Consider the following 45,348-nt stretch of genomic DNA (forward strand, 5'->3'; position numbering starts at 1 on the left):
CCGCGCCCACGCCGCCGGGCTCGGCCGGGCCGCGCGGGAGCGGCGGACGCCCCGCGGGCGCCGGAGCGCGCGCGGACGGCGGACACCCCGCGAACGTCTGACGCGGTGCGCGCGCCGGGCCCGAGGGCCGCGCGTCGCCTGTGGTCCGGGCACCATGGTCGTGCCACACCTCCCCGAAAGCACCGGGGAAGCGTTACACGGCCGTGCGGCGGCGTGCCCGGGCACTTCGGTGAGGTTTACCGAGCCGAAAGCCGCGCTTCACCCGCGGCACAACCGCCCGCGTCCGCGATCGACCGTCCGCGCGTGGAATGTCCGCTACCGCAGCCGGGGCAGCACCTGGTCGCGGTAGAACTCGAAGAACCCGTCGGGCTCGGGGCCGATCTGGTTGACGTAGATCTCGTCGAACCCGGCCTCGACGAACGGGCGGATCGCGGCGACATGCCGTTCCGGGTCGGGGCCGCACGGCACGTTCTCGCGGATCATGTCCTCGGTGACGAGCTGCCCGAGCTGGTCGAAGTGCCGCGGCACCTGCAGGATCTGCGCCGCCTCGCCCTCGATCTGCTCGTTGCGCCACAGCCGGTGGACGGTCTTGACGGCCTGTCCCTCGTCCTGCCCCCAGCACGCCTTCAGACCGGCCTGCATGGGCTTGCCGTGCCCGCCGGCGCTGCGGAACGACTGGATGGGGCCCGGGTCGGGCATGGTCGTCATGAAGCCGTCGGCGATGCGGCCCGCCAGTGACGCGGCCCGGTCGCCGAACCCGGACATGTAGATGGGCGGCGGCGCGTCCGGCAGCGTGTAGAGCCGGGCGGTGTCCACGCGGAAGTGCCGGCCGCGGTGGGTGATCTGGCGGCCGCCGAACAGCGCCCTGATGATCTCGACGGCCTCCTCCAGCATCTCCAGGCGCTCGGCGGCCGGCGGCCAGGGCGCGCCGGTGATGTGCTCGTTCAGCGCCTCCCCGCTGCCGAGCCCGAGCCGGAACCGGCCGTTCAGCATCACCTGGCTGGTGGCGGCGGCCTGCGCCACGATCGCCGGGTGGATCCGGAAGGTCGGGCAGGTGACCGCCGTGGTGATCGGCAGCGACACGGCCTGCGACAGGGCGCCGATCACCGACCAGACGAACGGGCTCTGGCCCTGCTCGTCCAGCCACGGATGGAAGTGGTCGGAGATCCACAGCGCCTCGAACCCGGCCTGCTCGGCCAGCCGCGCCTGCCGGATCAGCTCCTCGGGTCCGTGCTCCTCGCAGGACAGGAAGTAACCGAAGGTCGTCATGGACGCATTCCCCCCTGTTGCCTGGACGTTCGCCTGGACGTTCGCCTGGACGTCGCGCCGCCCCCGCGCCCGTCTCACGCGGGCGCGGCGGGTCGTGCGGGCACGGCGAGCGGTTCAGCCGGCGGTTCAGCGGGCGCGGGCGCCCTCGCGCAGCCGTTCGGGATCGACCTCGCGGGACGGGTTGCGCCGCAGGTACTCGGCCTCCAGCTGGTTCATCCGCCGGGTGTGCTCGCCGAACGCCTGGTCGGCGGCGTGCCGCAGGGCGTCCATCCGGGTGTCGTAGAGATGCCCCAGTTCCCGCAGGAGGTCCTGGTCGCTGAGCGCGCTGGGTTGGACTCCGGTCGTCATGACCCCAATCCTCAAGATCGTCCTGATGTGCGTACCTGACGCCTACCCGACCGCAGCACGGCAAACATGCTCACGGCGCGGTCTCACGGCACGGGGGCTCAGTGCGCACGCGGGCAGAACACGGCCAGGGCGCCCGCCCGCTTGCCGAAACGGACCTTGGTGGACACCGACGAGACCTCTCCGTCCCGGGCCACCCGCAGGTCGCCGTTCAGCGAGACCAGCTCCAGCGCGCCGCCGCGCCAGGCGCGGTAGCCGGGGGTGAGGTGCAGGTGCCCCAGCAGCACCGCCGCGAGCGCGCGCAGGCGCGGCGCCCGCCGTCCCGTCGTGACCATGCGGATGTCGAGCTGCCCGTCGTCCAGGTGCCGCCGCCAGGTGGGCGCCGGGCCCCGCGAGCCGTACAGGCAGTTGCCGACGAACGCCAGCCAGACCTTGCGGGGCCGGCCGTCCACCGTCATGTCGACGGGCCGGGCGTGCCGCAGGGTCCGGACGGCCGCGACCGCCAGCGCGGGCCACTTGCCGAGCCGCCGCTCCAGGCGTTCGCGCCGGTCCACCAGCTCGGCGTACGCGCCGAAGCTGGCGGTGTTGAGGAAGACCATCGGCTCGTCGGCCGCGCCGCCGGCGACGATCTCCCCCACGTCCACCCGGGCCAGACAGCCGTCCCGGTACGCGTTGACCGCGTGCATCGGCGACTCGACGCCGAGGGCCCGCGCGAAGTGGTCGAACGTGCCGCCCGGGATCGGCAGCAGCGGCACGTCGTGCCGCAGCGCCGCCCGCGCGCCCGCGTTGACCGTGCCGTCCCCGCCGACGATCGCCAGCACCTCGGCCCGCGCGGCGGCGTCGTCCAGGGCGCGCTCGACGTCCTCGTCCGGGCCCACCCGGACGATCTCGGCGCCCGGCAGCTCGCGCTGCAGCACCGCGATCGCCGACTCGGCGACCGTCGGCACCAGCGGCCCGCCGCCGTTTCCGCCCGCGCCCGACCCGACGTTCACCACCGCCACCACGCCGCACCCCTCCGGGTGGATCCTGACGTGCTCCGCGGCGGTCGGGGTCGCCCGCGCCACCGGCGGGCGGGCGGGCCACACCAGCCGCGTGCCGAGCCCGGCCGCCACCCCGATGCCCAGCCCCGCCAGCACGTCCCCGGGATAGTGCGCCCCGGTGTAGACGCGGGAGAACGCCACGGCGCCGGCGGTGAGCGCGACCGGCACGGCCACGGCGGCCGGCGCCTCCATCGCCACGCCCGTCGCGAAGGCCCCCGCCGACGCCGAGTGGCCGGACGGGAACGCGGGCGAGGTCGGCAGCCGGAACCGGATCCGGATCGGCGGCACCAGGTCCACGACCGGGCGCTTGCGCCGGAACGCGTGCTTGCCGACCAGGTTCACGGCCGGGCTGGCCACCGCGATCGCGATCGCGCCGCGCAGCCCGGCGCGCCGCAGCCGCGCCTGCCGCGTCATGCCGAGCGCCCCCGCCGTGGTGAACCACAGCACACCGTGGTCGGCGAACCGCGACAGGCGCGGCAGCACGTACTCCAGGCCGGGCAGCCGGGCCGCGGCGACCTGCTCGAACGCCCGCCGGTCCAGCCGGTGCAGGGCACGCCACACCGGCCCCCGGAAAACGATCCGTCGACGGGTCACCCCACCACCGCGCACGTCCACCGCCATTCCCGCCGCCGGCGCCCCCGGCCGTCGCGACGGCCGTCCCGGCGCCTTCCGGTGATTCGCCTGCATGCCCGGGGTATCCCCGAGGAGTCGGACATGATTCCCAAAGATCTCAAATCAGGGGTCACATGCGTGCGATCGTCCCGCACAGGAGGCGGACTGCAATAGGCTTCCCGGCATGAGTCACCCGGAACGGCTCAGCTCCCCGGGTGGCGAGCCGGTCGGCACCATCACGGACCCTTCCCACATGAACGGACGGGTCGGTGAGTCCCTGGCCGAGTTCGCCAAACGGCACGGGCTGACACGCAGCGCCGCCCGCCCCCCGCTGCGCAGGTACGTCCAGGAGCTGTGGCAGCGCCGGACGTTCATCTGGGCGTTCGCCTCGGCCAAGACGGCCTCCACCTACTCCGCCTCGCGCCTGGGCCAGCTGTGGCAGGTCCTCACCCCGCTGCTGAACGCCGCCGTCTACTACCTGATCTTCGGCGTGCTGCTCGACACCAAGCGGGACATCGACAACTTCACCGCCTACCTGATCACGGGCGTGTTCGTCTTCACGTTCACCCAGCGGTCGCTGACCGCCGGGGCCAAGTCGGTGGGCAACAACCTGTCGTTGATCCGCGCGCTGCACTTCCCCCGGGCGTCGCTGCCACTCGCCTACGTGCTGATGGAGCTGCAGCAGCTGCTGATCTCGATGGGGCTGCTGGTGGTGATCGTGCTGGCCACCGGCGAGATGCCCAGCTTGCACTGGCTGCTGATCGTTCCGGTCCTCCTGCTGCAACTACTGTTCAACATCGGGATCAGCCTGGCCATCGCCCGCGCGGGCGCATTCGTGCGCGACATCCAGCAACTGCTGCCGTTCATCACCCGCACCTGGCTCTACTTCTCCGGGGTCTTCTTCTTCATCCCGAAGATGACCCACAAGTTCGACACCTCGGGTCATCCCTGGGTCGGGCACATCCTGGAGGCCAACCCGGGGGCGGTCTACATCGAGCTGATGCGGACCTCCCTGCTGGAGTCGTTCCGCCAGAACCTCGTCCCGTACGACCCCAACTACGCCCGCCTGTGGCTGTACGCGGTTCTGTGGGCCGTGATCGCCTTCGTCGGCGGATTCTGGTACTTCTACCGTGCGGAGGAGAGGTACGGCCGTGGCTAAGGCGCTCAAAGAGAAGATCGCGATGACCACAGGGGCGCAGCCGGAGGTCGTCATCGACCCCGACCGCGAGCCGATCGTCGTGGTGGACGGCCTGCACATCGTCTACCGGGTCTACAGCGCCGGCGGCGGCAAGGGCACGGCGGCGACCGCGCTGCTGCGCATCCTGCGGCGGGAGAACCGGCCGCAGATGAAAGAGGTGCACGCGGTCCGCGGGGTGTCGTTCATCGCCTACCGCGGCGACGCCATCGGCGTGATCGGCACCAACGGCTCGGGCAAGTCCACGCTGCTCAAGGCGATCGCCGGGCTGCTGCCCCCGGCCCGCGGCGCCGTCTACACCGACGGGCAGCCGTCCCTGCTGGGCGTCAACGCCGCGCTGATGCGCGACCTGTCGGGCTCGCGCAACATCATCCTGGGCTGCCTGGCCATGGGCCTGTCCCAGGAGGAGACCAAGCAGCGCTACGACCAGATCGTCAAGTTCGCCGACCTCAAGCCGGGCTTCATCGACTACCCGATGTCGACCTACTCCTCCGGCATGGGCGCCCGGCTGCGCTTCGCCATCGCCGCGGCCCGCACCCACGACGTGATGCTCATCGACGAGGCCCTGGCCACCGGCGACGCCAAGTTCAAGCGCCGCAGCAAGGCCAAGATCGACGAGCTGCGCAAGAACGCCGGCGCGGTCTTCCTGGTCGCCCACAACCTCGACGTGATCGAGGAGACCTGCAACCGCGTCATCTGGCTGGACGAGGGCCGCGTCAAGATGGACGGCGACCCCGAGGAGGTCCTCTCCGCCTACACCGAGGCCACCGGCAAGTAGAACCCCCTCCCGCACACGTCCCCCGCCCGGATGCCGATCGGCGACCGGGCGGGTTTTTCGTCCGCGCGCCGCCTTCCGGGCCGTGCGCGCCCGCGCGTGCCGGGCACCCCTGGTACAGATGGGGTTGGGAAAACGGATGATCTGATGAGGAGGTCGCATGGCCGCCAAGCCACCGCTTCCGCACGAGTACCTGCCGCAGGTGCCGTCGTTCACGCTGACCAGCGACGACATCGCCGAGGGGCAGCGGCTGGCCGAGGAGCACGTGTTCAACGACTGGGGCTTCAGCGGCGGCAACCGGTCGCCCCAGCTGAGCTGGTCCGGCTTCCCCGCCGAGACCCGCAGCTTCGCGGTCACCTGCTTCGACCCCGACGCGCCCACCGGCAGCGGCTTCTGGCACTGGGTGCTGTTCGACATCCCCACCGACATCGTGTCGCTGCCGACCGGCGCGGGCACCGAGGACGCCAAGGTCGGCGTGCACGCCCGCAACGACTACGGCATCAAGGCGTACGGCGGGAGCGCCCCGCCGCCCGGCGAGCCGCACCGCTACGTGTTCACCGTGCACGCCCTGGATGTCGAGTCGCTGGGCCTGGACTCCGACGCCTCGCCCGCCGTGGTCGGGTTCAACATCACCGCCCACACCGTGGCCCGCGCCTCGATCGTCGCGCTGTACGGGGTCGAGAGCTCCTGACCGCTCCCTGACGTGGAGAGCCCCTTCGCGAGGGGCTCTCCACGTGGTCTCCGCCGAGCCTGCGCGTCAGCGCGGGGACGTGGGGTCGGGGCGGCACGTCGTGGCGGAGGCCGTCCAGGCCGTCGGCGGTGAGCCACACCAGCGCCGCCCGCACCAGGATCGCCGTGAGGTGACCGCCGTTCGGCCCCCAGGCGGCCCATTCGGGGGAGAGTTCGGCGGTGTAGTGGCCGTTCTCGCCGGTCACGGCGGCGTCGGCGGCAAGGTCTCCCATGGGCGGTCAGTGGCCGGTGGCGCCGTCGATGCGTTCGCGCAGCAGGTCGGCGTGGCCGTTGTGGCGCGCGTATTCCTGGATCATGACCGTGTAGACGAACCGCAGGTTCATCTCCACCTCGCGGCGCGGATCGAGGAACGTCTCGTCCAGGGAGCGTCCGGCGGTCGTCCGGCGGACGGTCTCGATCTCGTCGAGATAGGCGGCGTAGTCGGCCGCGGCGTCGGCGCCGTCGACGGTGAACTCGGCGGTCATGTCGTCCTCGGTGACGTAGAGGTAGCCGGGCCGTTCACCGGCGAAGCGGTACCGGAACCAGTCCCGTTCCACTTCCGCCATGTGCCGGACGATGCCGAGCAGCGAAAGGTTCGACGGTTCGACGCCGCGCAGTTTCAGCTGTTCCTCGGTCAGGCCGCCGCATTTCCACAGAAGCGTCTGCCGATGGAAGTCGAGCCAGGAGTCGGCGAGCGCACGCTCGTCCCCGGTCAGATGCCGTGTCCAGCCGCGTTCCAGTGTGACTTCCGGTGCCACCCATCCCATCGCGCCATTATCACCACGCGGACGCGGCCCGGCCATCGCGTTTCGGGCGGCCCCGGTGGGGACGGTGGCCCGTGCCGGGCGTCGTCCCAGGCCGCCGGGCGGGTGGCCCGGGACGACCCGATCAGCCGGAGGCCTCGCCCGCGGCCATGGCCTTCACGTCGTCGGTGCTCAACGGCCGCCCGCCGACGCCCCAGGAGCCGCTCTTGACGTCCTCGACGATCACCAGGGTCAGGGAACGCATGTTCTCGCCCTCGATACCGACCATCGCGTCGGTCAGCCTCTTCACGATCTCCGCCTTCTGAGCCTCGCTGAACACGCCCTCGAGCACCTTCACATTGATCAACGGCATCCGTCCGCCCCCCTCGGTTCGTGCGACGTTCGCGCCGCACTGTCGCAACATGACGGCCACCGGTGTGACACCACTGCCGTATCCGGCGGGCGGCGGCTCAACCCTCCGACGCCGGCGATCACGGCCGCGCAGGTGCTGGAAGGCCCGACGAGCGGCACCGGATCCGCGACGCCGCGATCTCAGGTGAGCAGCCAGCCTCCGTCGATGTCGAGGTTGACGCCGTTGACGGACGGGTTGCGCAGCAGGAAGGCGACCGCGTCGGCCACGTCGTCCATGGTGGCGAGACGTCCGGTGGGCGTGCGGGAGACGATGGCGTCGAGGGGCTTGTCGCGCCAGAACGGGCTGTCGCCGACGATGCCCGGGTGCACCGCGTTGACGCGGATCGGCGCCAGCTCCACGGCGAGGGTGCGGACGAGCCCCGTGACGGCGCCGTTGACGGCGGACACCATCGTCGACCCCGGGTAGGGGCGGTCCTTGGCCAGGCCGCCGAAGATGACGATCGACCCGTCGCGGCTCATGCGCGGCAGCAGCGCGTGCACGACCTCGGTGTAGCCGACGAGCTTGAGCGTGGCCAGGCGTTGCGCGCCGTCCAGCCGGTAGTCGGCGGCGGTGTTCTGGTCGCGTTCGATCGCGGCCAGCACCACGTGGTCCACGTGCTCCACGTCGGCGAGCGCGGAGGCGATCTCGCCGGGACGGGTCAGGTCGAGGGCGAGGCCGCGGGCGCCGCCGATCTCCTTGGCGGCGGTGGCGGCGCGGGACGCGTCCCGCCCGGTGATGATCACGTCGGCGCCCCGGGCGGCGTGTTGCCGGGCGATCTCGCGGCCGATGCCGGACGTGCCGCCCACGATCAGGATGGTCGTCATGAGGTCGCTCCTTCGCCGCGCAGGGGCTCCCAGTCGCGGACGAACCTGTAGGAATGGCGTGAGGGCGGTTGCGGTGCCTGCGTCTCCAGCCAGCGGACGCGTCCCGGTCCCGCGTTGGTGAACGAGTGCACGCAGCCCGCGCCCGCCCACGCGATGTCGCCGGGGCCGAGCAGGTGCCGTTCGCCGTCGAACACGGCCTCGGTGCGTCCTTCCAGGATGAGGTACGTCTCCTCCAGCGGGTGGTCGTGCGGGCCCGCCACCCCGTCCCGCTCGTACTGCACCATGAACATGGTCGACAGCCGCGCGCCGAGTTCGCCGTCCACCATCATCTTGACGGTGATTCCGCTGTAGACGAGCAGGGCGGTGCGCATGCTCGCCGAGACCGCCAGCAGATCCTGGGTTTGTTTGTCCGGGTCCATGTTGGCGGGTTCGATATGGCCGTAGCGGCGGGTCCGCGGATCGCGTACGTCGACAGGGGACGGGGGTGCCACGGGGAAGGCGGGCACCTCGAATGTGTCGTGGTCGTATTGGGCGCGGGGCACGGGGGCTTGCATTTCGGCCCAGCGGCAGAGGGCGTCGCCGTCGTTGCGCCAAAGGTGGGGGACGCCGACCGGCACGATTCCGTAGTCGCCCGGCTGGACGCGGACGGAGCCTTCCGGTGTCGCGACGACAGCCGAGCCTTCCAGGACGTAGAACGATTCCTCGAACGAATGCATGTGCGCGTTCAGCGAAGCACCGGAGTCCAGTTCACAGATCGCGAATCCGGTGTGCACGGCGCCGGTGTGTTCACCGACTGCGGCCCAGCGCCGGTATCCGGGGGCGGGGGCGGTGAACTCGGCGTCCGCCGCCCTGCGCACCAGGTGTCGTACCGTCATGCCGCCTTCTCCACCTGGGCGAGGAGGCGGTCACGGGAGGCCTCGACCAGGGCGCGCGCCCGGTTCACGTCGGCGAGCAGCCGTCCGTCGCGCTTGCGGACCACCCCGCCGACGATCACCGTCTCCACGTTGGACACGTCCGCGCTCAGCGTGACTGCGGCGGCCGCGTCGTGCACCGGCGCCATGTTGATCGCGGTGGCGTCCACCACGACGACGTCGGCCTGCTTTCCGGGGGTGAGCGAGCCCGTGCGGTCTTCCAGCCCGGCGACGTGGGCGCCGTTGACCGTCGCGATCTCCAGCATCCGGCGGGCGGTGAGCATGGTGTCGGGGACGGGCGTGTCGGCCTCCCAGCAGGCGGCGTTGACGCGGGCGCGGTCGGCGGCGAACGCCGCGCGGATCTCGGTGAACATGTCGCCGGGGACGGTGGTGACCACGTCGGCGGACAGGCCGGGCCGCAGCCCGTGCTCCAGCGCCTTCATGACGGGCGGCCAGCCGTGCCCCATCTGCATCTCCACCTGCGGCGCGACGGAGACGGTGCCGCCCGTGTCGGCGACCAGGCGCCATTCCTCCTCGGACAGATAACAGCAGTGGACGTAGGTGGTGTCGGGGCCGAGCAGCCCGAGTTCGTTCAACTGCCTGACCATGTCGAAGCGGCCGGCCTGGCGGCCCATTCCGACGTGGACGGTGATGGGAATGGCCAGTTCGCGGGCGAGCGCCCATTCCGCGCGGACGACGTCGGGCACGCAGAACCCCGGGCCGCGCGTCGCGAGCGCCATTGTCAGCAGGCCGTCGCTGGACGAGAAATACGTGGAGCGGACGCGCCTCACGTCGTCGCCCGGAATGACGCGCTTGCTCTCGAACCAGTACTCGGCCAGGGAGGTGTTGGCGCTTCCGTAGGCGTACTGCGCGCGGATTCCCGCCTCCTGGAGTCCGCGGATGGCGGCGTCGGCGTGCTCGGGGGTGTTGTTGATGTGCGACCAGTCCACGAGCGTGGTGATTCCGGCGTTGAGGCATTCCAGCGCCCCGGCGAGATTGCTCGCGTGAACGTCCTCGGGGGTGTAGACGGGGGCGAAAGTGTCGAGGATGTCGACGAAGTAGTCGTCCAGGGTGGCGTCGGGGGCGACGCCGCGGATGGCGGACTCCCAGGTGTGCCGGTGGGTGTCGACGAATCCGGGGATGACGATGCGTCCGGCGACGTCGATGACCTCGGCGTCGGCGTCGATGTGGGGTCGCACGGCGGCGATCGTGCCGTCCTCGATGAGGACGTCGCCGGACGGCAGGTCGCCGAGGTCGGGGTCCATGGTGAGCACGTGGCCACCACGGAGGAGCATGCGATGGGTCATGGCCGCCTCCTGCATAGGGGTGGTGGGAGGTCGTGGGAAGTCAGTAGCGGACCAGGGCGCGTGCGGCTTCGGTGACTTTGTCGGCCGTCGGGATGACCTGGTCCTCCAGGACGTCCGCGAACGGCAGGGGGACGCAGGCGGCGGCGACCCGCCGCACCGGGGCGTCGAGCAGTTCGAACCCCTCGTCGGCGACGATCGAGGCGACGGTGCCGCCCCAGCCGCCCTGGTAGGGGTTCTCCTCCACGATCAGCAGGCGCGAGGTGCGCTGCAGCGAGCGCAGCACGGCCGCCATGTCCAGCGGGACGAGACAGCGCAGGTCGATGACCTCGGCACCGACTCCCTCGGCGGCCAGCCGGCCGGCGGCGGCCAGCGCGGTCGGCACGGTGGACGCCAGCGCCACGATCGTCAGGTCGTCGCCGCCGCGCACGACCGCGGCCTCCCCCAACTCCACCACGTGACCGTCCGGTGGCAGCGGGCCCTCGCTCGCCAGCAGGCCCTTGTGCTCGAAGAACACCACGGGGTCGGGGCTGCGGATCGCGGCGGCCATCATGCCGATCACGTCGGCGGCGGTGGACGGCGCGGCGATCTTCAGTCCGGGCACGGTCAGCGCCCAGTTCTCCACGGCCTGCGAGTGCTGGGCGCCGAAGCCCAGGCCGCCGCCGTTGGCGGTGCGCACCACCAGCGGGACGGTGACCTGCCCGCCGGTCATGTACCGGACCTTGGGGATCTCGTTGGCCAGGTAGTCCCAGCAGCAGGCCAGGAAGTCGCTGAACATGATCTCGGCGACGGGCCGCAGCCCGGTCATCGCGGCGCCCATCGCGGCCCCGACGATGGCCTGCTCGGAGATCGGGGTGTCCCAGACCCGTTCGGGGCCGAACTCCTCGAACAGCCCGGCGGTCGTCTTGAACACGCCCCCGGCCGCGCCGATGTCCTCGCCCAGGCACACCACCGCCGGGTCGCGGCGCATCTCGCGGGCGATGCCCTCGGCGACCGCCGCCCGGTAGGTGATCACGTCCGCCATGCCGCGCCTCCGTCCGCCCACACGTCGGTGAACGCCTCGGCCGGGTCGGGGCCGGGCGCGCCCTCGGCCGCCGCGACGGCCGCGTCCACGGCGGCGCGGACGCGTTCGTCGGCCTCCAGCACCTTCGCTTCCGGGACGCCGAGCGCTTCGAGACGGGCCCGCGCCAGGTCGAGCGGGTCGTGCTTGAGCCAGCGTTCGACCTCCTCTGCGGGCCGGTACCTGGCCGGGTCGGCGCGGCTGTGCCCGTAGTGCCGGTACGTCCGCGCCTCGATGATCGACGGGCCGTCGCCGGCACGGGCGCGGGCGACCGCCCGTCCCACCGCCTCGGCGACCACGACCACGTCGTTGCCGTCGATGACCTCGCCGTCCAGACCGTACGCCGACGCGCGGTCGGCGGCCGGGTTGGCGACGGCCGTCACCGTCCCGATCGGCGTGTACTCCATGTAGAGGTTGTTCTCGCAGACGAACACGACGGGCAGCGACCACACCGCCGCCAGGTTGAGCGCCTCGTGGAACGCCCCGATGTTGGTCGCGCCGTCCCCGAAGAACGCCACCGCGACCTGCCCGCTGCCGCGCAGCTTCGCCGACCACGCCGCGCCCGCCGCCATCGGCAGGTGCGCCCCCACGATCGCGTACGAGCCGAGCATCCCCGACGACGCCTTCGTCAGGTGCATCGAGCCGCCCTTGGCCCCGCACACGCCCGTGGCCTTGCTCATCAGCTCGGCCAGGCACTCCTCCGCGCTCGCGCCGCGCGCCATCGCGTGGTGGTGGCCGCGGTAGGTGGCGAACACGTAGTCGTCGTCGCGCAGCGCCGCGCTCGCGCCCACCGCGACCGCCTCGTGCCCGGCGGCCAGGTGCGTCGTGCCCTTGACCAGTCCCGCCATGAACAGGTCGTGCGCCGCCTTCTCGGTGCGGCGGATCAACGCCATCCGCTCGTACAGCCCCAGCAGCTCCCCGGCGCCGATCACCGGGGGCCGCCGTTGTCGCGGTTCAGGTGCGACTCGGGCTCGCGCAGCGTGTTCAGCGCTCCCCCGGCCGTCCAGTACCTGCGCCCGGCCACCAGCAGCTCCTCCGCCGGGAACTTGGTGATGACCTCGCAGCCGTCCGCCGTCACCACCACCTCCTCCTCGATGCGGGCCGCGGACCAGCCGTCGGACGCGGGCCAGTACGTCTCCAGCGCGAACACCATGCCCGCCTCCAGCGTCTCGGGATGGTCCGGCGACACCAGCCGGCTGAAGATCGGCTTCTCCCAGATCGACAGCCCGACGCCATGGCCGTACTGCAGGGCGAACGCGGCCGTCTCATCGGCGAACCCGAACTCCTGCGCCCGCGGCCAGACCGACACGATGTCGGCCGTCGTCGCCCCCGGCTTGACCAGCGAGATCGCCTCGTCCATGTACTCGCGGCAGCGCACGTAGGCGTCCCGCAGCGCCCGCGACGCGCTGCCGACCGCGAACGTGCGGTAGTAGCAGGTGCGGTAGCCCAGGTGGCTGTGCAGGATGTCGAAGAACGCGGGGTCGCCCGGACGGACGATCCGGTCGCTGTAGACGTGCGGGTGCGGCGAGCACCGCTCCCCCGAGATCGCGTTCACGCCCTCGACGTACTCGCTGCCCAGGTCGTACAGCACCTTGCTGACCAGCCCCACGCACTCGTTCTCGCGGACGCCCGGACGCAGGAACCCGTACAGCTCCTCGTAGGCGGCGTCCACCATGGAGCACGCCTGGGTCAGCAGCGCTATCTCGTCGCGGGTCTTGACGCGGCGGGCCTCCATGAACACCTGCTGGCCGTCCAGCACGTCGACGCCTTCGTCGCGCAGCGCGAACAGCACCGGCGGCTCGACCACGTCGACACCGAGCGGCTCGTTGTGCAGCCCGCGCTCCCGCAGCACGGTCGCGACCTTCTTCGCCACGTCGGCGGCGATGCCCGCCTCCGGCGGGAAGGCGCCGCGCAGCGTGGAGATCCCCGCACGCGCGCCGTCGCCCAGCCAGGGGTTGTAGATCTGGTGGTGCCGCGCCGCCGACCCGAAGTCCCAGATGACGGGGTCGCCGTCGCGGGTCAGCAGGGCGAACCGGATCAGCTTGTCCATCGCCCACGTGCCGATGTGCGTCGCGGTCATGTAGCGGATGTTGGAGAAGTCGAACGCCAGCACCGCGCCGAGGTCGGACCGGGCCAGATGCTCTCTCAGCCTGCGCAGCCGCTCGCGCCGCAGCCGGCCGAGGTCGACGCGCTCCTCCCAGTCGACCGCGTTGGGCCCGAAGGTCCTGATCGCCACCGCCGGTTCACCTCCAAGCTCGCCCCCTTCAATGAAGTACCGGTGAACACTTCTGTCAATAGTCACTGAACATTCGCCGATGACCGTTCATGACTGCTGTACGCTCAATTGGGGAAGGGAGGTGGACGATGTCCGTCCCACCCGTCGGCGCGCGCATCCGCGAAGAGCGCCTCAAGCGCGGCGTCACACTCCGCGCCCTGGCCCGCGCCGTCGGGGTGTCCGCGAGCATGGTCTCCCAGATCGAGACGGGCAAAAGCCAGCCGTCCGTCAGCACCCTCTACGCCATCACCCAGTCCCTGGGCATCTCCATAGAAGACGTCTTCAACGCCACCCCTGGCGACATCCCGCCCCCGGAGCCCGAGCCCCCAGCGGCGGCGTCCGTCCCACAGCCCGCCGCAGCCCCCGCCATGGTGGTCACGGTTCCGTCCCCCAGCCGGGAAGACGCCGCCCCGTTGCCCGCCGCTCCACACGCGGCGCCCGTCGAGGAGGGCTCCGGTGACGAATCGGCCGCCGACGGAAAGGCCGTGAGTTCAGCGGCGGCCGAGACTCTTTCGTTCATGGGGCCGTTGCTGCGGTCTGGGGAGCGGGAAGTGCTGGAGCTGGAGTCGGGCGTGACGTGGGAGCGGCTGGGACATGTCCCCGGCACGAACGTGGACTTCCTGCTCGTCACCTACGCGCCGGGCGGGTCGTCGTCCGGCACCGGCAAGCTCATGCGGCACGGAGGCGTCGAACACGGGTACCTCCTCGAAGGCGAGCTGACGCTCACGCTGGGCTTCGAGACCCACCGGATGCGGCCGGGCGACTCGGTGTCATTCCCCTCGGCCACACCGCACCGCTACCAGAACGAGGGCGACGTCCCGGCGGTGGGCGTCTGGTTCGTCCACGACACCGAGACCCCTTGGCCTCCGACGCGTTAACGAGGAGCGGACATGGACGTCGGCTGGATCGGAACGGGCCGAATGGGCACGGCCATGGTCGAGCGACTGGCCGACGCCGACGTGAACGTGACCGTCTGGAACCGCACCATCGCCAAAGCCGAACCGCTGCGCGACCACGGCGCGACCCTCGCCGGTTCGCTCGCCGAAATGCGCGGCAAGCAGGTCGTGTTCACGATGCTCACCAACGACGCAGCCCTCAGAGCCGTACTGACGGGCGACGACGGGCTCCTCGCAGGAACCGACCAGGTACCGGATGTCATCGTCGACTGCTCAACAGTGTCGCCGGAGACGTCGGCAGCCCTCCGCCAAGCGTGCGCGAAGCACGGAGCCGCGTTCCTCGCCGCTCCCGTCAGCGGAAACCCGGGAGCCGTCCGGGCAGGCCAACTCGCGATCGCCGTGTCCGGGCCCCGGGACGCCTACGACCGCGTGGCCCCGCTGCTCGAACGCATCGGCCGCTCGGTGAGCTACATGGGCGACGGCGACTCCGCCCGCCTGGTGAAGATCGCGCACAACCTGCTGCTGGGCGTGCTGACGCAGGGGCTGGCGGAGATCACCGTGCTGGCGGAGAAGGGCGGCGTCCCCCGGCACGCCGTTCTGGAGTTCCTCAACAACAGCGTGCTGGGCTCGGTGTTCACCCGCTACAAGACGCCCGCGTTCGTCAACCTCGACTACACGCCGACCTTCACCCCGCCGCTGCTGAAGAAGGACTTCGACCTGGGCCTCTCCGCGGCGCGGACCCTGGACGTCCCCATGCCGGTCGTCGAACTGACGGCACGGCTCGTCCAGTCTCTTGTGGAAAGCGGCCACGTCGACGAGGACTTCGCCGTCCTCCTCACCCAGCAGGCCACCGCCGCCGACCTGGAACTCACCCCGGAGAACGCCAACGTAGACGACGGCCTCCACCGCTGAGCCCGATCAGCAAATCACCTCGTCGCCGCCGGCCGCGGCCATGGCGAAAAGTTCAGGCGGAACCGGGGGCGGCCCACTGGCCTCGTCGGGGGTGCGGACATCTTGTCCGCACCCCCGACCATGAATTCCGCGCCGCGATCATCACTATGGGAGCGTATGCCGGGACAGGTTCGCGTACACGAGGAGAGCCCGCCCGGTGATCGAACAGTGGCTGGCCATGGCCGGTGATGGTCGCGAGTTCGAGGCATGGGACGAGATCACCCGCCATGCCGAAGAGCTGCCGGAGGAGGAAGTCCGGGCGCTGATCACCGCCCTGGCCGACTGGCCTGGCCGGCGCCCGATGCCGCACCGCTGGTGGGAGCGGCGCTCCCGGGGCGAGTGGGCGCCGTGCTTTCTCCTTGCCGACCACCGCGTGCTGTACGGGGACTTCGACACGCGCGCCGCACTTGAGGACAGACCGTACGATCCCGACGCACACGAGGAGTTCTACGGCACCTCGGCCATGGACGACGGTCTCTTCAGCGAATTCAACGCGATCGCGGTCAGCCCGGACCTGCGCTGGACGGCACTCGTCTCCGCGGCCGAGGGCAACACCTCCAGCGGCGGGCTGGAGGTGTTCGACGCCGAGACGGGAGCGTGGGACACCGACGGCGTCCAGGCGGACGACCACTACATCGGCTGGGGCGAGGACGTGGCCGTCAGCCCGGACGGCTCGCTCGTCGCGGCCGCGGGCAGGTTCGACCACCAGGTGACCGTCTGGCGCGTCCCGCGACTTGAACGGCTGTGGGCCGCCGGCTCGTGGCCAACGGCCCTCAAGGGGGCGGGGTACTCCCACATCGGCTTCAGCGGCGACGGAGAACTGATCGTGGCCGTGAGCTGCGCCACTCCATGGGACGAAACCGCGGAACGGCATGTCGTGGTGGCCGACAGCGAAACCGGCGACATCACATTCACGACGGCCACAGGTGTCGCGGGACACGCCGTGCTGGATCACTCCGGCACCCGGCTCGCCCTCGTCGGCCCGGACGGTGACGTGCTGATCTACCGGCTGCCCGACGGGGAGATCGTGGCCCGCCACCGTACGGCCCTTCCCGGCGCCGACACGCTCCTGCTCTCACCGGAGGGCGACACGGTCGTCGCCGGCGGCGACGGCGGCATGGAACTCCTCGGACGAGCCACCGGGCGTGTGCGGGCCGAGGGAACGTGCCGGGCCATGACCTGGTCGCCGGACGGGCCGCGCGCCCTGTTCACCTCGGAAGAGTCCGCCACGGTGATCGACGGCAAGGGCCGCGCGCTGTGGACACGCCATATCGAGGATCCAGGCGGCCTTCTGGCCGCCTTCACACCTGGCGGGCACACACTGCTCACGTTCGAGTCGTATCCCGCCGAGCTGACCGCCTGGTTCCTGACCCCCGATCCCCTCGCCCCGGAAGAGGCCGTGTGACTCACCCCGCTGACGTGATGAGGGCGTCGCCCAGGGGGGTGCGGTGGTAGAGGACGGTGCGGCCGGTGCGGGTCTTGGTCACCAGGCCGGAGGCGGCCAGCACGGCGAGGTGGCCGGCGGTGCCGCCGAGGCTGGCGTCCATGCGGGCGGCGAGCTGCGTCGTGGTGGCGGGGGCGGCCAGGGCGAGCAGAAGGCGGGCGCGCGTGCGGCCCAGCAGGCGGCCGAGGGTGTCGGGCGCTGGGGGCGGACGGCGCTCCCAGAGCACGGACAGGCCGCGCGCTCGGTAGAAGAGGGTGTTGGGCCAGTCGCGTTCGAGCTGGGCGCCCAGGTCGGAGAAGACGGTGGGGACGAACAGCAGGCCCGCCCCGGCCAGGCGGTAGCGGCCGGAGGACAGCAGGCCCGCCAGTTCGATGACGCCGCGGTCGGCGCGCCAGCGGACGCGGGGCGACAGGTCGTCCAGGGCGGCGCCCCAGCCGTAGGTGGCCAGGCGTCCGGCGCGGTAGATCAGGTCCTGGTCGAGGATCGCGCGCAGGACGGGCCACTCGGGGGCGATCAGGGCCGTCCAGGTCTTCTCCAGGGCGGCGGCCAGCAGTTCCACCATGCCGGGTGCCGAGAGGACGGCGCGCACCTGCGGGTCGGGGGCGGGCAGGCCCGCGAGGTTGCGGGCGACCTCGGCGCGGGCCAGGTCGGGTGGGGTGGCGCGGACCTGGGCCAGTTGCTCGCCGATGGTGGCGTTCGGGCGGTTCGGGGGCGGGGAGACGAAGTCGGCGATGTAGCCGCGGTTGCGTCCCAGGTGCGCCAGGGCGCGGACGGCGGGGTCGTCCATGAGCCCGGCGAACGTCGTGCGGGCGCGGGACGCCCATGACCGCAGGTGGCCGGGCGGGACGCGGCCGATGAGCACGCCGAGGGCAGTGTGCACCTCGATCAGGGGGGCGATGGCGAAGCGGCTGGCGGCCATGTCCCCCGGGCCGACCTCGATCTCGATCATTGTTTCGCTCCTGAGCGAAACGTTAGCCCTCCCGGGGGCGTGTCGTGACGATCGCTCGCATGACGTATCGCGCGGTCTTCGGGGTCGGCGAGTTCCGGGTGCTGTTCGGGCTGCACACGTTGTTCGTCGTGGGCGACACGGTGCGGATGCTCGGGCTGTCGGTCCTGGTGTACGAGGAGACGAGGTCGGCGCTGGCGTCCGCCCTGGCCTACGGGGCGGGGATGCTGCCGTACGTGGTCGGCGGCGCGTTCCTGCTGTCGCTGGCCGACCGGGTGCCGCCGCGGCCGTTGCTGGTGGGTTTCCACGTGCTGCGGACGGGGGTGACGGCCTCGCTGGCGCTGGGCCTGCCGACGTCGGCGGCGATCCTGCTGACGGCGGTGGCCGGGCTGTTCGCGCCGGTGGCGACGGCCGCGGCGACGGCCGTGCTGCCGGATCTGCTGCCCGGTGACGATTACGTGCTGGGACGGTCGCTGTTCACGATGACGGCGGCGGGGGCGCAGATCGGCGGGCACGCGGCGGGCGGACTGCTGCTGCTGGCGGTCGGGCCGGAGGGGGCGCTGTGGCTGGCGGCGGGCACTTCCCTGGTGGCGGCGGCGGGCGCGCGGGCGGGAGTGCGCAGGCGGCTGCCGAGGAAGGTCGCGGACGGCGCGTCGATGCGGGAGACGTGGCGGGTCAACCGGGTGCTGATGGCCGATCGCGGGACACGGGGCCTGATGCTCGCCCAGTGGCTGCCGATCTCGCTGGCGGTGGGCTCCGAGGGCGTGGTGATCCCGTACGCGGCGCACCTGGGACGCCCGGACGCGGCGGGCGCCATCCTCGCCTCCTACGCCGCCGGGATGCTGGCGGGCAACCTGGTCGTCGGGCGCGCGCGCAACAGGGAACGGCTCGCGCCGCCGCTGGCGATCATGATGGGGCTGCCGCTGCTGGTGTTCGCGGCGCGGCCGGGGGTGGCGGCGGCGTGCGCGCTGGCGGCGCTGTCGGCGTTCGGGCTGAGCTACGAGCTGGGCCTGCAGCGCAGGTTCCTGGACGCGGTCCCGCACGACATGCGCGGCCAGGCGCTCGGCCTGGCGAACATCGGGGTGATCACCGGCCAGGCGGCGTGCGTCGCGGCCGCCGGGGCGCTCGGCGAGGTGCTGCCGCCGGGCACGGTGATGGCCCTGTTCGGGGCGGCGTCGGCGGTCGCGGCCGCGGCGCTGGCGCGCACGATGCGCAAGCCCGCGGCGGGCCGGCCGACATGAACCGGCACGCCGCGGGTACCCGTGCTACCGCTGGAAGGGGAAGCGGTCGGCGAAGGCGGGTTTGAGATCGTCCAGCCACACGGCGTCGGGGTCGTACTCGGCGAAGAAGGGCCGGTTGACCAGGTCGGCGTCACGGCACTGGATGAAGTGCAGCGCGAAGACCTTCTGGCCGGCCAGCTCGACGACGCCGTCCACGCACACCTTGCCGGGGGTGGCGGACATGGACGGCCCGCGGACGGTGCGGGAGATGCCGGAGACGTTCTTGTAGGCGTCGCGGAAGATGTCCACGGCCCGGGCCAGCGGGACGGCGAAGTAGTCCTGCGGCCCGGTGTCACGCTCCACGAACATGTAGTACGGCACCATGCCCATGCGGGTCTGCTGCCGCCACATGTGCTCCCACACGCGGGGGTCGTCGTTGATGGTGCGGATGAGCGGGGCCTGGGTGCGGATGACCGCGCCGGTGTCGCGGATGCGGCGCACCGCCTCGGTGACGACCAGCGGCTCCAGCTCGCGCGGGTGGGTGAAGTGCGCCTGGAAGGCCAGGTTCTTGCCCGACTCCACGACCTGCTCGAACAGCCGGAGCATGTCGTCGGCGTCGGGGTCGGTGACGAACTTCTGCGGCCAGTAGGCCAGGGCCTTGGTGCCGATGCGGATCGACTCCAGCTGCTCCAGCTCCAGCAGCGGCTCGACGTAGCGGCGCAGCACCGGCTCGCCCATGATCATGGCGTCGCCGCCGGTGAACAGGACGCTGGTGACCTCCGGGTGCGCCCTGACGTAGTCGCGCAGCTGGAGGGCGTCGTCCCCGGCCATCTTGAGGTCGGGCTCGCCGACGAACTGCGCCCACCGGAAGCAGTAGGTGCAGTAGGCGTGACAGGTCTGCCCCTGTTTGGGGAAGTACAGCACGGTCTCGTCGTACTTGTGCTGGAGCCCAGGGATCTTGCCGTCGCCGAAGCTGGGGATGTTCAGCTCCATCTGCCCCGCGGGATGCGGATTGAGGCGCATGCGGACGGCGTGGGCGGCCGCGTCGATCTCCGCCTTGGGGGCGTCCCGGCGCAGCAGGTCGCTCAGGTGCGCGACGTCGTCGGCCGGGAGCATGTCCGGCTGCGGGAACACCAGCCGGTAGACGGGGTCGTCGGGGGCCGCGGACCAGTCGATGAGCTCCTCGACCACGTAGGCGTTGGTCCGGAAGGGCAGGACCGTCGCCACGGCCCGGGTGGCGAGCCGCTGTTCGGGGGTCAGCCCCGCGCGCGCGGTGAGCTCGTCGAGGTGCTTGGCCGTGAAGGCGCGGAACTTACGACCGGTGGATCGCACCGCGGGAGCCGCGTCGTTCACCAATGTCACGTGTTGGTACTCCTTGACTGTCAGCGGGGAACGCACCGGTCGGCGCGTCGTCACGGTGGGTGATCCCGGCGGGGCCCGCCGCCGGTGCCGGTGGTCGAACCCCCGTGGATCCTAAAGAGATACCCCTCTCACGGTACAAAGATGCTGGTCAACCACAAGCCTGACAAACTACGACATCATTGGACAACGTAGTCGTCCGATGCATGATCGATAACGGGTCGTGCAAAAGCGCGGGCCCCGGCGTCCCTATGCTGGGCAACGTCACAGCCGCGGATACCGTGCCGACACAAAGGGGGGCACGTGGACGCACCGGAGCGCGACCGCGACCAGGGCGTGCCGGCCGTCGCCGTGCCACTGGCCGGCCTGGCGGCCGTCACCTACAGCACCTTCCTGCTGGAACATCTCCTCAGTCCCGACATCGACGTGGTCAACAGCTACGTCAGCGAGCTGTCGGCCGTGGACCAGCCGTACCACTCCGTCTACAGCGGCGGGGATTTCGCCACGGGCGTACTGACGATCATCGTGGCGCTCGTCGCGCTGCGCGCCACGTGGGGGCTGCGCTGGGCCGTCACCGGCTGGATCCTGCTGGCCCTGTTCGGGCTGTGCGCCATCGGCGACGCGGTGTTCCCGCTGGACTGCGCGCCCAGCCTGGAGTCGGGGTGCGCGCTGCGCGAACGGTCCGGCAACGTGTCGTTCTCGCACGAGTTCCACGCCGTCACCAGCAGCCTGGTGATCACCTTCGGGGTGGCGGCGCTGGCGGCGCTGGCGATCGCCGCCCGCCGGTACGGGCGCTGGCCCGCGCTGGCCCGGTGGGGCCTGCCGCTGGCGGCCGTCGAGACGCTGCTCGCGCTGGCGACCATGGCGGCGATGGTGGAGGGCCGGTGGCTCGGGATCATCCAGCGCGGCCAGATCGCCGTGCTGGTGCTGGGGCTGCTGGCCGTCACGTGGGCGCTGGCCCAGGAACGGCGCGCCGCCCGGCGCCCCGCCGAATCCCCGGCACCGGAGGGGGCGGCGCTGTGAGCAGGGTCGAGTACGCGGGAGGCGAGCAGGTCCACGTGGTCGCGCGCGGCCCCGCCGACGGCCCGGTCGCGCTGCTGACGACCGGGCTCGGCGGGGCCTGGTTCGACTGGACGCGGGTGGTCGACCTGCTCGCCGGACGGCACCGGACGATCGCGTTCGACCGTCCCGGCCTCGGCCTCAGCCCGGCCGGGCACGCGCCGCCCAGCCTGCGCCGCGACCTGCGGATCCTGGAGGACCTGGCCGAGGCGGCCGGGACGCCGGTGGTGCCGGTGGCGCACTCGATGGCCGCCTTCCCCGCCGAGGCGCTGGCCCGGCTGCGTCCGGACCTGGTCGCCGGGCTGGTGCTGGTCGACCCGAGCGCCGAACGCGACCCGCGCGTGCGGCTCCGCAAGGCCGCCGCGCTGACCCCGCTGACCACGGCGCTGGCCCGGCTGCTGGACGCCACGCGGCTCGCCGGGATCGTCGGCCCGGCGGGGCGCCGGCTGGTGCTGCGCCGCACCAGCCGCCGCGGCGACGTGGCGTCCCCGACCCTGATCAGGCGGGTGTACGGGCGGGGAACGGTGGCCGGCACGGTGCTGGCCGAGAACCTCGCCTACCGGGAGATGGCCCTCGACCTGCACCGGCTGCGCCGCCGCCGTCCCTTCCCGCCCGTCCCGCTGGTGGTGTTGACCGCGCTCGGCGACCAGCGCACCCGCCGCCGCGCCGAGCAGTGGAGGAGAACCCATGAGGAGCTGGCCGCGATGAGCCCGCACGGACGCCAGGTGGTGTTCCGCGACGCCCGGCACATGCTGATGATCGACGAGCCGGACGCCGTCGCCGCCGCGGTCGCCGAGGTGACGGGGCCCGAGGGCACCGCCGGGGCCGCCCCAGAGGACCGCGCGTGCGGCGGCTGAGCGCCGTCCTGCCGGCCGCGCTGCTGGTGCTGACGCTCAGCGGCTGCGACGTGATGAAGCGCATCTCCGAGGGCGCCTACCGCAACGCCGTGGCCGACGGCGCCGCCGTCGAGCTGGACGAACGCGGCGTCCGCCTCCAGGGACGCCTGTCGTGCGCCACGCCGCAGGGCGGGCCCGAGTCGGTGATGCGCATCCGCTGCACGGGCCGTACGGCCGAGGGGGCGCCCGTCGTGGTGACGGGCGTCGCCACCGAGGCCGACACCCGGCGTCCACGCGAGCGCTACGTCATCACCGTCGGCGGGCGGAACCTGATGACCGCCGACTGCCTGGGCCGCGCCTGCACCTGACCGGCCGCCGCGCGCCGGGCGGCTTGCACATCGGCGCGGCGGGCGCACGCGGTGACGGCGATGAACCCGCAAGGACACCGCATGATCAGGGAAAATCTCGGCGCGGCCCGGCATGCCCGGCCGCCGCCGGGTGACGTCACAGCCGTGAAGATCACGCGGGTCAGAGCCTTGGTCGTCGGGATCGCCGCCCTGGCGGTGGCGGGCGTGGTCACGGGCGTCGTCTACCTGGCGCTCGCCGGCCGCGGAGGGCCGCGGTACGGGAGCCAGGACGAGCTTCGCCGGGCCCTGCCGCGGACCGCCGCCGACGAGCTGCGGGCCCGCGGCGTCACCCTGCACGGCGTGCTGCGCTGCCGCGACATCCCCGGCTGGACCGAGGAGCGGTTGCGGGTCGGCTGCGAGGGCGTCACCGGCGACCGCAGGGCGGTGCAGGTCATCGGCACCGGCGACGACCACACGCGGCAGAACTACTTCACGATCCTGGTGGACGGGCGTCCGCTGGTGCAGAACAGCTCCTGCCTGGGCGAGGACTGCCGCACGACCGGCGGCTGACCCGTACCGGGACCCGCCCGGCCCCCGCCCGGAAGCCGCGCCGCGAGCGCGACACGGCGGCGCCCGGAGGCGACCCGGCGGTCACGGCATCCGGGCGGACGGCCTACCATGCGATGAGCTGCCGTCATCGCCGTCCGGCATCGGGGCGGCGCCGCAGCACCCGTCGGTCTCCCCCGCACGGCGCCGGGGAGACGCCCGGGAGACGCCCGCACACGCCTGGAGCCCGCTCTGGAGACACCCTGGAGCCCCACATGACCGGCCGAGCCGAGCCGTCGCACCGCACGGCGCGGCGGGCAGGGCCCGCCCCGGTCGCGGTGGACACCATGGGCGGCGACCACGGCCCCGACGAGATCATCACGGGTGCGGTGGCGGCGGTGCGCGAGCACGGGGTCCGGCTGGTGCTGGTCGGGCAGGCGCCGCGGATCCGGGCCCGGCTGGACCGGCTCGGCATGGCCGGGCGCATCCCGATCGTGCACGCCGACGAGGCGCTCAGCATGGACGAGGGCGCGCTGGCCAGCTGGCGCAAACCGCGCTCGTCGGTGGCGATCGCCTGCCACCTGGTCAAGCAGGGCCGGGCGTCGGCGCTGGTGTCGGCGGGCACCACCGCGGGCGTGGTGGCCACCGCGCGGCTGCGGCTCAAGGGCCAGCAGGGCGTGATGCGCCCGGCGATCGCGGTGACGCTGCCCACCCGCCCGCGCCCCACCGTGCTGCTGGACGCGGGCGCCACCGCCGACGTCAAGCCCGAGACGCTGGTGCAGTTCGCCGCGTTCGGCACCGCCTACGCGCAGGTGCGGCTCGGCCTGGCGCGTCCCCGGGTGGGGCTGCTGAACATCGGCGCCGAGCCGGGCAAGGGCGACAAGGTCACCAAGCGGGCGTACGAGCTGCTGGCCGGGGGCCAGCCCGGCATCGAGTTCACCGGGAACGTGGAGGGCGACGGCCTGCTGAGCGGCGCCGTGGACGTCGTGGTCACCGACGGGTTCACCGGCAACGTGGCGCTGAAGACCCTGGAGGGCGCCATGCGGATGGCCTCCGCCGAGGTCCGCTCGGCGCTCACCGCCACCCGCACCGCCCGGGTGGGCGCGCTGCTGCAGCGCCGCCGCCTGCTCGGCCTGCGCGAGCGGTTCGACTCGGAGACCTACGGCGGCGGGGTGCTGCTCGGCCTGAACGGCACGGTGGTCATCGCGCACGGCGCCTCCCACGCGCGCGCCATCGCCTCGGCCTGCGCGCTCGCCCACGACCTGGCCGCCGGACGCATCGTGGAGAAGGTTCGCGAGCAGGTCGCGGCGACCCGCACGTCCCGGTTCGGCCGCTGGACGCACGGCGACCGCGACGACCGGGCCGGCGAGAAGGACAAGGCAGCCGAGAAGGACAGGGCCGCCGAGGCGGCCCCCGCCGAGCCGTCCGCGGAGCCTCCCGCCCCCGGCGAAGGCGCCGCCGAGGCTCCCCCGAAGCAGCCGGAGAGGGCTCCCGACGAGGAGAACCCGCCGCCCCCGGCCGAGTTAGCGGCGGCCGAGCCCGCCGAGCGACCGGAACTCGTCGCCGAAGGGCAGGAGCCGCCCGCGGGCACCTGACCCGCCGGCTGACGCCGCCGAGCCCCGGAATTCGTTACCGGGGCATGGGGGCGCCCCCGATAACCTTGGGCCATGCCCGATCCACAACTCGTCCTCGCCGCCCGGGTCCGGGACGCGCTCGCCGCCGTCCTCGGGCCGTCCCACGCGGACGCCGACCCGGTCATCCGGCCGTCGCAGTTCGCCGACCTGCAGGCCAACGCCGCCCTGGCGCTGGCCAAGAAGGTGGGGCGCAAGCCGCGAGAGCTGGCCGACGAGATCGTGGCGCACCTGGACACCGGCGACGTCATCGCCAAGGTCGAGGTCAGCGGGCCGGGCTTCATCAACCTGACGCTCAGCGACACCTGGATCGCCGAGCAGACCGGCCGGGTGCTGGCCGACGAGCGGCTGGCGGTGCCGCCGGTCGAGTCGCCGCAGAAGGTGATCGTCGAGTACTCCTCGCCGAACGTGGCCAAGGAGATGCACGTCGGGCACCTGCGCACCACGATCGTGGGCGACTCCATCGCCCGCATCCTGGAGTTCCTCGGGCACCACGTCGTCCGCGACAACCACGTCGGCGACTGGGGCACCCCGTTCGGCATGCTCATCGAGCACCTGCTCGACCTGGGCGAGGACGCGGCGGCGCGCGACGACTCGTCGGTGTCGGACCTGACCGCGTTCTACCAGGCCGCGCGGCAGAAGTTCGACGGCGACCCGGCGTTCGCCGAGCGGTCGCGGCAGCGGGTGGTCGAGCTGCAGGCGGGCGACCCCGAGACGCTGCGGCTGTGGCAGATCCTGGTGGACGTCTCCAAGCGCTACTTCAACTCCGTCTACGCGCGGCTCGGGGTGACGCTGAGCGACGACGACATCAAGGGCGAGAGCTTCTACAACGACATGCTCGGCCCGACCGTCCAGGAGCTGGAGGACAAGGGCATCGCCGCGCTCAGCGACGGCGCGCTGTGCGCGTTCCCGCCCGGGTTCACCGGCCGGGACGGCGAGCCGCTGCCGGTGATCATCCGCAAGCGGGACGGCGGCTACAACTACTCCACCTCCGACCTGGCCACCGTCCGGTACCGGGTGGACGTCGAGCACGCCGACCGGATGATCTACGTGGTGGGCGCGCCGCAGGCGCTGCACTTCCAGATGGTGTTCGCGGTGGCCCGGATGGCGGGCTGGCTGAACGAGGAGGTGCGGGCCGAGCACGCCCAGATCGGCAACGTGCTGGGCACCGACGGCAAGATCCTGCGCACCCGGGCGGGCGGCACCGTCAAGCTGGCCGAACTGCTCGACGAGGCCGTCGAGCGGGCCGGCCGGGCGTTCGACGAGGTGCCGCACGAGGAGGCGTTCGACGAGGCCACCCGGGCGGAGATCGTCGAGGCGGTCGGCATCGGCGCGGTCAAGTACGCCGACCTGTCGGTGGCCCGCGACAGCGAGTACGTCTTCGACTTCGACCGGATGATCGCCTTCAAGGGCAACACCGGCCCGTACCTGCAGTACGCGGCCGCGCGGATCCGGTCGATCTTCCGCAGGGGCGGCGTGGACCCCGACACCGCCACCGGTCCCGTCAAGATCGGGCACCCGGCCGAGCGGGCGCTGGCGCTGCGGCTGCTGGGCTTCGGCGCGGCCGTCGCGCAGGCCGGTGAGTCGGCCGAGCCGCACAAGCTGGCCGCCTACGTGTTCTCGGTGGCGGACGCCTACACCTCGTTCTACGAGAACTGCCCCGTCCTGCAGGCGCCCGACGAGGAGACCAAGGCGTCGCGGCTGGCGCTGTGCGCGGCGACCCTGCGCACCCTGGAGACCGGCCTTCACCTGCTCGGAGTGCCCACCCCCGAGCGCATGTGACACCGCGCGAGCGCATGTGACGCCGCGCCGGGCGCGCGTCCGGCGGCCCGCCGGGTCGTCCTGCCGCAGGTGCCCTACTGCAGGTAGTTCTCGACCTCGCCGGCCGGGCGCGGCTCGGCGTCGTCGGGGTTCTGGCCCGCCGCCCGGCGGGCCCGGCGCTGGCGCAGCAGGTCCCAGCACTGGTCGAGGGCGACCTCCAGTTCCCGGAGGCGCTGGTGCTCCTCGGCCCCGCTCAGTTCCCGTCGCTGGTACCGCTCGCGCAGCCGCTGCTCCTCGGCGACGTAGTCGCCGATGCGCTCGAAGATGGCCTTCTCGTCCATGGGATCTCCGCCCCGGGTGTGGAGCGGCGGCGAAGCCCCGTCCCGCGGGCCCGTGCCGCGAGGCGTTCGCGGCACGTTGCGCGGGCCGTGCCGCGACGCGTCGCGCGGAACGGCGAGACGGGGCGACGCCGCCGGTCAGGCACCCTCTTGCGAGCCGCCCCCACCGCCGGACAGCCCGGACAGGAACCCTCCGTCGGTGGTCGTGGAGTGCGGCAGGCCCAGGTCGGACTTCGGCTCGACGTGCGGCGCCTGCTGTTCGGGCGCCGGGGTCTGCGTCGTCTGCGTCGTCTCCTCGGCGGGCCGCTCGGGCGCGGCCTGCTCGCCCGCGGCGGTGGTCGACCGGGCACGGGTCGCGCGCGGCTTGGCGGCGGTCGCGGTGCGGCGCGTCGTGGCCGCCTTGGACGTGCCCGCCGTCTTGCGGGTCGTGCCCGCGGCGCGCGACGAGGTCGTCGACCGGCGTGCGGTCGTGGTGCCGGTCGTGCCCCGCCGGGTGCCGGTGGTCGCGGCCTTGGCGCGCGAGGTCGTGGCGCGTCCGGTCGTGCCGCGTCCGCTGGTGGTGCGTCCCGTCGTCGAACGTCCCGTCGTCGAACGTCCCGTCGTCGAGCGTCCGGTCGTCGTGCGTCCGGTGGTCGTGCTGCGCGAACGCCCGGCGGCCGTGGTGCCCGTCTTGGACGTGGTGGACCGGCGTCCGGTCGTCGTCCCGGCGGACGTCGGCGGCTTGACCTTGGTGATGGCCGTGGCCGCGGAGCTCATCGCCCTGGCGGCGTCGGCCATCGCCTTCGTCGCGGTCGTCATCGCCTTGGTCATGGCGGTCATGGCCTTGGCCGACGAGGACGCCTTGGACGCCACCGACTTCATCTGGGTGGCCGCCGACTTGGCCTGCGTCGCGGCCTGGGTCACCTTGTTGGCGGCCGCGGTCTGCGTGCGGCTGGCGCCGGTCGTGCCGGCGCCGCGCGACGTCGTCGCCCGGGACGTCGTCGCCCGGGACGTCGCCGGCTTGCGCGCCGTCGTGGTCCGCCGAGTGGTGCCGGTGGACCGCGACGTGGTGCCGCGCCGCGCGGTGGTCGTGCCGGTGCTCCGCCGGGCCGTGGCGGTGGTCCGCGACGCGGTGGTGGTGCGCGCGGCACTGGTGCGCTTGCCCGCGGCCGCGCCCTTGGCCGCCGTCTTCGCGGCGGTCTTCGCCGCTCCCTTGGCGGCGCCCGTGGCGGCGCTCGCACGCTTGGTCGCGCCGCGCGTCGCGCTTTTGGCCGCACTGGTCGCGCTCTTCGTGGCGCTCTTGGCGGCGCTCTTCGTACGACCGGCCGTACCTCGGCTCGACGTCGTACGCGATGCGGTTCTGGTAGCCACTGATCTACCCCCCGTGATGATCAGTTGTGGGGGGACTATTCCACTGTTGGTCGGGCTCTACACACCGTCCGCTTGCACACTCTCCGAGAATGCCCAGCTCAAACGCGTCAGACACCCACCGGATGCCACACCGTCTTGGTTTCCAGGAACGCGGTCAGGCGCCGCGTGCCCGGGTCGCCCGTCCAGTCGGCGCCGGTGGGGCGCAGCACGCGCTTGAGGTTGCCCGCGGCGGCCTCCTCCAGCGGCGCCACGTCCTCGTCCGGGACGCCGGCGAGGTCGAGCGCGTTGACGTCCAGGTGCGAGGCCAGCCACGGCGCGAGCTCGGCGCGCCGTCCGGTGAGGATGTTGACGACGCCGCCGGGCAGGTCGGACGTCGCCAGCACCTCGGCCAGCGTGACGGCGGGCAGCGGCGCCGGCTCGGACGCGACCACCACGCACGTGTTGCCGGACACGATGACCGGCGCGACGACCGACACCAGCCCCAGCAGCGGCGAGTCGGGCGCGACCACGCCGACCACGCCGGTGGGTTCGGGCGTGGAGAAGTTGAAGTACGGCCCGGCGACGGGGTTGGCCGACCCGGCGACGGCGCCGAGCTTGTCGGCCCAGCCCGCGTACCACACCCAGCGGTCGACGGCGGCGTCCACCTCGTCGGCCGCCGCGTTCTTGCCGAGCCCGGCGGCGCGCAGCTCGTCGACGAACTGCGCGTGCCGTCCCTCCAGCATCTCGGCGACGCGGTAGAGGATCTGCCCCCGGTTGTAGGGGGTGCGCCCCGACCAGCCGCCGAACGCCTTGCGGGCGGCGCTCACCGCGTCCCGCACGTCCTTGCGCGAAGCCTGGGAGGCGTTGGCCAGGAAACGGCCCTTGGCGTCGTTCACGGGGTAGGTCCTGCCGGACTCGGACCGGGGGAAGGCTCCCCCGACGAACAGCTTGTAGGTCTTACGAACGGCCAGCCTCTGCTCAGACATCGAGGTACGCCTCCAGCCCGTGCCGCCCGCCCTCGCGGCCGAACCCGGATTCCTTGTAGCCGCCGAACGGCGACGTCGGATCGAACTTGTTGAACGTGTTGGCCCACACGACCCCGGCGCGCAGCCTCTCGGCCATCCACAGGATGCGCGAGCCCTTCTCCGTCCAGACCCCGGCCGACAGCCCGTAGGGGGTGTTGTTGGCCTTGGCGACGGCCTCGTCGGGGGTGCGGAACGTCAGCACCGACAGCACCGGCCCGAAGATCTCCTCGCGGGCGATGCGGTGCGACTGCGCGACGCCGGTGAACAGCGTGGGGGCGAACCAGTAGCCGCGGTCCGGCAGCTCGCACGGCGGGGACCAGCGCTGCGCGCCCTCCCGCTCACCGACCTCCGACAGCATCCGGATCTTCTCCAGCTGCGCGGCCGAGTTGATGGCGCCGACGTCGGTGTTCTTGTCCAGCGGGTCGCCGACGCGCAGCGTGGCCATCCGCGTCTTCAGCCGGTCGAGCAGCTCCTCGGCGACCGACTCCTGCACCAGCAGCCGGGACCCGGCGCAGCACACGTGCCCCTGGTTGAAGAAGATCCCGTTGACGACGCCCTCCACCGCCTGGTCGAGCGGCGCGTCGTCGAACACCACGTTGGCGGCCTTGCCGCCCAGTTCCAGCGTGAGCTTCTTGCGCGTCCCGGCCACCGACCGCGCGATCTGCTTGCCGACCTCGGTCGACCCGGTGAACGCCACCTTGTCGACGCCGTCGTGCTCGACGAGCAGCCGTCCCGTCTCGCCCGCGCCGGTGACGATGTTGACCACGCCCTTCGGCAGGTCCGCCTGCCGGCAGATCTCGGCGAACACCAGCGCGGTCAGCGGGGTCGTCTCGGCGGGCTTGAGCACGACGGTGTTCCCGCACGCCAGCGCCGGGGCGATCTTCCAGGCCAGCATCAGCAGCGGGAAGTTCCACGGGATCACCTGCGCGGCCACGCCCAGCGGCCGCGGGTCGGGCCCGTACCCCGCGTAGGAGAGCTTGTCGGCCCAGCCGGCGTGGTAGAAGAAGTGCGCCGCGACCAGCGGCAGGTCCACGTCCCGCGACTCGCGGATGGGCTTGCCGTTGTCGATCGACTCCAGGACGGCCAGCTCGCGCGACCGCTCCTGGATGAGCCGGGCGATCCGGTACAGGTACTTGGCGCGTTCCCGGCCCGGCATGGGGCCCCAGACGTTCTCGTAGGCGGCGCGCGCGGCGGCCACGGCCCGGTTCACGTCCTCGGCGCCCGCCTCGGCGACCTCGGCCAGCACCTCCTCGGTGGCCGGGTTCACCGACTTGAACGATCGTCCGTCCGCCGGATCGGTGAACTCGCCGTCGACGAACAGCCCGTACGACGGACGGATGTCGACGATCGAGGCGGACTCGGGCGCGGGCGCGTAGTCGAAGTTCATCACGTCAGTCCACGGTGAAGTAGTCGGGGCCCTGGTACACGCCGTCGGCCAGCTTGCGCCGCTGCATCAGCAGGTCGTTGAGCAGGCTGGACGCGCCGATGCGGAACCACTCGGGGGTCAGCCAGTCCGGCCCGGCGGTCTCGTTGACCAGCACCAGGTGCCGGATCGCGTCCTTGGTGGTGCGGATGCCGCCCGCCGGCTTCACCCCGACCTGCCGTCCCGTGGCGGCGCGGAAGTCGCGCACCGCCTCCAGCATCACCAGCGTCACCGGCAGCGTCGCCGCGGGCGACACCTTGCCCGTGGAGGTCTTGATGAAGTCCGCGCCCGCCCGCATCGCCAGCCAGGACGCGCGCCGCACGTTGTCGTAGGTGACCAGCTCGCCGGTCTCCAGGATGACCTTCAGGTGCGCGTCCCCGCACGCTTCCCTGACCGCGGCGATCTCGTCGAACACCTTGCCGTAGTCGCCCGCGAGGAACGCGCCCCGGTCGATCACCATGTCGATCTCGTCGGCGCCCGCCTCGACCGCGGCCCGGGTGTCGGCGAGCTTGGCCGCCAGCGGCGCCCGCCCGGACGGGAACGACGTCGCGACGCTGGCGACCTTCACGTCGCTGCCCCTCAGCGCCTCCACGGCCACCCCGACCAGGTCGGAGTAGACGCAGACGGCGGCCACCCGGGGCACGTCAGGGTCGTCGGGGTCGGGCCGCAGCGCCTTGGCGCACAGCGCCCGCACCTTGCCCGGGGTGTCGGCGCCCTCCAGCGTCGTCAGGTCCACCATCGCGATCGCCGCGTCGATGGCCTGCGCCTTGGCGGACGTCTTGATCGAACGCGTGGCCAGGCGCGCGGCCCGCTCCTCCACGCCGACCTGGTCCACTCCGGGCAGGCCGTGCAGGAAGTCGCGCAGCTCCGCCGCACCGGCAACAGTCTCCGTTGACACGCCCCCAGCATCGCCTACGCGACCCACCTGCACAAAACGGACCCGCCTCCGAACGGCTCCGCCCCCGGCCGCGCGCCCTCACCGACCACCGGACGGCGGCACGGCTGAGCCCGCCGCCATCGGCAGGCGCGGGGTCGGCGAGGGCTCCCGCTATTCGCCCTCGCCGAGCACGGTGCGGCGGTAGTGCTCGGCGATCTCGTCACTGGTGGTCAGCCAGACGTCCGGCTGCGCCGCCAGGTACTCCAGCGCCTGGTCGAAATACTTGGCCCGGAACGCCTGACCGATCGCGAAGGGGTGCACGGCCAGCGCCATCACCCGTCCGCTGTGCTCGGAGTCGGCGCGCAACTGCTCGTACTGGTCCTTGACGATCTGCAGGAACTGCGGCCCGGTGGTGCCGTTGCCGAACAGCATGAGGTCGTTGAGCTCGACCGTGTACGGGACGCTGATCACGCCGGGCACCCTCAGCGGGTAGGGCTGGTCGTCGTTCGTCCAGTCGAGCACGTAGCTCAGGCCCAGCTCGGCGAGCAGCGCGGGCGTGTTGAACGTCTCGGTCAGCCCCGGGCCCATCCAGCCCTTCGGCCGCCGTCCCGTCCCCTCCGCGATGGTGTCGACGATCTCGGTGAGGACCCGGCGCTCCTCCTCGAGGTCCATCCCAGTGTGCAGGACCGAGTTGGTGCGCCCGTGCGCCAGCCAGGCCCAGTCCCGCTCCACCCCGGCCTTGATGATCTGCGGATAGTGGTGGACGACGTCGGAGTTCAGCAGCACGCTCGCCCGGACGCCGTGCCGGTCCATGCTCTCCGCCATCCGCCAGATGCCCACCCGGACCCCGTAGTCGCGCCATCCGAAGTTGAGCGCGTCGGGAACCAGGTCCGCCGTCCCCGGCCAGATGCTGGTGGACGGACGGTCGATCAGGAAGTGCTCGACGTTGAGACCGACGTAGAAGGCGACCTTCTTGCCGCCGGGCCAGCTGATGGACGGACGCTCGGTGATCGGGCTGTAGTCGTAGAGCTCGTTGTTCGCCATGCCGGTACGGTAAAACTTGACATTGATGTGAAGTTCAAGCCCGGGAGGCCTCACATGCGGATCGGCGAACTCGCCCGGCGCACCGGCGTGAGCACACGCTCCCTGCGCTACTACGAGCAGCAGGGCCTGCTGGTCCCCGACCGCACCTCCGGCGGTCAGCGCGACTACCCCGAACAGGCGGTCGACCGGGTCATCCGCATCCAGGAGCTGTTCGCCGCGGGCCTGCACAGCAAGAAGATCGCCGAACTGCTCCCCTGCATGCGCGACGCGGACGGCGGCCCCTCCGAGATCGCCACTCCCCGCCTCGTCACCGACCTGATCGCCGAACGCGACCGCATCGACCGCATGATCAACGAACTCACCAACTCCCGCGAGATCCTCGACCAGGTCATCGACACCGCGGCGCAACACCACTCCTAGACCCGGCGACCACACGACGTCACACACGAACCCCCTCGACGTCATAGGGTGACGTCAAGCTCGCAGCGGCGACGCCCTGCACGTATCCGACGGCATGCGTTACCGGGTCCGTCACGACTACGTGTTCGGTGACGAGGTCATCGCAGGCGGTTACACCATCGACAGCGGCAGGTTCCTTCCCTACGAGGATGCCGAGACCTCGAACGAGCGCTGAGCGGTGGCCGATATTCGGACGGTCGTGTAGATGGGTTGATCCGAAAGGTCGCCCATCCGGCCTTCGCTCGCCGACTAGGGCGACCGCGGGCCGCGCAGGATTCCCCGCATGCATGCGGCTCGTGGGGGGCATGCATGCGGGGAATGGCGTCAGGATCGGTCGCCGGGCTTGGCGACGAAGGCGCCTCGGGTCAGGGCGCCCCAGCCGATGATCTGGCCCCGCCTGACGGGTAGCAGGCCGGTCTCCCGGTGGTCCTTCACTGCGATGACGCGGAAGCCCATGTAGGCGTAGGTCTTCCGGTCCACGAAGATCTCCCTGCGCAGATAGCCGTTCTCGACGCGGTAGAGGGTGACGCCCGCGCGGTCGGCGAGGTCGGCGGCCCTGGCCTCGTAGCGGACGCCGGGGATCTTCGCCATGGCGCCGTACAGGGCGGCCTGGATCTTCTGCGGCAGCACGGCGTCACGCATGTAGAGCGTGAGGATGTCGAACGCCCTGGCGTTGCGCTCCTCGGGCGTCGGCGGGGCCGGCTTGACCTTCTTCATCTGCGCGTATTTTTCGCGCGTCTTCTTCGGGAGGTTCTCGGGGATCGGCTTGCTCCACTCGGCGAGGCGCTCGGCGTACTCGGCGTCGATCGTCTTGTAGACCTGGGCGAGCAGGGCCGCGGGCTGGGTCGGCAGGGACAACAGGTGCGGGTAGTCCCTCGGGACCCCGCCGCCGGGAAGCGTCTTCGGGCCGTTGGCGATCCGGAGCCTCCCCTGATCGATGAAGGCGAACTGCTTGTCGTCGGTGCGGCGCCACATCTCCTGAGTCTTGGTCTTCGCCGGGCGGCCGAACAGGGGGGAGCCGCCGCCTTCCTGGGTCGGCGCGAGAACGGTCTTCAGGTAGGCCCAGCGGGTGGGACGCACCTTTTCGGTGGCCGCCACCAGGGCGGCGTTGTGGGCCAGGTCCCCGGGGGTGGAGACCTCGCGCAGCGCGACGGTCCCGCCGCCGCCCGCCGGGTCGCCGCCCTGGCTGACGACGATGCCGCCGGCGACGGCGACCGCGCCGGCCAGCACGCCGCCGATCAGGACGCGCCGGCGGCGGACGGGCGACCGGACGGGTTCGGACGGCGCGTTGAGGAGGCGGGCGCGCAGGCGGGCCTTGGCCATGCGGTCGTACGGCGGGGCGTCCGGGCGTCCCGCGCGGAAGACGGTGATCTCGTCGGTGTTCATGCTCACGCCTCCATGGGGTCGGTGCCGCCGAACGCGCGGCGGATCTTCTTGCGGATGCGGTGCAGGCGGGACCTGACCGTGCCGACCGGGACGCCGAGGGCCTGGGCGGCCTCGTCGTAGGTCAGCTCCGCCCAGGCGATCAGCAGCAGCAGGTCGCGGTCGGCCGCGGAGAGCCTGGTGAGCGCGGCGGCGAGCCTGGGCTGCAGGGCCTGGGCGGTCACGCGGGCCGCGCTGCGTTCGTCGAACGACTCGGTCGCCCCCTGGGGCGCCGAGCGGGCGAGGGCGCGGTTGCGGCGGGCCTCGGCGCGCCGGTGCTCGCGCAGCGCCCGCGTCGCGATGCCGTAGAGCCAGGGACGCGCGTCGCACCGCGACAGGTCGTACGTCGCGCGTTTGCGGAACGCCGTCAGGAAGGTCTCGGCGACGACGTCCTCCGCCTTTTCGGGGCCGAGGCGGCGGGAGACGTAACCGTGGATCTCGTCGCCGTGCCGGTCGAACAGTTCCGCGAAGCGCTCGGGCAGCCGGAGCGACTGTTCCAGCAGCACCGCGTCGGTCACCGGTTCGGCGGAGCCGGCCGGCCCCGTCTCGGACGGCGAGGTCAACATGTACCAGGTCCGTTCATTGGAGATCCCTTCGGGTGGGTGTCACCCGGTACTCGGCCGATCTCCGCGAACGGGTTCCCTCCTTCGGCCGATGAGTTTCCGGTGGGCGCGCGGTCTGTCCTTGCGACTGGAGGGATGTCATGACGAGTTTCGTGCGTTCGGCGGACGGGACGCGGATCGCGTTCGATCGGCTGGGTCAGGGGCCCGCGGTGATCCTGGTGGGCGGGATGTTCTGCGTCCGGGGCACGACGGCCGCGCTGGCCGAGCGGCTCGCCGGGGAGTTCACGGTGATCAACTACGACCGCCGGGGACGGGGTGACAGCGGGGACACGGCGCCGTACGCCGTGGCGCGGGAGATCGACGATCTGGCCGCGCTGATCGAGATGGCCGGGGGCGCGGCGGCGGTGTACGGGATCTCGTCCGGGGCGGGGCTGGCCCTGGAGGCGGCCGCGGCCGGGCTGCCGATCACCCGGCTCGTGCTGCACGAGCCGCCGTACGGGTCGGACGACGAGGACGACAGGCAAGGCGCCCGGCGGCTCGCCGAGGGCGTGCGGCAGGCCGTCGCGGACGGCCGCCGCCGCGAGGCGATAGAGCTGTTCCTGACGGCCTCGGGCATGCCGCCGGAGATGGTCGAAGGCGTGAGCGGCGACCCGGGGATGCTCGCGGTGGCCCCGACGATGCCCTACGACTTCGAGATCATGGGAGACGGCGCCGTCCCGGCGGACCGCGTGCGGAAGATCGGCGTTCCGACCCTGGTCATCGCCGGCGGGGCCAGCCCGCGGTTCTTCCGCGACACCGCCGACCGGCTGGTCGACCTGCTGCCGGACGGGCGGCTCACCGTTCTGGAGGGCCAGGGCCACGACGCGCCGGCGGACGCGGTGGCACCCGCGGTCGCCGCCTTCCTCCGCTAGAAGCAGGAGCCGTCACGGGCGGATCAGTGTGTTCAGGTGGTGTTCGTAGAGTTCGCGGACGCGGGCGGGGGGCATGCGGTCGGGCGCGGTGACGGCGTGCAGGCACAGGCCGTCGAACAGGGCGTGCAGGCGGTCGGCCTCCAGGTCGACGTCGGTGCCGGGGGCGAGGTGACCGGCGTCGGCCAGGTCGCGCAGGGTGGCGCGGAACAGGTCGGCCAGGTACTGGTCACCTTCGGCGTTGAGCCTGCGCGCTCCCGCGTCCACCAGCGCCCGTGACAGGAACGCCACCCATACCTCGTTGGCCGTGCGGGCCTGCGCGTCCAGCGGCAGCAGCAGCTCCAGCAGGGCGCGCGCGGCCTCGCGGGGATCGTCGGGCGGTTCGTGGGCGTCGAGCCTGCGCTCGGTGGCGTCGAAGATGACCCGCATGGCGAAGTCGAGCAGTTCCCCCTGGCTGGAGAAGTAGTGCTGGACGGAGCTGTGCGACCAGCCCGCCTGCCGCGCGACGTTCCGCAGTGACGCGCCCTCGACGCCGCGTTCGCGCACCACCTGCCAGACGGCCAGGGCGAGCCGGCGCCGGCGTTCCTCGTGGTCGACGATCTTCGGCACCCGACCATGGTACTTTTTTCGGCCATGTGGCCGAAAAAAACCATCGCTGCTGCTCCGAGGGGGCACGTCCCGCTGCGTCCCGTCCCCGCCGTGATCGGACGGGCCGCGCTCGGCATGCTCGCCATGGCCGCCGCGCTGGGCACGGCGGGCGCGGTGGGCGACACCGCCCACGAGCGTCTGGGACTCGACGGCACCGGCCGGCAGCTGCTGACCGCCGTGGTGTGCTGCGCCATCGCCGTGCCGCTGATCTGGTTCCTGCGCCGCCGCGTCGACCGGCTCCCCCTGGACGGGCTGGGCCTGACCGGACGCGCCGAGAGCGTGCGCGCGTTCGCCAAGGGCGTGCTGATCACCGCGGGGTCGGCCGCCGCGATGTTCGGGCTGGGCACCGCCGCGGGCTGGGTGCGCTGGGGCGCGCTCGACTGGCCCCGGCTGGTCGCCTACATGGCGGTGAACGCGGTGATCGCGCTGGCGTTGGAGGCGCTTCCGGAGGAGCTGACCCTGCGCGGCTACGCCTACCGCACTCTCAACGCGCGTTTCCGCCGGCGGGCGGCGTTCGCCGGCACGGTGGTGCTGTTCCTGGTGACGCCCGGGGTCGCCGGCGTCGTCCAGGCGGCGGTGTCCGCCCTGCTCGGCGGGCCGGTGACACGGCCCGGCCTGGCACCGCCCGGCGAGGATCCCGTCTCGTACCTGATCCTGCTGACGGTCTTCGGAAGCGCGCTGCTCACCGCGAGGATCACCACGGGATCGCTGTGGACTGCGATCGGCCTGCACCTGACGTTCCTGACCGTCAACCGTGTGACGCTGTACGGGGAGGACCGCGACGCCGGGTGGTCCGCCGAACTGACCACGCCGGACGCCGTTCTGCTCGTCCCGGGCTACCTGCTGCTGGCCACCGCGTTGTTCCGGCTGACCGGACGGCGGATCGGATGGCGCGAGCGCGCACCCGAGTGACCGCCCGCGGGGTGAGGTATTCATGACCCGCCAGTCTCATTACAGAGAGTGAGGAGAGTGGCTAGGTTGCTGGGTGTTCTCCGGGACGGGCGGAGTCACGGACACACTCGGTGAAAGTGGATCATTGACGCACGAGTCGCGCTTCCACATCCTGGGGCCGCTGGAGGTCACCGTGGGCGACCGGCCGGTGCGGGTGCCGGCGGGACGGCAGCGGATGTTGCTGGCCTCGCTGCTGGTGGACGCCAACGAGATCGTCCCCGTGGACGAGCTGGTCGAGCGGGTCTGGGGACGGCACCGGCCGCGGCACGCCCGCGGGGCGCTGCACACCTGCCTGACGCGGCTGCGGCACACGCTCGACCGGGGCGAGCCCACGGCGTCCGCGATGATCCGCACCACGGCCGCCGGATACGGCATCGCCGCGCCCCCACACCGCCTGGACCACCTGCGGTTCCAGGAGCTGCTGCGGGACGCGCGGTCGGCGGCGTGGCGCGGTGACCCGGCGGGCGAGTCGGCCGCGCTGGCCGAGGCGCTGTCGATCTGGCGGGGGCCGCCGCTGGCGGACGTGCCGTCGGAGTCGCTGCACCGCGAGGTCGTGCCCAAGCTGACCGAGCAGTGGCTGCGCGCGGTCGAGCGCAGCAACGCCCTCGATCTGGCGCTGGGACGGCACGGCGAGCTCATCGGCGAGCTGCGCGCGCTGATCCGCCGCCACCCGTTCCACGAGCGGTTCTGGGGGCAGCTCATGCTGGCGCTGTACCGGTGCGGACGGCAGGCCGAGGCCCTCCAGGCGTACGCGAGCGTCCGCGAGCGGCTGCGCCGGGAGCTGGGCGTCGAGCCGGGCCGCGAGCTGCGCCGGCTCCAGCTGGCTATCCTGCGCGACGACCCCGAGCTGGCGGCTATGTGAGGCCGGGCGGCGGGTCGAGCAGCAGGACGGACGGGATCCGGTCGGGGTGCGCCAGACGCAGGAAGTGCATGCCGTGGCCGGACAGGCCGAGCATGAGGCCGGGGAAGAAGCCGTCGCCTTCCGGGCCGGGGTTCTGCCACTGGGTCTGCACCTGGACGTCGGCCTCCAGCCGGAACGCGGGCCGGTCACGCAGCTCGGCGTAGCGCAGGAGCAGCTCTGCGTTGCCGCAGCGGCCGTGGCACAGCGAGTCGTTCATCAGGCGGGGGAAGTCGCGCATCGTCGCCGAGACGGCCCGGTGCGCCTCGTCCAGCAGCGATTCGTCGTCGCGGCCCAGCAGGTCCCAGCTGTGGATGCGGCTGAGGCCGGTGCCCGCGGCGCCGTTGCACCAGGCGTTGCCGTGACGTGGCCTGCCGCGCGGGTCGTCGCCGTCCCGCGCGGCCTCGTCGAAGCGGCGCGCCTCGTAGGCGAAGGCGCGGCGGCCGGCCTCGATGTACTCCGCCCCGTCGGTGCCGGCGCCGAGGGCGATCAGGGCCCAGCCGATGCCGCCCGCGCCGTGGGCGAAGCCGGTCAGGCCGGGGTGGGCGCCGGGACGGTCGGGCCGCGGCCAGCAGAGGGTGCCGCGGTCGGCCCGCGCCTGCCGCAGCAGGTGGTCGGCGCAGCGGTGGGCGACGTCGAGGCCGGCGGTGCCGCCGGTGACGCGGGCCAGGCCGAGCATCACGGGGATGATCCCGGCCGCGCCGCCGAGCACGTCCAGGTGCCGGTCGCGGTCGATCCGGTCGGCGATGTCGCGGCTGAGGCGGACGGCCAGGTTGAGCAGGGCGAGGTCGTCCCACAGCGCGTACAGGTGGGTGAGCGCGTAGACCAGGCCGCCCGTCCCGGTGAACGCGCCGACGCCGCGGCGGCCGCACTGCCCGGCCGCGTGCTGGAGCGCTCGCCGTGCCGCCTCCCGGAACCGCGGCTGGGGGCTTTCCTCGTTCAGGTAGGCCAGGAACAGGGCGATGCCCGCCGTCCCCAGGTACAGGTCGCCCTCCACGTCGACCTCGACCTTGCCGTCGCGGGTGCGCTGGTAGGACGTCCAGGGGGCGGGCGCGTCGGGTTCGCGCAGCATCGCGCACAGCCGTTCGCCGATCCGGACGGCGTGGTCGACGGCCGCGGCGGCGAAGTCGGGGTCGGTGACCTCGCCCGAGGCGAACCCGGCGAGGCCGCCGAGGCGGCCGTGCGCGCCGAGCCCGGCGGCGATGTAGCGGGCCTGCCGGGCGCGGTCGCCCGGGGCCAGCCGCCGGATGCGCGCCGCCGCGCGGTCGAGCGGCGTGGCGGCCAGGCGCGTGCCCAGCGGTGTCCGGTGGTCGTGGGTGACGCGGTCGTCGTCGGCCGCGACCGCGAACAGGGGCACGTCGAGCCGCCACATCGACGCCAGTTCCCAGGCCGGGAGGGGCCCCTCGCCGGCCTGGTCGCGTACGGCGTCGAACAGCAGGTCGACTTCGAGGGGGTCCATCAGGCTCCGGGGCCGCCCGGCCGAGCGCAGCAGGTCCGCGTACTCGCGGGGGTCGCGGTCGTGCACGCGGACGCGGCTGCCGGTGAACAGCCCGGTGACGCACTCGACGGCGGTGCCGGGCCACTGCTCGAACCACCGGTGGACGCGGCAGAAACCGTCCTTGATCGCGTCGGTGTGGTCGGCGGTGCGGACGGGCGCGTCGTCGAGCATGAGGCCGGGCAGGACGTCGACGGTCGTGGGCCAGTCGAGCAGGGCGGGGCCGAGCACCGAGTCCACGAGGGTGCCGAACGCGCCCGTGTCCTCGGGGGACGACGCGCCCAGCACGGTCGAGCAGTCGGCGACGTGCGCGTGGCCGTCGGCGACCAGGACGGTGCCGGGACGCAGCTCGCCGCCGAGCACGTAGAACAGCGCCAGGTGGCCGCCGAACTCGCGGTGCACGCGTTCGGCCCCGGCCTGGCAGGGCACCGTGGCGCGGCCGGACGGGATCAGCGCCTCGTAGCCGTAGCCGTCGCGCGCCAGGACGGGACGCACGGCGAAGTCCAGCACGCCGTCGTCGCGCAGCCGGGCGAGCAGCCCCTGATAGGCGGCCTCGGCCCGCACGCAGCGCGGCTTGTAGACCAGGTGGGCGCGGGCGTCGCCGAGCTCGACCTCCACGACCGTGACCGACCGCGCCCCCGCGTGCGGCCCCGACAGCCCCGGCCGCACCGAGCGGATCGCGGTGATCCGGCGGCCGCCGAACAGGGTCTCCGCCAGCGCGTCGGCGTCGGCGCGCAGCCGGGTCAGCAGCAGGCGGCCGTGGTCGGCCAGCAGCGCGGTGACGTGCGCCAGCCACCGTCCCAGCACCGGGAAGTCCAGGTAGAAGCGGTGGTAGGACTCGGCGTCGGCGAAGGTCTTGTCGAGGTAGGCCAGGTTGTCGGCGGCGTCGCCGGCGTCCAGGCCGCTGTGCAGGTCGAGGTGGACGCGCGCGTCGGTCTCGACGGCGCGGGCGAGCGCGGGCTCGAAGCGCTCCAGCAGGTGGCGCTGGAAGTCGTCCACCACGCGGGGACGCACGGGTATCCCGGCGCCGCGCAGGCCGGTGAGGCGGCGCGCCAGCTCGGCCAGGAACGGTTCGCACGCGGTGGCCAGGCGGCCGTAGTAGTCGTCGTAGGCGCGCCAGCTCGCGTCGGACGTGGCGGGCCCGGCCTCGTGGACGCCGTTCAGCGCGGCCTCGTAGGTGGGCAGCCAGGCGTGGTGCAGCTCGCGCAGGACGCGGGCGGTCCGGGCGCCGGGATCGCGTTCGTGGCGGCGGTAGGCGGTGAGCGTCTCGACGAGCGCCTGCCGCGTGTACCGGACGGAGCGGGCACGCCCCGCCGCCTCCTCGTCCGGCCGCCGGACGGCGAGCCTGCCGGCGAGGCGTTCGAGCCTCCAGACGCCGTAGGCGTCCGGAGGGGGTCTTCGGCCTCGTTCGTCCGGCTCGTCGTCACCCCCGTCGGCCGCGTCGGCGGTGCCCAGCACGGACACCACCTGCACCCGTTCGGAGAGGTTGGCGGCGCGTGCCGCGATGTCCAGCGGATAGGTGCGGTCCATCCCCCGAGTCCTCCGCTCCACAGGGCCTGCCTGCGCGGCGGCCCGCGCGTCGCGGTGGGCGCGTCGCCCCCGTGCCCACCGGAGCGCTTTACCGTTTCCTCGCAGAAGCAAATCCAGATTAGGAACGGGCTCTTTCACTCGGCCTTCACATCGCTTCCACTTCCGAGGCACTCAACCAAGCGCTCGCTTGACTTCGCGGGGCATGTCACGGCACGGTGTCCCCATGGCGCTGCTGGACGGACTGCGCGTACTGGACCTGGCGATGTGGCGGCCCGGCCCCTACGCCACGCAGCTGCTCGCCCAGCTCGGCGCCGACGTGATCAAGGTGGAGCCGCCCGGCGGCGAGCCCATGCGCGCCTTCCGGTCCCACTTCGACCTGCTCAACCAGCGCAAACGCAGCGTCGTGCTGAACCTCAAGGACGACCGCGACCGCGCCCGCTGCCTGGAGCTGGCGGACGGGGCGGAGGTGTTCGTCGAGGGGTTCCGGCCCGGCGTCGCCGACCGCCTCGGCGTCGGCCACGACACGCTGCTGGCCCGCAATCCCCGACTGGTCTACTGCTCGCTGTCGGGGTACGGGGCGCGCGGGCCGCTGTCCGACGTGCCCGGTCACGACGTCAACTACCGGGCGTACGCGGCGGCGACGCCCCCGGACGCGGTGTCCCCGGACGCGGGCGAGCTGCCCGTGGCCGACATGGCGGCCGCCACGATGGCCGCGTTCGCGATCACGGCGGCGTGCCTGCGGGCCCGCGCCACCGGCGTCGGCGACCGGATCGACCTGGGCATGGCCGACGTGCTCGCCAACTGGGTCGGCACCGTCCCCTCCCCGACCCGTCCCGCCGCGACGGGAACGGCGCCCGTCCCCGGATACGGCGTGTACGCGACCAAGGACGGCCGCAAGGTGACGCTGGGCGTGGTGTCGGAACAGCGGCTGTGGGCCGCGACCTGCCGGGCCCTCGGTCTGGACGAGCACGCGGACACGCCGTTCGCCGAACGCCTCACCCGCGTCCGCGAACTGGACGACGCCGTGGCCGCCGCCCTGGCCGCACTGCCGTTCGACGACGCCGTGGCGCGCCTGACGCGGGCCGGGGCGCCCGTCGCGCCGGTGCTGACCCGCGCGGAGATGATGGCGCACGACCATTTCCGGTCACGCGGCGTCGTCGCCGACGGGACGGTGGGCAGCCCGGTCCGCACCGCCGCGCATCCGCCGCTGCCGCCCGGCCCGGTCGCCGAGCTGGACGAACACCGCGGCCAGGGCTGGGCGACCGGGCCGACCGCCGATCTCACCCCCTGAAATTCATCCCGTTTTGTCATATCCGGCTGGCATGCTGGGGCGCGTGAGCGCGCGCGTGTTGAGTCCCGTGCTGGTGGGCCGGTCGGCCGAGCTGGCACGGTTGCGGGAGGCCCTGGCCGACGCGCCGGGCGCCGTGCTGCTCGGCGGCGAGGCCGGGCTGGGCAAGACCCGGCTGATCAAGGAGTTCTCCGCCGGCCTGTGCGGCACCGGTGCCGCCGCCCAGGGCGAGCCGCCGACGCGGCTGCTGGTGGGCGGCTGCCTGGAGCTGGGCTCCGACGGCCTGCCGTTCGCCCCGTTCACCACCGTGCTGCGCGAGCTGGTGCGCGACATCGGCATCGACGGCGTCGCCGAGCTGCTGCCGCGCCGCGACACCTCCGGCCTGGCCCGGCTGCTGCCCGAGTTCGGCGAGCCGGAGACCGACGCGGCCACCGGCGAGGAGCGCGCCCGGCTGTTCGAGCTGGTGCTGACCCTGCTGGAGCGGCTGGCCGAGCGCGCCCCGGTCGTGCTGGTCGTGGAGGACGCGCACTGGGCCGACCGCTCCACCCGCGACCTGCTGTCGTTCCTGATCCGCAACCTCGGCACCGCGCCGCTGCTGATCGTCGTCACCTACCGCGCCGACGAGCTGCACCGCACCCACCCGCTGCGCCGCCTGCTGGCCGAGCTGGACCGGGTCGAACGCGTCCGCCGGATCGAGCTGGCCCGGCTGTCGCGCGCCGCCGTCGCCGAGCTGGCCGCCGGGATCCTCGGGCACGAGCCGCCCGCCCGGATCGTCGACGACCTGCACGCCCGCAGCGAGGGCAACCCGCTGTTCGTCGAGGCGCTGCTCGACAGCGACGGCTCGCTGCCGTCCGAGCTGCCCGAGTCGCTGCGCGACCTGCTGCTGGTGAGCGTGCAGCGGCTGCCCGAGGAGACCCAGGAGGTGCTGCGCGACGCCAGCGGCGGCGGCACCCGCATCGAGCACGCCCTGCTCGCCGCCGTCTCCGGCCTGGACGACGCCCGGCTGGCCCGCGTGCTGCGTCCCGCCGTCGCCGCCAACGTGCTGGTCGTGGACGGCGACGGGTACGCCTTCCGGCACGCGCTCATCCGCGAGGCCATCCACGACGACCTGCTGCCCGGCGAGCACAGCCGCCTGCACTCGCGGTACGCGCAGGCGATGGAGGACGACCCGGGCCTCATCCCGTCCGACCGGCTGTGGGTGGAGCTGAGCCACCACTGGTACTGGGCGCACGACACCACGTGGGCGCTGGTCAGCGCGTGGCGGGCCGCGGGCGACACCCGCAAGGCCGTCGCCTACGCCGAGTGCCTGTCCATGCTGTCGCGGGTGCTGGAGCTGTGGGACCGCGTCCCGGACGCCGCCGAACGCATCGGCGTCTGCCACATCGAGGTGCTGGAGCAGGCCGTCACCACCGCCGACCAGGCCGGCGAGTACGAGATGGGCATCAAGCTCGCCACCTCCGCGCTGCGCAAGCTGGAGGCCGAGCGGGGCGACGACGTCGACATCCGGCGGGCCCGCCTGCTGGAGCTGCGCGGACGCATGTCCTACGAGCTGGCGCGTCCCGGGTTCATCGAGGACCTGCGGGAGGCGGTGCGGCTGCTGCCCACCGACCCGCCGGGCCCCGACCGGGCCCGCGCCCTGTCCACGCTCGCGCAGTACGGGCGGCTGCTGCACGGCACCGAGGAGGCCCAGGCCGCCGCCGAGGAGTCGCTGGCGATCGCCCGCCGCATCCAGGACCCGGCGGCCGAGGCGCAGGCGCTGCTCACGCTGTTCTGCGTCGACATCGACTACTCGGCCGGGGTGGACGTGACCGAGCCGGCCGAGCGCGCGGCGCGGCGGGCCGGCGGCAGCGCCCCGCTGACGCGGATCGAGGTCATCCGGTCGCACTTCCTGGAGGGCGCGGGGCAGCACGAGGAGGCCGCCGAGGTGGCCCGGCGCGGCATGGAGAAGGCCAGCGAACTGGGCATGGCACGGACCAAGGGCACGTTCCTGGCCATCAACCTGGCCGAGCCGCTGGTGTCGCTGGGCCGCTGGGACGAGGCGCGCACCGTCCTGCGCCAGGCCCTCGACAAGGACCCGCCGCTGACCATCCGCACCTCCCTGTTCGTGCTCGCCGGCGAGATCGCCCTGGCGCGCGGCGACCTGGCTGAGGCGGAGGCCAGGCTGGCACCGGCGCGCGAGGTGATGTGGCGCAAGACCCAGGACCTGTTCGCCACGCTGCGCCTGCAGGCCAAGCTGCGGCTGGCGCAGGGCCGCCACCGGGAGGCGCTGGAGTCGGTCGTCCCGGTGCTGGAGCACGTGGGCCTGCCGGACGACGCCCGCTACGCCTGGCCCGTCCTCACGCTGGCCGCCGCCGCGTGCGCCGAACTGGGCGAGGACGCGCTGCTGGACGGTGAACCGGCGTTCCCGCTGATCGAGGCGCGGGCGGCCGGGCTGGACGTGCGCGGCCCGGCGCAGCGGGCCGAGCGGCTGACCTACCTGGCGCAGGCGGCGCGCGTACGCGGCGTCCAGGACATCCGGGCCTGGGACGAGGCGGCCGCGGCGTGGGCGGCCATCAAGCGGCCCTATCCGCAGGCCGAGGCGCTGGTGTGCGCGGCGGAGGCCGCGGTCGGCGCGGGTGACCGCGAGGGCGCGGCCGAACGGCTGCGGCGCGCCGCCGACC

The 45,348-nt window shown here is 72.8% G+C and carries 41 protein-coding genes and 1 pseudogene; 19 read left to right on the top strand and 23 right to left on the bottom strand.

The window, feature by feature from the left end; all coding sequences use genetic code 11:
* Window positions 1-315: 315 nt before the first annotated feature.
* The 3 genes from ABD811_RS43485 to ABD811_RS43495 form a co-directional block, all read right to left on the bottom strand.
* Window positions 316-1,269, bottom strand: a complete 954-nt coding sequence (locus tag ABD811_RS43485) for an LLM class F420-dependent oxidoreductase (protein WP_344959619.1) — start codon at window positions 1,267-1,269, stop codon at window positions 316-318.
* A gap of 126 nt (window positions 1,270-1,395) precedes the next feature.
* Complete coding sequence (locus ABD811_RS43490) at window positions 1,396-1,617, bottom strand: DUF6158 family protein (protein WP_344959621.1); 222 nt, start codon at window positions 1,615-1,617, stop codon at window positions 1,396-1,398.
* Between the two features lie 98 nt (window positions 1,618-1,715).
* On the bottom strand, window positions 1,716-3,248 hold the full coding sequence (locus ABD811_RS43495) for a bifunctional phosphatase PAP2/diacylglycerol kinase family protein (protein ID WP_344959623.1): 1,533 nt from the start codon (window positions 3,246-3,248) through the stop codon (window positions 1,716-1,718).
* A gap of 271 nt (window positions 3,249-3,519) precedes the next feature.
* Between ABD811_RS43495 and ABD811_RS43500 the strand changes: the two genes are divergently transcribed.
* From ABD811_RS43500 to ABD811_RS43510, 3 genes are all read left to right on the top strand, one after another.
* Window positions 3,520-4,425 carry an ABC transporter permease gene (locus tag ABD811_RS43500; RefSeq protein ID WP_344959625.1) on the top strand — a complete coding sequence of 302 codons (906 nt, stop codon included), beginning with the start codon at window positions 3,520-3,522 and terminating at the stop codon, window positions 4,423-4,425.
* 22 nt (window positions 4,426-4,447) lie between these two features.
* Entirely contained in the window at window positions 4,448-5,239 is a 792-nt protein-coding gene (locus ABD811_RS43505; protein ID WP_344959698.1) for an ABC transporter ATP-binding protein, read from the top strand.
* Window positions 5,240-5,396: 157 nt separating this feature from the next.
* Window positions 5,397-5,927 carry a YbhB/YbcL family Raf kinase inhibitor-like protein gene (locus ABD811_RS43510; RefSeq protein WP_344959627.1) on the top strand — a complete coding sequence of 177 codons (531 nt, stop codon included), beginning with the start codon at window positions 5,397-5,399 and terminating at the stop codon, window positions 5,925-5,927.
* 277 nt (window positions 5,928-6,204) lie between these two features.
* Here ABD811_RS43510 and ABD811_RS43515 read toward each other — a convergent pair whose 3' ends face one another.
* The 8 genes from ABD811_RS43515 to ABD811_RS43550 all read right to left on the bottom strand — a co-directional run bounded on the left by ABD811_RS43515 (window position 6,205) and on the right by ABD811_RS43550 (window position 13,455).
* Window positions 6,205-6,732, bottom strand: coding sequence for a DinB family protein (locus ABD811_RS43515; RefSeq protein WP_344959629.1), 528 nt, complete (start codon window positions 6,730-6,732; stop codon window positions 6,205-6,207).
* Between the two features lie 121 nt (window positions 6,733-6,853).
* Window positions 6,854-7,132 (bottom strand): tautomerase family protein, encoded by a 279-nt coding sequence (locus tag ABD811_RS43520; protein WP_344959700.1) that lies wholly within the window; start codon window positions 7,130-7,132, stop codon window positions 6,854-6,856.
* 128 nt (window positions 7,133-7,260) lie between these two features.
* The gene (locus ABD811_RS43525; RefSeq protein WP_344959631.1) at window positions 7,261-7,944 is read right to left on the bottom strand and encodes an SDR family oxidoreductase; all 684 of its coding nucleotides are present in this window, start codon (window positions 7,942-7,944) and stop codon (window positions 7,261-7,263) included.
* Window positions 7,941-8,819 (bottom strand): cupin domain-containing protein, encoded by an 879-nt coding sequence (locus tag ABD811_RS43530; protein ID WP_344959633.1) that lies wholly within the window; start codon window positions 8,817-8,819, stop codon window positions 7,941-7,943. The genes ABD811_RS43525 and ABD811_RS43530 overlap by 4 nt, the downstream gene beginning before the upstream one ends.
* Window positions 8,816-10,162, bottom strand: coding sequence for an amidohydrolase family protein (locus tag ABD811_RS43535; RefSeq protein ID WP_344959635.1), 1,347 nt, complete (start codon window positions 10,160-10,162; stop codon window positions 8,816-8,818). The genes ABD811_RS43530 and ABD811_RS43535 overlap by 4 nt, the downstream gene beginning before the upstream one ends.
* 40 nt (window positions 10,163-10,202) lie before the next feature.
* Window positions 10,203-11,183, bottom strand: coding sequence for an alpha-ketoacid dehydrogenase subunit beta (locus ABD811_RS43540; RefSeq protein ID WP_344959637.1), 981 nt, complete (start codon window positions 11,181-11,183; stop codon window positions 10,203-10,205).
* Entirely contained in the window at window positions 11,171-12,151 is a 981-nt protein-coding gene (locus ABD811_RS43545; protein WP_344959639.1) for a thiamine pyrophosphate-dependent dehydrogenase E1 component subunit alpha, read from the bottom strand. The genes ABD811_RS43540 and ABD811_RS43545 overlap by 13 nt, the downstream gene beginning before the upstream one ends.
* Window positions 12,148-13,455 carry a M24 family metallopeptidase gene (locus tag ABD811_RS43550; RefSeq protein ID WP_344959641.1) on the bottom strand — a complete coding sequence of 436 codons (1,308 nt, stop codon included), beginning with the start codon at window positions 13,453-13,455 and terminating at the stop codon, window positions 12,148-12,150. The genes ABD811_RS43545 and ABD811_RS43550 overlap by 4 nt, the downstream gene beginning before the upstream one ends.
* Before the next feature lie 128 nt (window positions 13,456-13,583).
* On the opposite strand from ABD811_RS43550, the gene ABD811_RS43555 reads away from it, so the two are divergent.
* From ABD811_RS43555 to ABD811_RS43565, 3 genes are all read left to right on the top strand, one after another.
* Complete coding sequence (locus ABD811_RS43555; protein WP_344959643.1) at window positions 13,584-14,372, top strand: helix-turn-helix domain-containing protein; 789 nt, start codon at window positions 13,584-13,586, stop codon at window positions 14,370-14,372.
* Window positions 14,373-14,384: 12 nt separating this feature from the next.
* Window positions 14,385-15,302 carry an NAD(P)-dependent oxidoreductase gene (locus ABD811_RS43560; protein ID WP_344959645.1) on the top strand — a complete coding sequence of 306 codons (918 nt, stop codon included), beginning with the start codon at window positions 14,385-14,387 and terminating at the stop codon, window positions 15,300-15,302.
* A gap of 196 nt (window positions 15,303-15,498) precedes the next feature.
* Complete coding sequence (locus tag ABD811_RS43565; RefSeq protein WP_344959647.1) at window positions 15,499-16,746, top strand: WD40 repeat domain-containing protein; 1,248 nt, start codon at window positions 15,499-15,501, stop codon at window positions 16,744-16,746.
* Between the two features lies 1 nt (window position 16,747).
* Here ABD811_RS43565 and ABD811_RS43570 read toward each other — a convergent pair whose 3' ends face one another.
* Complete coding sequence (locus ABD811_RS43570) at window positions 16,748-17,734, bottom strand: DUF5937 family protein (RefSeq protein ID WP_344959649.1); 987 nt, start codon at window positions 17,732-17,734, stop codon at window positions 16,748-16,750.
* 59 nt (window positions 17,735-17,793) lie between these two features.
* Between ABD811_RS43570 and ABD811_RS43575 the strand changes: the two genes are divergently transcribed.
* Window positions 17,794-18,972: an MFS transporter gene (locus ABD811_RS43575; RefSeq protein ID WP_344959651.1), complete on the top strand. Its 1,179-nt coding sequence runs from the start codon at window positions 17,794-17,796 to the stop codon at window positions 18,970-18,972.
* A 24-nt stretch (window positions 18,973-18,996) separates the two neighbouring features.
* On the opposite strand, the gene ABD811_RS43580 is transcribed toward ABD811_RS43575, so the two are convergent.
* Window positions 18,997-20,313 (bottom strand): KamA family radical SAM protein, encoded by a 1,317-nt coding sequence (locus ABD811_RS43580; RefSeq protein WP_344959653.1) that lies wholly within the window; start codon window positions 20,311-20,313, stop codon window positions 18,997-18,999.
* A gap of 300 nt (window positions 20,314-20,613) precedes the next feature.
* Between ABD811_RS43580 and ABD811_RS43585 the strand changes: the two genes are divergently transcribed.
* The 6 genes and pseudogenes from ABD811_RS43585 (at window position 20,614) to argS (ending at window position 26,511) form a co-directional block, all read left to right on the top strand.
* Entirely contained in the window at window positions 20,614-21,333 is a 720-nt protein-coding gene (locus tag ABD811_RS43585; RefSeq protein WP_344959655.1) for a DUF998 domain-containing protein, read from the top strand.
* Window positions 21,330-22,226: an alpha/beta fold hydrolase gene (locus tag ABD811_RS43590; protein WP_344959657.1), complete on the top strand. Its 897-nt coding sequence runs from the start codon at window positions 21,330-21,332 to the stop codon at window positions 22,224-22,226. The genes ABD811_RS43585 and ABD811_RS43590 overlap by 4 nt, the downstream gene beginning before the upstream one ends.
* Window positions 22,214-22,573: a hypothetical protein gene (locus tag ABD811_RS43595; protein ID WP_344959659.1), complete on the top strand. Its 360-nt coding sequence runs from the start codon at window positions 22,214-22,216 to the stop codon at window positions 22,571-22,573. The genes ABD811_RS43590 and ABD811_RS43595 overlap by 13 nt, the downstream gene beginning before the upstream one ends.
* 81 nt (window positions 22,574-22,654) lie before the next feature.
* Window positions 22,655-23,122 carry a hypothetical protein gene (locus tag ABD811_RS43600; RefSeq protein WP_344959662.1) on the top strand — a complete coding sequence of 156 codons (468 nt, stop codon included), beginning with the start codon at window positions 22,655-22,657 and terminating at the stop codon, window positions 23,120-23,122.
* A gap of 251 nt (window positions 23,123-23,373) precedes the next feature.
* Window positions 23,374-24,441 (top strand): annotated as a pseudogene (gene plsX / locus ABD811_RS43605) (phosphate acyltransferase PlsX); the annotation flags it as partial.
* 324 nt (window positions 24,442-24,765) lie between these two features.
* Window positions 24,766-26,511, top strand: a complete 1,746-nt coding sequence (gene argS, locus ABD811_RS43610) for an arginine--tRNA ligase (protein WP_344959664.1) — start codon at window positions 24,766-24,768, stop codon at window positions 26,509-26,511.
* Window positions 26,512-26,585: 74 nt separating this feature from the next.
* On the opposite strand, the gene ABD811_RS43615 is transcribed toward argS, so the two are convergent.
* The 6 genes from ABD811_RS43615 to ABD811_RS43640 all read right to left on the bottom strand — a co-directional run bounded on the left by ABD811_RS43615 (window position 26,586) and on the right by ABD811_RS43640 (window position 32,526).
* Window positions 26,586-26,831, bottom strand: a complete 246-nt coding sequence (locus ABD811_RS43615; RefSeq protein ID WP_344959666.1) for a DUF2630 family protein — start codon at window positions 26,829-26,831, stop codon at window positions 26,586-26,588.
* A gap of 135 nt (window positions 26,832-26,966) precedes the next feature.
* Window positions 26,967-28,178, bottom strand: coding sequence for a hypothetical protein (locus ABD811_RS43620; RefSeq protein ID WP_344959668.1), 1,212 nt, complete (start codon window positions 28,176-28,178; stop codon window positions 26,967-26,969).
* A gap of 107 nt (window positions 28,179-28,285) precedes the next feature.
* Window positions 28,286-29,143 (bottom strand): aldehyde dehydrogenase family protein, encoded by an 858-nt coding sequence (locus ABD811_RS43625; RefSeq protein WP_344959670.1) that lies wholly within the window; start codon window positions 29,141-29,143, stop codon window positions 28,286-28,288.
* Window positions 29,136-30,569 carry an aldehyde dehydrogenase family protein gene (locus ABD811_RS43630; RefSeq protein ID WP_344959672.1) on the bottom strand — a complete coding sequence of 478 codons (1,434 nt, stop codon included), beginning with the start codon at window positions 30,567-30,569 and terminating at the stop codon, window positions 29,136-29,138. The genes ABD811_RS43625 and ABD811_RS43630 overlap by 8 nt, the downstream gene beginning before the upstream one ends.
* 4 nt (window positions 30,570-30,573) lie before the next feature.
* Window positions 30,574-31,503: a deoxyribose-phosphate aldolase gene (deoC, locus tag ABD811_RS43635; RefSeq protein ID WP_344959674.1), complete on the bottom strand. Its 930-nt coding sequence runs from the start codon at window positions 31,501-31,503 to the stop codon at window positions 30,574-30,576.
* Window positions 31,504-31,653: 150 nt separating this feature from the next.
* Window positions 31,654-32,526 carry a polysaccharide deacetylase family protein gene (locus ABD811_RS43640; RefSeq protein WP_344959676.1) on the bottom strand — a complete coding sequence of 291 codons (873 nt, stop codon included), beginning with the start codon at window positions 32,524-32,526 and terminating at the stop codon, window positions 31,654-31,656.
* A gap of 54 nt (window positions 32,527-32,580) precedes the next feature.
* Here ABD811_RS43640 and ABD811_RS43645 point away from each other — a divergent pair, with 54 nt between their 5' ends.
* Window positions 32,581-32,946 carry a MerR family transcriptional regulator gene (locus ABD811_RS43645; protein ID WP_344959678.1) on the top strand — a complete coding sequence of 122 codons (366 nt, stop codon included), beginning with the start codon at window positions 32,581-32,583 and terminating at the stop codon, window positions 32,944-32,946.
* A 363-nt stretch (window positions 32,947-33,309) separates the two neighbouring features.
* Here ABD811_RS43645 and ABD811_RS43650 read toward each other — a convergent pair whose 3' ends face one another.
* Together ABD811_RS43650 and ABD811_RS43655 are read right to left on the bottom strand one after the other, a co-directional pair.
* Window positions 33,310-34,371: a CU044_5270 family protein gene (locus ABD811_RS43650; protein ID WP_344959680.1), complete on the bottom strand. Its 1,062-nt coding sequence runs from the start codon at window positions 34,369-34,371 to the stop codon at window positions 33,310-33,312.
* A gap of 2 nt (window positions 34,372-34,373) precedes the next feature.
* On the bottom strand, window positions 34,374-34,973 hold the full coding sequence (locus ABD811_RS43655) for an RNA polymerase sigma factor (RefSeq protein WP_344959682.1): 600 nt from the start codon (window positions 34,971-34,973) through the stop codon (window positions 34,374-34,376).
* 137 nt (window positions 34,974-35,110) lie between these two features.
* On the opposite strand from ABD811_RS43655, the gene ABD811_RS43660 reads away from it, so the two are divergent.
* The gene (locus ABD811_RS43660) at window positions 35,111-35,881 is read left to right on the top strand and encodes an alpha/beta fold hydrolase (RefSeq protein ID WP_344959684.1); all 771 of its coding nucleotides are present in this window, start codon (window positions 35,111-35,113) and stop codon (window positions 35,879-35,881) included.
* A gap of 12 nt (window positions 35,882-35,893) precedes the next feature.
* On the opposite strand, the gene ABD811_RS43665 is transcribed toward ABD811_RS43660, so the two are convergent.
* On the bottom strand, window positions 35,894-36,487 hold the full coding sequence (locus ABD811_RS43665) for a TetR/AcrR family transcriptional regulator (RefSeq protein WP_344959686.1): 594 nt from the start codon (window positions 36,485-36,487) through the stop codon (window positions 35,894-35,896).
* 90 nt (window positions 36,488-36,577) lie between these two features.
* On the opposite strand from ABD811_RS43665, the gene ABD811_RS43670 reads away from it, so the two are divergent.
* Window positions 36,578-37,438 carry a CPBP family glutamic-type intramembrane protease gene (locus tag ABD811_RS43670; protein WP_344959688.1) on the top strand — a complete coding sequence of 287 codons (861 nt, stop codon included), beginning with the start codon at window positions 36,578-36,580 and terminating at the stop codon, window positions 37,436-37,438.
* Between the two features lie 124 nt (window positions 37,439-37,562).
* Window positions 37,563-38,339: an AfsR/SARP family transcriptional regulator gene (locus ABD811_RS43675; protein ID WP_344959690.1), complete on the top strand. Its 777-nt coding sequence runs from the start codon at window positions 37,563-37,565 to the stop codon at window positions 38,337-38,339.
* Here ABD811_RS43675 and ABD811_RS43680 read toward each other — a convergent pair.
* On the bottom strand, window positions 38,332-41,400 hold the full coding sequence (locus tag ABD811_RS43680) for a type 2 lanthipeptide synthetase LanM family protein (RefSeq protein WP_344959692.1): 3,069 nt from the start codon (window positions 41,398-41,400) through the stop codon (window positions 38,332-38,334). The two genes, ABD811_RS43675 and ABD811_RS43680, sit on opposite strands and share 8 nt — an antisense overlap.
* 223 nt (window positions 41,401-41,623) lie before the next feature.
* Between ABD811_RS43680 and ABD811_RS43685 the strand changes: the two genes are divergently transcribed.
* The gene (locus tag ABD811_RS43685) at window positions 41,624-42,691 is read left to right on the top strand and encodes a CaiB/BaiF CoA transferase family protein (RefSeq protein ID WP_344959694.1); all 1,068 of its coding nucleotides are present in this window, start codon (window positions 41,624-41,626) and stop codon (window positions 42,689-42,691) included.
* 43 nt (window positions 42,692-42,734) lie between these two features.
* A partial coding sequence (locus tag ABD811_RS43690; protein ID WP_344959696.1) for an ATP-binding protein occupies window positions 42,735-45,348 on the top strand: 2,614 nt, incomplete at its 3' end.

Source organism: Actinomadura miaoliensis, assembly GCF_039536785.1.
Lineage (GTDB): Bacteria > Actinomycetota > Actinomycetes > Streptosporangiales > Streptosporangiaceae > Spirillospora > Spirillospora miaoliensis.

Excerpts from the sequence above, each read along its gene's own strand:
- ABD811_RS43485 (WP_344959619.1), bottom strand. The coding sequence starts at position 1,269 with ATGACGACCTTCGGTTACTTCCTGTCCTGCGAGGAGCACGGACCCGAG.
- ABD811_RS43490 (WP_344959621.1), bottom strand. The coding sequence starts at position 1,617 with ATGACGACCGGAGTCCAACCCAGCGCGCTCAGCGACCAGGACCTCCTG.
- ABD811_RS43500 (WP_344959625.1), top strand. The coding sequence starts at position 3,520 with ATGAACGGACGGGTCGGTGAGTCCCTGGCCGAGTTCGCCAAACGGCAC.
- ABD811_RS43505 (WP_344959698.1), top strand. The coding sequence starts at position 4,448 with ATGACCACAGGGGCGCAGCCGGAGGTCGTCATCGACCCCGACCGCGAG.
- ABD811_RS43510 (WP_344959627.1), top strand. The coding sequence starts at position 5,397 with ATGGCCGCCAAGCCACCGCTTCCGCACGAGTACCTGCCGCAGGTGCCG.
- ABD811_RS43515 (WP_344959629.1), bottom strand. The coding sequence starts at position 6,732 with ATGGGATGGGTGGCACCGGAAGTCACACTGGAACGCGGCTGGACACGG.
- ABD811_RS43520 (WP_344959700.1), bottom strand. The coding sequence starts at position 7,132 with ATGTTGCGACAGTGCGGCGCGAACGTCGCACGAACCGAGGGGGGCGGA.
- ABD811_RS43525 (WP_344959631.1), bottom strand. The coding sequence starts at position 7,944 with ATGACGACCATCCTGATCGTGGGCGGCACGTCCGGCATCGGCCGCGAG.
- ABD811_RS43530 (WP_344959633.1), bottom strand. The coding sequence starts at position 8,819 with ATGACGGTACGACACCTGGTGCGCAGGGCGGCGGACGCCGAGTTCACC.
- ABD811_RS43535 (WP_344959635.1), bottom strand. The coding sequence starts at position 10,162 with ATGACCCATCGCATGCTCCTCCGTGGTGGCCACGTGCTCACCATGGAC.
- ABD811_RS43540 (WP_344959637.1), bottom strand. The coding sequence starts at position 11,183 with ATGGCGGACGTGATCACCTACCGGGCGGCGGTCGCCGAGGGCATCGCC.
- ABD811_RS43555 (WP_344959643.1), top strand. The coding sequence starts at position 13,584 with ATGTCCGTCCCACCCGTCGGCGCGCGCATCCGCGAAGAGCGCCTCAAG.
- ABD811_RS43560 (WP_344959645.1), top strand. The coding sequence starts at position 14,385 with ATGGACGTCGGCTGGATCGGAACGGGCCGAATGGGCACGGCCATGGTC.
- ABD811_RS43570 (WP_344959649.1), bottom strand. The coding sequence starts at position 17,734 with ATGATCGAGATCGAGGTCGGCCCGGGGGACATGGCCGCCAGCCGCTTC.
- ABD811_RS43575 (WP_344959651.1), top strand. The coding sequence starts at position 17,794 with ATGACGTATCGCGCGGTCTTCGGGGTCGGCGAGTTCCGGGTGCTGTTC.
- ABD811_RS43600 (WP_344959662.1), top strand. The coding sequence starts at position 22,655 with ATGATCAGGGAAAATCTCGGCGCGGCCCGGCATGCCCGGCCGCCGCCG.
- argS (WP_344959664.1), top strand. The coding sequence starts at position 24,766 with ATGCCCGATCCACAACTCGTCCTCGCCGCCCGGGTCCGGGACGCGCTC.
- ABD811_RS43615 (WP_344959666.1), bottom strand. The coding sequence starts at position 26,831 with ATGGACGAGAAGGCCATCTTCGAGCGCATCGGCGACTACGTCGCCGAG.
- ABD811_RS43625 (WP_344959670.1), bottom strand. The coding sequence starts at position 29,143 with ATGTCTGAGCAGAGGCTGGCCGTTCGTAAGACCTACAAGCTGTTCGTC.
- ABD811_RS43630 (WP_344959672.1), bottom strand. The coding sequence starts at position 30,569 with ATGAACTTCGACTACGCGCCCGCGCCCGAGTCCGCCTCGATCGTCGAC.
- ABD811_RS43640 (WP_344959676.1), bottom strand. The coding sequence starts at position 32,526 with ATGGCGAACAACGAGCTCTACGACTACAGCCCGATCACCGAGCGTCCG.
- ABD811_RS43645 (WP_344959678.1), top strand. The coding sequence starts at position 32,581 with ATGCGGATCGGCGAACTCGCCCGGCGCACCGGCGTGAGCACACGCTCC.
- ABD811_RS43650 (WP_344959680.1), bottom strand. The coding sequence starts at position 34,371 with ATGAACACCGACGAGATCACCGTCTTCCGCGCGGGACGCCCGGACGCC.
- ABD811_RS43655 (WP_344959682.1), bottom strand. The coding sequence starts at position 34,973 with ATGTTGACCTCGCCGTCCGAGACGGGGCCGGCCGGCTCCGCCGAACCG.
- ABD811_RS43660 (WP_344959684.1), top strand. The coding sequence starts at position 35,111 with ATGACGAGTTTCGTGCGTTCGGCGGACGGGACGCGGATCGCGTTCGAT.
- ABD811_RS43680 (WP_344959692.1), bottom strand. The coding sequence starts at position 41,400 with ATGGACCGCACCTATCCGCTGGACATCGCGGCACGCGCCGCCAACCTC.
- ABD811_RS43685 (WP_344959694.1), top strand. The coding sequence starts at position 41,624 with ATGGCGCTGCTGGACGGACTGCGCGTACTGGACCTGGCGATGTGGCGG.